Here is a 55,308-nt window from a genome sequence, read left to right on the forward strand (position 1 = left end):
GCGCCGAGTCGGCTCGTTGTCCCGAGCCGACTCGGCGCTGGGTTTGGTCAGGACGCGCCGACTCGGCGCGGGTTGGTCAGTCGCGGGTGAGGCGACGGTGGGTGACGCGGTGGGGGCGCGCGGCCTCCTGGCCGAGGCGCTCGATCTTGTTGGCCTCGTAGGACTCGAAGTTGCCCTCGAACCAGAACCACTCGCCCTCCTTCTCCTCGGTGCCCTCCCAGGCGAGGATGTGGGTGGCGATGCGGTCGAGGAACCACCGGTCGTGGGAGGTGACCACGGCGCAGCCGGGGAAGTCGAGCAGCGCGTCCTCGAGCGAGGAGAGCGTCTCGACGTCGAGGTCGTTGGTGGGCTCGTCGAGCAGCAGCATGTTGCCGCCCTGCTTCAGGGTGAGCGCGAGGTTGAGGCGGTTGCGCTCACCACCGGAGAGCACGCCGGCCTTCTTCTGCTGGTCGGGACCCTTGAAGCCGAAGGAGGCGACGTAGGCGCGCGAGTTCATCTCGAAGTTGGCCACCTTGATGAAGTCCAGGCCGTCGGAGACGACCTCCCAGACGTTCTTGTTGGGGTCGATGCCACCGCGGCTCTGGTCGACGTAGGAGATCTTCACCGTCTGGCCGACGTTGAGCTCACCCGCGTCGGGCTTCTCGGAGCCGGTGATCATCCGGAACAGCGTGGTCTTGCCGACACCGTTGGGGCCGACGATGCCGACGATGCCCGCACGCGGGAGCGAGAACGAGATGTCGTCCCACAGCGTGCGGCCCTCGAAGCCCTTGACCAGGCCCTTGGCCTCCATCACCACGTCGCCCAGGCGCGGGCCCGGCGGGATGTTGATGTCGGCGGTGTCGATCTTGCGGGCCTTGTCGGCCTCGGCGGCGAGCTCCTCGTAGCGGGCCAGACGCGACTTCGACTTGGTCTGGCGGGCCTTGGCGTTGGAGCGGACCCACTCCAGCTCCTTCTCGAGCATCCGGGCGCGCTTGGCGTCCTTCTGCCCCTCGACCTTGAGACGGTCCTTCTTGGTCTCCAGGTAGGTGGAGTAGTTGCCCTCGTAGCCGTGGATCGCGCCGCGGTCGACCTCGGCGATCCACTCGGCGACGTTGTCGAGGAAGTAGCGGTCGTGGGTGACGGCGAGGACGGCACCCTTGTAGGACTTGAGGTGACCCTCCAGCCACTGCACCGACTCGGCGTCGAGGTGGTTGGTGGGCTCGTCGAGCAGCAGCAGGTCGGGCTCCTGCAGGAGAAGCTTGCACAGCGCGACCCGGCGGCGCTCACCACCGGAGAGGTTGTCGACGATCGCGTCGCCCGGAGGGCAGCGCAGCGCGTCCATGGCCTGCTCGAGCTTGGAGTCGATGTCCCAGGCGTTGATGTTGTCCAGGTAGGTCTGGAGGTCACCGGTCTCGGCCATCAGGGCGTCCTGATCGGCGTCGGGGTCACCCATCTCCATGTAGGCGTCCTCGAGGCGCTTCATCTTCGTCTTGATCTCGCTGACCGCCTCCTCGACGTTCTCGAGGACGGTCTTGCCCTCGGTCAGCGGCGGCTCCTGCTGGAGCATCCCGACGGTCGCGTCCTGGTCGCGGACGATGTCGCCGTTGTTGGGATGGTCCAGCCCCGCCATCAGCTTGAGCAGCGAGGACTTACCCATGCCGTTCGGGCCGACGACGCCGATCTTGGCACCGTGCAGGAACGAGAGGGTGACGTTGTCGAGGACGACCTTGTCGCCATGGGCCTTGCGCACATTGCGCAGGGAGAGGATGTAGTCGGCCATGGTGCCCACCCTAATGAGGGAGAGGCACGCCGGTACAACCGGCGCACCCCGCCGCAGGCCCGGCTCACCTCAGGCCGCCACAGACGGCTCCGTCTCATCAGTCGCCTCGCCCTCATCCGGGGTGATCGGCTTCTGGTCCCACGGGTCCGCGCCCAGCGCCCGCCAGTCGGAGAGCGGGTCGCGCTCGGGGTCGTCGTCGCGGGGTTCGGGGGCGGGGGCGGCGACCGCGGCCAGGGAGCGCGGATTGCGCGAGAGGCTGCTCATGCCACGGTTGAGGTCGTGGCCGACGACGGTCGCCTCGACCTCGAAGGTGTTGACCTCGAGCCCGTCCTTGTTGACGTAGCTGCGGGTGGACAGCCGTCCCTGGACGACCACGGGGTCGCCCTTGCGAAGCGAGCGCCCGACGTTCTCCCCCAGCTGACGCCAGGCACTCACCGAGAACCACTGCGTCACGCCGTCGCTCCACTCGCCGGTGGACCGGTTGAGCTTCCGCGGTGTGCACGCCATCCGGAAGTTCGCGACCGAGAACTCACCGACGCTCCGCACGACGGGGTCGGCGCCGACGTTGCCGCGCAGGGTGATGATCGAGTCGTTCATCGTTGTCTCCTCAGAGTTCGCGCCCGCCTGATGCGGGCCTCGGAGACAACCCTGCGCTCGACCACCGACAGTTCCGGGCGGCGTACGTCCGCCTGTGGACAACCCCGGATCGAACCGTGCCTGTGGACAGTGATCGGCCCGCTGCCGGTCAGCGCAGCGCTTTGGCCACCCCGTGCCGAAGGGCGGTGTAGGCCGCCAGCTCAGTCTCGATCGGGTCGACGACGAGCTCACGGGACACGTCGGCGACCGCCGTACGCAGCCGCGCATCGGCCGACCGCGCGCGCCGTCGAGCGGTGCTGATCACCAGCAGATGGCACACCGCCCACAGCACCAGCCCGAGCCCGACACCCCCGATGAAGAGGACGTACGGCAGCTCGACCCCGGCAACTGAGGGCGTCACGTCGCCGAGCTGAGCGGCTCCGGAGAGAAGCAGCGCCACCGACCACACCAGCCCGACGGTGGCGAGGATGATGAGGAGCCACTGGAGCGCCTTGACCAGCCCGGTCCACAGCGGCAGCCGCTCGGCGTTCAGATCGACACCGCCGACCGATGCGTCGAGCCTGTCGGCGAGGTCATCCATCCGCGAGACCGATGCCCGTCGGATCGCGTCGCGCCACGGCGAGGCGAGCCCGGCGCCGGCCTCGTCGGCCAGCTGACGCACCTCGGTGTCGACCCGCGCGCGCTCGACGGCAGTGGTCTGCGGCAACGAGGTCCGGGCGCGCCCGGCCAGCTGGGTCGCCTCCTCCCCCAGCGCCAGGTGAAGCCGCTTCAACGGATCCGGCCTCAACCGGGAGACCCACGAGACCAGCGGCCAGCCCGTGGCCGCCCTGGCCCGGGTGCGTACGGATCGCTCGACCGCGTCCACCACGGTCGGCACCCCGGCGGCCTCGGAGATGGCGTCCTCGAGGGCCTCCACCCGGGGCTTGGCCAGGGAACGCGGCTTGGCGTCACCGGACGCCTTGGCAAGCTTCACGGCGGCGGTCTTGATGTCGGCGGAGAGCCGGGACTTGTTGGCCCGCTTCGCCGCGGCCCGCTGGGCGATCTCGGTCTTGAGCTGCGGGATCCCCCAGCCGAGCTTGGCCGAGACCGGGATCACCGGCACGTTGCGCAGCCCGTCCTGGTCGAGCAGGCGGCGTACGTCACCCAGCATCGACTCACGACGGTCCTCGGGAACGCGGTCGATGTGGTTGAGCACCACGACCATGATCTCGGAGTGGGTCCGGAGCGGCTGCAGGTAGCGGTCGTGGATGGCCGCGTCGGCGTACTTCTGCGGGTCCAGCACCCACACCAGCATGTCGGCGAGCTCGACCAGCCGGTCGACCTCGAGATGGTGAGAGACCTCGGTGGAGTCGTGGTCGGGCAGGTCGAGCAGCACCACGCCGTCGAGCTCGTGCCCCTCACGGCGGGTGTCGAGCATCGAGTCGCGGGTGGTCTGGTGACGCTCGGGGATGCCCAGCCACTCGAGCAGCTCCTGAGCGCCCTCCGAACCCCACACGCAGGCGGTCGCCCAGGAGGTGGTCGGCCGCCGGACACCGACGGCGGAGAGCTCCAGCCCGGTCAGGGCGTTGAACGTGGACGACTTGCCCGACCCGGTCGCCCCCGCGACCCCGACGACCGTGTGGTCGGCGGAGAGCTTGAGGCGTCCCTGAGCCTTGTTGACCACAGCGCGCGCGTCCTCGACGAGTCCGTCGTCGAGGCGCCCCGTCGCCGCCACGGTCGCAGCGGTCAGTCCGTCCAGCCGATCACCGAGATCTCCACCTCGGCTGACCAGGTTCTTCGCACCTTCGAGCAGGCCGCTCAATGATCCCCCTTCCCTTCCCGAAAAGTCTCAGTCTGACAAGTCTCAGTCATCGCCGCGCTGGCTGGCGAAACGAGCGTCGCCGACCTTCCGCGCAGCGTGCCGCAGTCGCTCCGGTGCACCATGGTCGATCTGCAGCGCGTCGACCTGACCCGTGTAGCGCGCACGCTCCTCGTCGACGAGCCCCACGATGCGTACCTCCAGCGCCTTGCGCGCTCTGGACGCGAGCCCACGCACGGCCTGGTCGCCGAAGACCGCCTCCAGGAGCTTCTGGCCGAGCAGGAGGGTGCCGCCGGCGATGCCCACTTCGGCACCGACGAGCGCTCCGCCGGTCGAGGCGAAGACGACCACCATCAGCGCGACGCCGAGGCCGTTGACCCCGTAGGAGAGGAACTTCGCGGTCGTACGTTTGTCCTGACCCTCGCTGCGCACCATGTCGAGCACGTCCTGCTGCCAGTCGCGCACCGCACGTTCGGCCTTGGGCCGCAGCGCACGCGAGGCTCGGCCGAGGTCGGCGGGGCCGGCGGCGAGCAGCCCGCGGCCCGCGGGACTCATCTGCCAGGCCGCCTCTGCCCTCTCGGCAGCCGCCTCGCACTGCTCCAGGATCAGCATCTCCAGGCCGCCCTGTACGGCCGCGGTCACCCGTTCTGCCTGCTGGGGCTTGCCCTTGATCGAGCCAAGGATCTTGTCGCGGAGCATCCCCACCTTCGTCTCGAGCGCCTTGAGGATCTCGCCGCTGCCGACGAACTCCTGCCAGCGCGCGAGCACCTCGCCACGCAGCAGCGTCCCGTCGGCGGTCGCCGCCATGATCGACTTGAGCGCCTCGTCGTAGGCCATGTCCGCATCGGTACGCAGCCGCTGCGCAGCCTCTCCCTGACCGTCCGCGGTGTCGGCGATCGGGTGGACCTCCAGGGTCAGCGCCCGCACCGCACCGTCGAGGGTCTGGGTGACGACCTGGTGTCGCGCGGTGGCGTCGTCGGCGAGCATGTCGAGCCAGGCGCGTACCTCGGCGACGTGTTCGGCCGGCAGCAGCCCGTGCTCGGAGACCTCGCCCTCGTGGACGATGAAGAGCGGTGAGTCCTTGAGCCCGCGCGAGGCGAGCATCCGGGCCAGGTGGCCGGCGACGGTTTGGACGGCCTCGGTCGGAGTGCGGTCGAGCACCACCGCCACCGCGGTGGAGCGGTTGGCGGCGAGCTGGAGGAACTCCCAGGGCACCTGGTCGGCGTAGCGTGCGGCCGAGGTGACGAAGACCCACAGGTCGGCCGCGGCGAGCAGCTCGGCCGCGAGCACCCGGTTGGCCTCCTCGACCGAGTCGACGTCGGGCGCGTCCAGGATCGCCAGGCCGGGGTGGAGCCGGTCGCTCGCGACCAGCTGCAGTGCGCCGGGGTCGTTGGTCGGGTGGTGGACCCGCTCCAGCTCGGGAAGCAGGCGGTCCTGGCCGAACCAGCGGCCGTCTTCGGGGTTGTGCACCAGCACCGGCGAACGGGTCGTCGGCCGCAGCAGCCCCGGCGTGGTCACCTTGGTGCCGACCAGCGAGTTCACCAGCGTCGACTTGCCGGCTCCCGTGGAGCCGCCGACGACCGCGAGGAGCGGCGCGTCGATGGTCATCATCCGCGGGATGACGTAGTCCTCGAGCTGCTCGACCATGTTCTGCCTGGCGGCCCGCTGCTCGTCGGCGCCGGGCAGGTCCAGCGGCAGGGTGACCTCGGTCAGCGCCTGGTGGAGCTGGATGAGCGAGGTCACCATCCGGTTGCTCTCGCCGCCGGACGCCTCGATCTCGGCCCGGGCCGCCTCGAACTCGGTGGTCGGCTTCTCCGCGAGCATCCCCGCGGTCAGCGCCTCGTAGGGCTCCGGCCGCGTCTCGGGGGCATGTTCCGGAGCAGGCTCCGGCGCGTTGTCGTCGTGTCTGTTCTCGTCAGTCATCCGGCCATCACCTGCCCGCTCGGGAACGCGATGTGTGGACGTACCTCACTGATGCGGTCAACGTATGCCCTCCCCCGGGCGGCGAAGTCTGGCGGCGGGTTGCCGCGCAGGAATCGCCAGTGCAAGTATCCGAGCTCGATGGCAGCCTGCTGGTATTCACGCATGGCCGCAACCCCCTGAGCCCCTCCGTGGGTCGACGCGAACCTCCGCGCCTGCTCCCGGCGCCGCAGATCGACCACCCAGTCGATGTCGGTGTAGGGAATCAGCCCCCGTTGGGCGGCGTCGGTCAGCGACCGGGTCAGCACGATCCGCTCGGACTTTCGCCGCCAGACCGCGAAGACCACCAAAGACACGAACGCGGGCACCATCACCACGACGTACGCCAGCAGGAACCCGGCCCCGTCATAGAGCAGTGTCGAGCCGTTCCAGGTGGCGTGGGCGAGCACCGCGATGGCGTAGCCCAGCAGCGGCGCCACGACCTTCAGCCAGCGCTTGCGCGTGACCACCGCGACACCGATGCCTATGCCGAGGAAGGCGGTGAAGAACGGGTGGGCGAAGGGGCTGAACAGGCAGCGCATCACGAAGACGGCGGTGAACTCACCGATGTGTCCTGTGGAGCTGTCGCCCATGCCGGGCGTGCCGTTGTAGGTGCCGCCCAGGTAGAGGATGTTCTCGGTGAAGGCGAAGCCGATGCCGACCATGCCTGCGTAGACGATGCCGTCGAGCACCCCGTCGAGGAGGTGTCGACGCCAGACCAGCAGCACCAGGAGGAACAGCCCCTTGGCCGCCTCTTCGGTGACCGGAGCCACGATCGCGAGCTGGGTCGGCTGGCTCCACCCGGCGAGCAGCGCCCCGACGCTCTGGACGATCAGCGCGGCGGCGACCGCGACGAAGGCGCCCCACCCCAGACCGAGCGCGAGCAGCGACTTCGGCTCAGGTTCGTAGCGGTCCAGCCACAGGAAGGCGTAGACCAGCGGCACCACCGGGATGGCCGCGAAGAGCACTCCCAGGATCGCGCCGGTCGGGGCAAGATGGTCGTTGACGACGCTGGTGCTGAGCAGAACGATGCCGAGCACCGGCAAAGAGGTCAGCACGACAAGCACGCCCACCACGATGGTGAACGTGCGGTTGCTTCTCGTCGGATCCTTCGGGATCGCCCCCATGCGCGCCAGACTATCGGGCGTGCGGACCGCACGTGCGACCCGACACCGATCGAGACGTCCCCGCCACCCGCGTGGCCTGGGAACTCACGAGCGTTGTGGATCCGGCGCGGCGTACGATTCCGGTATGACGGACAAAGGCGCCCCCACTCCTGCAGACGACCACACCGAGAGCCACGACCAGACGGTTCCGGAGGCGTGGTCCACGTTCATGAGGGAGGGCTGGGACGACCGCGAGGTCGAGGTTCCCGAGCATCCGATCACGCCGTGGGCGGCCGCCCGCCGGGAGCGCCTCTCGGGCATCTTCCCCGGTGAGCGCCTGATCGTCCCGGCCGGCACCTACAAGGTCCGCGCCAACGACACCGACTACCGCTTCCGCGCCGACACGGCCCACGTACACCTGACCGGCAACCAGACCTCCGACGCCGTCGTCGTGATCGAGCCCGACGGCACCTCGGTCCTGTACGCCCGCCCGCGCAGCGGCCGCGACACCGACGAGTTCTTCCGCGACCGTCAGTACGGTGCGCTCTGGGCCGGTGCGCGTCCCTCGGCCCGGGAGCTCTCCGACTCGCTGGGCATCGAGGTACGCCACGTCGACCAGCTCGAGTCCGACCTCTCCGGCAACACCCCGACCCGCGTCCTCCGCGGAGTCTCGGCCGACGTCGACAAGCTGGTCGCCCCGGCCGAGGCCGCCCGCGACGAGGAGTTCGCCAAGGCGCTCTCGGAGCTGCGCCTGATCAAGGACGAGTGGGAGCTCGGCGAGCTCAAGGAGGCCTGCGACATCACCGTGCGGGGCTTCACCGACGCGGTGCGCGAGTGGGACCAGGTCCTCAAGCACGGCGAGCGCTGGATCGAGGGCACCTTCTTCCGCCGCGCCCGCGCGGAGGGCAACGACCTCGGCTACGACTCGATCGTCGGCGGCGGGTCCCACGCCACCACGCTGCACTGGATCGACAACGACGGCCCGATCGTGCCCGGTGAGCTGGTGCTGCTCGACATGGGCGTCGAGGGCCACAACCTCTACACCGCCGACATCACCCGCACCCTGCCCATCTCCGGGACGTTCACGCCGCTGCAGCGCAACCTCTACGAGCTCGTCTACAAGGCCCAGCAGGCCGGCATCGAGGCGATCCGCCCGGGCGTGACCTTCCGCGCCGGCCACTTCGCCGCGATGGAGATCCTCGCCCACGGCCTGGACGACCTCGGTCTGCTGCCGGTCTCGGTCGACGAGGCGCTCTCCGAGGACAACAAGACCTACTCCCGCTGGACCCTCCACGGCGTCTCCCACATGCTCGGCCTCGACGTCCACGACTGCGCCTCCGCGTCGAAGGAGTCCTACATCGAGGGACCGCTGCAGGAGGGCATGGTCCTCACCGTCGAGCCGGGCCTCTACTTCCAGAAGGAGGACAAGCTCGTCCCCGAGGAGCTGCGCGGCATCGGCATCCGCATCGAGGACGACATCGTCGTCACCAAGGACGGCTCCGTGAACCTCTCCGCCGGCCTGCCGCGTACGGCCGACGACGTCGAGGCGTGGATGGGTCAGCATCTGTGACGTGAATGCTGACCGAGGCAACTCAGTCGAGTCGCGCTTCCCTCGTGGAGTTCCACGAGGGAAGTGGCTGCCCACCGAGGTAACTCGGTCAGCGGCCGCCGTGGCCGGCTGCCTCGCTCTGACGGCGACCCTGGCGGCCTGCAGCCCAGGAAGTACGCCACGGCAGCAGCCCGCCGCATCGCCATCAGGGACGGCGTCCCCGTCCGCGCCCGCGTCGAGCAGTTCAGACGACGTCTTCGAGGGAGCCGTGGTCGGGATCGACCCGGGCCACAACGGCGGCAACGCGGGCGCGCCCGAGGTGATCAACGAGCCGGTGTGGAACGGGCGGTCGCAGAGCCCGTGCAACACGACGGGCACCGCGACCGACGACGGCTACCCGGAGACCGACTTCACCTGGGCCGTGGCCACGAAGCTCGCGGCCGATCTGCGCGAGTCCGGCGCGAAGGTGGTCATGACCCGCGACAGCAACGACGGGGTCGGGCCGTGCATCGATAAGCGGGCGAAGATCATCAACGATGCGAAGGCCGACGTCGCGATCGACATCCACGCCGACGGGGCAGCCGCGTCCGAGCGGGGCTACTCGCTGCTGATCCCGGTGCCCTCGGGCACCAACGACGAGGTCGTCGAGCCCTCGCGACGCTACGCCCAGATGCTCCGCACCGAGATGCGGAAGACCGGGATGCCGCTGGCCAGCTACCTCGGTGAGGGCGGGTTCGTCGAGCGCGACGACCTGGCCGGCCTCAACCTCACCACGGTGCCGCAGGTGCTGCTCGAGACCGGCAACATGCGCAACGCCGAGGACGCACGCCTGCTGAAGTCCGACCGGTTCCAGGCGCGGACGGCCGCCGCCATCAAACGGGCGATGGCGGCGTACCTCCGCTCACGCTGAGCTCCGCGCTTCGCGCGGTCACTCCTTCGCTCGGCCTCGCTCCAGTCGTCTCAGAGCTTCTTCCACTCGACGGGCTCGAGGCCGTACTCCTCCGCGATCGGCCCCCACGCCTTGGCGGCCGCCTTCTTTGGGTCGTGGCTGGCCAGGCTGAGCGTGGTCGCCTTCTCCAGCTTGCCCTTGCCGCCCACACACTCGCCGTCGGCGTTGACCTTGCGCTTCTCGCCCCAGGCGGCGAAGGCCAGGTCGGCGTTCTGCGAGGTCATCCATGCGGACTCGAGGTTCTTGACGAGCTTCCGCGACCCCGGGAGGACGGCGGTGTCGATCTTGGCGACCTTCGTTGCCAGCTTCTCGCGAGAGGCCGCGGCGTCCTGGAAGGTCTGGATCGCCTCGTCGATGTTCTCGCAGGCCTCGAGGTCGGCCTGAGCGGCACCGATGGCCGCCTTGTCCTTGGCCGAGGTCTTGATGAGGTCGTCGATCTTCTTGGCCTCGGCCGCGGCACCGCCCTCGGTCGTGGTGGCGCCCTGGGTGGTGCCGGTCTCGGCGTTGGCGTCGTCGCCGTTGCTGTTGATCAGGCCGATGACGAAGGCGATGATCGCGACGACGACGGCCAGCGCGAGGACGATCAGGCCCCAGCGTTTCAGGTCGAGACCGCCAGGTCCCTTGCCCTGACCGCCCTGACCGCGCTGCGGCTCGTAGCGGGCGTCGTAGCCGTTCCCGTACGGGTCGTAGCCCTGCGGCGCCATCGGCGGCGGCGCCGGGGTGTTGGGCCCACCGCCGACCGGCGGCTGCCCGACGAGGGTGGCGTCGTTGTAGGGATTCTGGCCGTAGGGGTCACCGTACGGCTGGCCGAACTCGTCCTGGGACCGGTCCTGCGGCTGGCCGTAGGACTGCTCGTAGGACTGCTCGTAGGGCTGCTCGTACGCCTGGCCGAAGCCGTGGTCGGGGCCCTGGCCGTACGGCTGGTCGTAGGGCTGGTCGTAGCCCTGGGACCACTGGGCCTGGTCCGGCTCCAGCTGCGGTGCGAGCGGGGCGTAGGCAGGGTCGCCGTACGTCGGGGCCTGCTGGCCGAGATCGGGCTGGCCGTCGTCGTAGCGCGACTCGGGCGCCGGGGCGTCGAACTGCGGCTGTGGCGGCGCGAACTGCTCGAACTCGTCACGCGGACGGGTGCCCCCGGAGGCCTCCTCCTCGACGGCGTCGAACCGAGGGCTCATCGCGACTTGGGTCTCGTCGGGACGGACCGGCTCGGGCTGGCGTCGCTCGACCGGCGGCATCGCCTCGTGGGTCGCCTCGTAGGCCGCCTCGGGGGCCGGGCCACCGAACTGCGGCGCGGGCTCGACGAAGGTCGGGTGCTCCGCGCTCTGGTGGTACGCCGCGGCCGGACGCTCGGGCAGCGGAGGCGCAGCCATCGGCTCCGGGGTCTGCGGCGCCTGCGGTTCCGGCATCTGCGGCTCGAGCATGGGCGCGGGCGGCTCGGGCGCGCGCTCCTGTGCCGGCGGCCGCGTCGGCAGATCCGGGAGCGGCGCCGGCGCGGCCGCCTGTGCCTCGGGCTCAGGATCCGGGGTCGGCTCGGGCTCTTCTGCGGCGCGCTTGCGCTTGGGCAGGAAGAGCGACTGCGACTGGGAGGCGAGCTCGGGCTCGAACTTCGGCGTACGCGCCGCCAGCCCGAACAGGCCACCATCATCCGAACCCGCCGGCGGCGGGGCCATGCCACCACCGAAGGCCGGCTGCTCACCGCTCGGCGCGGTCATGTTCAGCTGAGGCGCCATCGAGGCCCCCGGCGTACGCCTGACCTGCTCGAGCGGCAACGAGGCCGGCTCCGGGTCGGCCTCGGGCGTGGGCGCAGCGACTCCCTGCCCACGCCTCGGCAACGACAGACCACCCTGCTCAGGATCGGCACCCCGCTGCGGCAGTCGCGGCGGTGCAACCGGCTCCGGTGCACCCTGCGACGGCGGCTGATGAGCGCTTCTGACGGGGGTCCCACAACCTGTGCAGAAGCGCATACCGGTGACGGCCGCACCGCACGAGGTGCACATGGACTCCATAGTCATGTCCGGGGACCTTACCGATGATCGGGCCCAGTCTCGAACCCTCGTGGTCCGCCAATCGGACACTCACGTCGACAGTGCGGGGACAGTGCACCCAAATACCCCCCACACCTTGGTAACACTCCGGCCAGCGTTTCGGATTCCGATGCACACAAGGGATACGGGCACCGGTAAGATCGTGCGCGGCCTGCGCAAACCCCCTTCAGCGGGGTGCTCACACAGGCCACGCCTCCGTAGCTCAGCTGGATAGAGCATCGGCCTTCTAATCCGACGGTCACAGGTTCGAATCCTGTCGGGGGCGCCAGAAAAAATACCTGGTCAGACATCTTCATGACCTTCGGCGTGTCGCCCTTCGTCACCGTTTTCGGGGTCCTGAGGGCGCACTTCGGGCACACCGTGATCGGTCAGGTAGTCGGTGACTTCCTCCACCAGCTCACCCGCCAGGTCTTCAACCACGCCGTCTACGAGCCCGTCGAAGAGCTCATCCATCGCGACGGCCACCGCGTCGAGGTCGTCGGCGAAGAGGCCGGCGTACACATCGAGGGTCATTGCGGCCGATGCGTGGCCCAACATTCGTTGCACAGCTTTTACGTTGGCTCCGGCTCCGACGGCCAACGATGCGGCGGTGTGTCGAAGGTCATGGGGCGTGAAGCCGACCAGGCCGACCTTGGCACAGGCGGGATCAAAGACCCGAGTACGCCAGTTCCGCAGGCGAAGAGGGCCACCCTCAGGAGCCGTGAACACCAGGTCGTCCGGTCCTTTCCCCGCGCATGCCGCAGCAATCTGCTCACTCAGCGACGGAGGAAAAGGCACCGACCGTGAGTGATGCGACTTGGGAGCCGACCAAACCAGGCGTCCGGCGACCTCGGTAACACTCTCGGCGATCACGAAGCGTCTCCGTAAAAAATCCACGTGCCTTACCCTCAGCGCAGCCAGTTCGCCGAACCGAAGCCCGCAAAAGGCAAGGACCGCGATCACCAGGCCGTGGACGCCAGCAGCCTTGATCAGCGCGACGACCTGCCGGGCGGTCAGGAACCGGGGCTGGAGTCGACGCGGCCGCGGGAGCGGAACGCGGGCAGCCGGGTTGCGGGCCAGGCGGCCGTCCTTCACCGCCTCGTCGAGAATCAGCGAAAGCACCCGGTGAGCCTGACGAACGCTGCCCGGGGCAAGACCCTGGTCAGAGAGGTCGTTGACCCACTCGCGCACGTCAGAGTGACGGACGTCGGTCAACCGCCACTTGCCGAACCTCGGCACCACGTACTTGCGGAACAGTCCGCGATAGCGCATCGCCGTCGAGGCCTTGAGATGCCCCAGCCCCTTCTGCCAGGACTCCCCCACATCGGCCACCGAGACCTTGCCCGCTGCCGGATCGATGTACTGGCCCCGGTGCATCTCGGCCCGCATCTGATCGAGCCAGCGCTGAGCATCAACTTTCCGCTCAAAGTTCTTCTTACGCTGCTTCCCTCCCGGATCTCGCCAACGTGCCTGCCAACCCGAACCGGACGGGTTCCTACTCACCGATGCCATGTCACGCCGCCTCTCTCTGCTGCTCGATCCAGGCAACGACCGCCTCACGTTCGAAACGCAGATGCCTGCCCAGCCGGATAGCCCGTGGACCTTCTCCCCGAACCCGCCACTGATAGATGGTCGCCACGGGAACGCCGATGTAGGCCGAGACGTCATGGACCGTCCACAGCGGCTCGATCTCCACAACCCCACTCATCACTTGCTCCTGTCGTTGTTGGTGTTCTTGGTCTGGGCCTTCCATTGGTGGTACTCGCGAGCGCGGGCAGCAGCCGCCAGGGCGAGGGCTTCGTCTCCGGGGTTCGCCCAGCCAGAGCCCTGATAGGCCCATTCGCCGATCACGAGGGTTGTTTCCTCCTCGTCGGCCAGGAGCAAGGCTTCGAGCTGGCCAAGGTCGAGGAGCTGCGTACGTGCTTCCTCATCGGTGTGGGAAGCAGCGACCAAGGCTTGGTAGCGAGCCCGAGCCCGACGCAGACGACCCAGGGTGATCGAGTAATGCCGCGACTTGGTCGAGAAGTGACCCCGGAACCCGAGCATGTGAGCCCACTTGCCGAGGTAGTGATACGGGTTGAGGGGCTTGCCCTTCTCATCGGTGCCGTAGCCGTAGTGACCGGCAGCAGACTCGGCCAGGTCCCGGCATTCCTCAGCCAAACGGGCGAGGTGGGGCCGAGGCTCGTCAGCTCGAACCGAATTGGCGTCTTTGGTCGCGTACTTCGCCAGGTATCCCGCCACTTGGCCGGGAGTGAGGTCGCTGTCAGGGTCCTCGAGGCGGTCACCATCACGCACGACGCGGATATCGAGCTGTTTGCCCCAGCGAAGCCGCCTCGAGGGATCGCCCGCGTATGCCGGCGGAGCGTCCACGAAGATCTCAGCCGTAGCGCCTTGGAGGATCTGGGCCAGGTCGAGACCATCCAACGGCGCAGCAGATCCCGGGCCGTCAGGGCCGTCGAGCCGGATCAGGGCGTGGAAGTGGACCAGGCCCCGGGCTTGGTATTCGGCGACCTTGACGAACTGCAACGACGCTGTCTTGCCCAGGCGCGAGTCCGGGACCCCGAGACGTCGTGCCAGGGCGCGGCGCAGCGCTTGGGTGGTGTAGCGCCACAGCTCGGGCAGGCAGTACTGCCAGATGACGGCGCTTTGCCAGTCGTAGCACTCGTGACACAGTGGCGCGCCATTGATCGAGTCGTCCTCGTCGTGGCGCTGGTGACAGGCCGTCGGTCGACCATGCGGGCAGCGGTCGCCTTTGTCACGGGCGCGTGGCCGACAGGGCTTTCCGCCACGGAATCCGTGGACATGGCCGAAGGAGGGTGCGGTGAACGTGGCAAACAGCAGCGGATTCTCCGCCACCGTGTCAGGCACCGTCTTTCCACCGACGAGACCGGCGTTGATCATCGCGAACGTGTCCCGGGCATAGGTCCGCGAGCACGAGGGACAGACGTCGGCGCGTCGGTTGCCGCAGGCCCGGTACAGCAGCCCCAGGGGTGCGTCGGCGGAGTCGAAGGAGGACAGCAGCCCGCCGATCTCACCCGTGGTGGGGTCGAGCTGGTAGGTCTCGGAGCGGCCGACCAGGCGCACGGGGTGGGCGCAGTTCTTCACCGCTGCAGCGGTCTCGGCGAAGGCGTCGAAGGTCTTGTCGATCAGACGGGCAGTGACCGCCTGGAGGCCGGCGTCGGTGAGTCCGGACAGATCCAGCGGCGCATCCTCCCCGAACCCAGGGAACGAGCCCCGAGCCGGAGACGATGCGTCACTGTGGATGCCCGGTGCATCCAGGGTCGAGATGGTCATGCGGACTCCCGCAGGCCAGCGCAGAGCCCGTCTTGGTTCCACCATTGGATCGGCTCGTGTGCACACGAGGGGCAAGGACCGAGCGCGTGAGTCACGGGGCGGGGTTGGACGACGACGCAGCCGCACCACGAGCACTGGAACAGGGACTGCTCACCGCGCCGCATGGCCGGGGTCGGGTCGACCTCGAGGGGCTCCCAGCCGGGGATCTCGAGGACGAGTTGCTCCCACATCGTCATGCCGCACCCCTCAGCGAAGCCACGGGACGGGTGTCGAGCAGGTCAATCAAGTCGGCAGGCTCAGGAGCGCGGTCGACCCCGGCCCACCAACCACCCGTGGCCTTCGAGGTGCGGGCGTAGGAATCACAGGCGAGGCGGACCGGGCAGCCGTCGCAGGTCTCCCGCATCAGGTCGACAAGGACCGTAGGGGTCTCGACCGCGTCGGTCGTCCAGGGCAGACCCCGAGTCTCGGGGCGGGTGCAGGCCGCGTGACCCATCCAAGCCGGGGTCATCGCGCACCCCCATCGGTCAGGGAGAGCTGCATCCCGGGCAGGTCACCAGGAGCGGCGTCCGAGATCGTCACCAGTTCAGGCTCTGCTGGATAGAGCGAGGCAACGCGGCGGATCAGGTCGTCGGACCAGTAGTCGGCGCGGATGCGGTCGGTGGAGCCGTCCTCATCGATGATCCAAGCCGTGCCCTGGGCAGCCTTGAGGATGCGGTGTGCCGGGGCGAAGGGGGCCATGCCGTCACCGAGGACCATGTTGGTCTCCATCGCCGAGCGGAGCCGCAGAGCGATGGTCTGGGTGAACAGGCCGCGCATGTCGATGACCTCCTTACGTGGGTCCTGGACGAACGCGCACACCACGACACCGACGGCGCGGGCGATGGAGAGCAGCCGCTTGAGGAGCCGCTCGGCCTCCTTCTTGATGTCCTGGTCGGCGTACGCGGTCAGCGAGGCCAGCTCATCGATGACGAGGACGTAGAGCGGGTCACCCGGGGCGGGCTTGTGGTTGCGAGAGACCCCGCGCAGTTCCTCGGTACGGGCATCCGCAATCGCGACGAACTCCCGCAGCCGCTCCAGGGCCTGCTCTCCGGTAACAGCGATCTTGGTGAACAGCGGGGCACCCATGGTCAACTCCATGCCGCCCTTGAGGTCGATCCCGTAGACCCGTGCCGCATCAACCTTGATCGCGGGAGCCAGCGAGCCGACGATGCCCCACAGGAACGAGCCCTTCCCCGAGCCCGAGGCACCGACCACGAGCGTGTGACGCTGCTCGATCTCGAGGGCGAAGGGCTTGCCGGACTGACGGCGACCCAGCAGGACCGATTCAGTCTGCATCCGGGGCTCGGGCATCGCAGCGACCGAGGGGGTCTTGATCAGGTCTCGCATCACCAGCTCGAACATCACCGTGGAACCGGCACGGCGCTTGGGCGGGTAGACCCGGTAGGCATCCGCGCTGTAGGTGGCCGCCAACTTGGGGGCGAAGGCCTCCAGGTCGGCCAGGGCCTGACCGCGCCGGGTACGGACCTTGAGGGTCACCGAGTGAGCGGAGGTCGTCACCCTCTTGAGGCGAGGATCGCGCCACTTCTCGATGGACTCCTCCCCCACACCCATCTTCTTCACGCGCTTGGTCCGACGCTTGGACAGACCGGCTTCACGAGCCATGGACTTCCAGGTGATCCGGAAGAGGAGCCACCACCAGGTGCGCCGGCCGATGGAGGCCAGCCAGCCCAGGGCAGTCAGGGTTGCGGGGCGGGTCGGCTTGATCACGACCAGGACCGCCACCGCCAGGGCGACCAGGCCGCCGAGGCTGACATAGATCGTCTCGTTCATCAGATGCTCCCTTCGTTGCGCTGCTTCGAGGTGTCGAGCTGGAGACCCGCCAGCCGCCACGGCTTCCCCTCCATGACGACCAGCGGGCGAGTGTGGGGTGTGCTCACAGACCGGCTGCTTTGGCGCGGCAGGTCGGGCACACCGGGGTGGAGAGATCGGGGTAGTCCCAGGTCCAGGCCGTCCCGGCGTTGGGCTGGCCGCACAGGGTGTAATCGGCGTTGAGACCGGCGAAGTGCGCCGGGTCCGAACCGTCGCCGATCCAGACCAGATAGACGCTCATGCCGCCACCCCAGGGGCGTGGGTGGCCTCGACCAGTTCCTGGACCCAGCCCGGGGCGCTCACCAGGGCAGCGATGCCGTTAGCGATGCCCCGGGCGAAGCGGTCGCCCTCGAGCCAGTGGGCCGACGAGGTGCCACCAGTCGGGCCGATCTCATCGAAGACACGCCCCGAGATCATGACGCTGAGCGATCCATCCGGACGGGAGTCGATCTCCAGCACCGTCACCGTAAAGGTCCGGCCCTTGGAGTCGACCCCAGTCGGGGCATCGGTGACCGCGTAGCGACGGCTGGTCACAGCGAGGCTGATGCTCGGGGCACTCATCACGCCGCCTTCGAGCTAGCGGCAGCAGCACCACCGGCAGCGGGCTTGCGTGCGGGGTTCTCGCCGGGCTTCACCATCGACTCGGCGCGGTAGGACCAGGTGATGCGGGTCCGGTCCTGGCCCTCTCGGTTCTTGCCGTTCGTGTACTCCACGTACGGCAGAGCGGTCAGGCCGACGAACTCCACCGGGGTCCAGGGGAACGGGGTGTCGTTGGCTGGCGGCACCGGCTGGTGCTTGGCAAGGAACTTGACCGTGATCGCGGTGTCCTTCTTCCCCGCCGTGTCGTCAGCGTCCAGGACCATGACCTGCCAGATCGGGAGACCGGTCTCCTTGTCGGTCTGCTGGGGCATCGACCCATCGGCCCGCTTGCCGGCCTGGAAGTCGAGAACCGGCTCGACCTCGCCCTTGAGGAACGCTCCCTGCGGGAACACGTCGCCGTGCTGGACTGCGAAACGCTGCTTCATCGCCATTGTTCGTTCTCCTTGGTTCTGCGTAGCGACCTATTCACTACTGCATAACTAAGACTATGCACGAGTGAATAGCGCGAGTCAAGCGCTTCCGCCGAACTTGCTCGAAGGAGGCTCAGACGCGGCGGGCGAGAGCCGCAGGCAGGAACGCCACGGCACCAGCTACGAGGACCGCGCAAGCCACGAAAAGGGCGGCATCGAGGCTCACAGCGGATGCCACCGCTCCCCCAACTACTGCACCAAGTGCGGCAACCCCGACACCCACAACGCGTGTACCTGCCGTGATCCGGCCGAGCAGATGATCGGGGGTCAGGGTCTGACGAGCCGTCCCGCCGACCACGCTGACTACCGTTGAAGCGAGGCCGACAACGACCAGTGCAGCGCCCGACGCATACATGTTCTGCGTGGTGACGACCACGAGCCAGGCGATGCCTTGCACCGCGAGGGCAAGGGAGTACGTCGAGGCGGCCGACATGACCCGATGCACACGGGGTCCGAGCCAACCACCCACCGCGCCGCCAACCGCGAGCATCGCGAGCAGGATGCCGAAGCCCTGGTCACGAAGGCCGAGAGTGTCTTGAGCAAAGAGCACCAGGATCGCAAAGGCGATGTTATAGCCGAAGTTGTACGTCCCTATTCCGAACGTGAGCAGGCGCAGGCCCGGATGCCGCACGAGGTAGAGAACGCCGTCTCGCACCGCGTGATGGACCGGTTGGACTCCATCAGGATGTTCAGCGCGGCCGAGCCCTGAGAGGCCAACCAACAGAAGCGCGGAGACGAGGAACGTCACCGAATTCAGAGCGAAGGGCAGCACCGCAGCCGATGCGAAGAGCGCCGCACCCAGTGGCGGGCCAACCAGCGAGCGACCGAAGATGTCGAGCGTCCAGAGATGCCCGTTGGCCTTGGCAAGCGCCGCAGGGTCACGGGTCGCGAGAACGGGAATTGCGGCCTGTGCCGCCGGATCGAAGAAGCAGCTAGCGCACGCGATCAGGAAGACCACGGCGATCAGCCCCGAGATCGGGAGCCAATCGGCCAGGACACCAACGGCGACGAGCGCCAGGAGCACCACGCGCACCAGGTCCGCAACGATCATCGTCTGGCGCCGTGGCCACCTGTCGACCAAAGCGCCGGCCGGGAGGCCAATGACAAGCCATGCAGCGTACGAAGCCGCCGCAACGAGCGACACGAGCAGCGGGTCCCGAGTGAGTGAGGCAGCAAGCAGCGGCACGGCTGCTGTCGCCGCCCCCTGCCCAATCATGGAGACGCCAGTGGAGGCCAGCAGACGCCCAAGCCCGCGTGGGCTGGTTCCTGGCTGTCTGACCTCCACTGGTGCGCTCACTTGCTTAGCGCCTCCATGGTGAACTCGCCGTTGCCGACGCCCAGCAGGAACGCTTCCCACTCCTTGCGATTGAACTCCAGGACAGGGCCAGCGCCGTTCGCCTTGGTGTCGCGTACGCCGACGATGCCGTCGACCTCGGCCACCTCGACGCACGCGCCCGAGTCGCTGCCGGTGCTCTTCCGCCAACGCGCGTTCTGCCACTTGTCATTCATCGAGCACTCCTCATCCCTTTGTGCCTCGCAGGTTGCGAAGCGTGGTCTCCAAATACTGCCGGGACGCCTCGACGTCGAGGGCGTCTTTCCGCAACCGGTCGAAAGTTGAGGCGTACGCCGACACATCGACCTCGTCAGAGAGGTACGTGTCCGCCGTCAACGATTCGAGCATCACCACCGACGGCCTGTCGTCGGTGAAGTCGTAGATGAGGAACCCAGCAATGGCGAACGCCGCTGCTTCGCCACCAGGCGGGAGGATCCGCAAGTCCACCCTGGCGGAGTCGACGTCGGCCAGGTGCTGCAGCTGCTCCGCCATGACAGCGGGCTCACCAGGCCAGCGCATCAGTGCTCGAGCGTCGAGCACGACTTCGTAGCGCGCAGTTCCTTCGGAGATGAAGGCATCTTGACGAGCAACGCGACGCGCTGCGATGGCGTCACTATCAGCGAGACCTAGGGCGTCAGCCACACCGCGTGCATACCTTCGGGTCTGGAGGAGGCCAGGAACCATCAGGCCTTGATGCTGGCGCAGTCGGGTGACGCGTTGCTCAATGGCGCGAAGTTCGCCGTGACGACGGCGACTCCCTCCGGCACGAACCACCCAGGCCCCCGCCAGTCCCTCCCGTCGCGCCACCGTCGCGAGCAGCTCCGCCCGGACCTCCTCGGGAGCGCCGTAGTAATCGAGCAGCGTCGCGATCTCTTCGAGCGAAGCCGCAAACCGGCCAGTCTCGACCCTGGACACCTTCGGCTGAGACCACCCGAGTTCACGGGCCACGGCCGAGCCAGAAAGCCCGGCATCCTCTCGAAAGCGGCGCAACTCAGCCCCGATGCGCACGAGCGCAACGTCCGTCACGTTCTCACCTCCATTCATTCGTGCATACCTGAACCATAGACCCTCTCGCCGTGACAGAAACAGGCGCTTCTCAGTTGCCTTCGCTCCGGGTCTGGTCGGTCACGGCCGGCCCCGCGGTCGGCTCTCGAGTCAGCTCTCGCGTGCCACCAGGGAAAATCCGCGGAGGTGCCCCGAGATCGAACCGAGCAGCATCGATGAAGGCTGCGCAGGCATCACGTGCTTCCTGATACGTGCCAGCAGGTCCATCAATCAACGCCCTCAGCGCGGCCACGAGACGCCGGGCGGCTTGGCCAGCCTCCTGAGATCCATACAGGTCCACTTCGCTTACCGACAGCATGAGCGGCCTCCATGCGTCTTCCTCAGGCTCGGGCCACAGTCCCAGTTCGATCTCACCTGAAGCGTCTATCCAGAAGTGATACAGCCGAATAACCTCGGCATAGATCGTCCGACGATGCTCAAAGAGTCGTGACTCCCTCGCCCGATCTGCTTCGTCGTTCGCCCGCGAGCGCTCACGTCTTTCCTCGGCAGCGACGCGCTCGCGCTCGCGAACGTCCGCCCGCCACTGCGTGAACCACGTTCCGACAAGCGTGCCAGTCACGCCAACTCCAGCGGTCACCAGACCGACCGTCCCACTGTCCATCACCAGAGAATAGGTGAAGGTCGGGGCCTCTCAGCCAACTACGCGAATCGAACATCCGTTCGATACGATGGGGCGTGTCGGCCAACCCTCCCAAGAACGACGCCTGGCCAGACCCCAGGCACTGGCTACACGTCTGGGTCCACCGCCAACGCCGGAACTACCCGCCGCCCATGCCCGGCCTCGTACTCAAGTGGGAGCTGCACAAAGGCAGGTGGCGCGCTTGGGTGATCTGGGTCGACACCACGTATGCCGTGCCGGAAATCCGACATGCCTGGCTGCCCATCGACGAGATCCGCCCAGCGAAGAGCGACATCAACGTGTGGAACGACCACTATCGGTACAGGTAACGACGGGAGGCAGGAAGTTTCGTCCTGGGTCATAGAGGCCCGATGGCGGGACCCGTTTGAACGTGCACATCGGATATCTGGACCGCCGGCGACAGGACCGGCCCGACCTCCGCCGTAAACATGCACGTACAGCCTGACGGTCGAGTCACTTGGGGACGAGCCGCCCATACTCTGCCGAGCACCCCCGGCGTCACCCGCGGCGACTCCCCATGTCCCTAAGTGACGATGGCTCACTCCCCTAGCGTCGTCGTTTCCAGGACGCAGACCGACCCGGCGCTCTACCCTGCAGTCATGCCGGACGAAGATGTTCACGAAATCGGCCGCGAGGGCGTCGGCATGGTCAAGGCTTGGCTTGAGGCCACAACCTGGATGGAGTTTCCTTACAACGCCTACGAGCACAAACATCGCTGCGTCGTTCCATTATTGAACTCGCAGAAGAAGAAGTTTGATCTAAAGGGATTCCACTTAGGGGACAAAACCCAACGAAGAGACCTGTACGTGGAGTGCAAACGCTACACTACGGCCTCCGGACAGAATGCGTACTTCCGAGAATTCCTCGCAATTGCCTACAGCTTCCACGCCTTTCAAAAAGAGCTCCTCGGATTAGACGTCGCAGATGACTTCATGTGGGTCACGAGCCACCCTTTCCAAATCGGCCAATGGGCAGACCTGTGCACCGACTCGTTTATGCTGGACGTGCTTCAGGACAGCCAATACGAAAAGTATCTTGGGCCGAGTCACGAAATTGATGAGGACCTTGCGCGAGCAGTCGCCTCCCGCATATGGCTGCTCGTCTTCAACGTAGATAAGCAGATGAAAGTCAGTCTCACTTCGAGCGAACTAAAGATTGCGATGACTCAGTTGAAGCGGGAAGGAACGAGTTTGTGGGAACACTGACTTCAGCACTACGAGACGCTTCCAACGAACCCGATGACCGTGATTACGTCCGCAAGACGAAAGCGGCGATGATTGGCGCGATCCACGAATTGGATTCGACAGCGATAATCAAGGACACCGGCTGGTTCAACCATTCCGCCATGCCGGACCTGGTTCTCAGCTGGCCAAAAAGATCTGAGGAGCGTGAAGTTTACATTCGCTCTTCACATGAGGGAATCGCCGCAGCCCACGATATAGAGAGACTTGCAGGCGACGTGCCAGTTATCATCGCAGTCGAGAGCGGAGACGAAACGCAACGCGAGGTCACCGAGAGCGCGTTGGAGCAAGTGGGTCGTTCAATGACGCAGCCACTTGTCGCTGACGCCGCGTCATTCGACACTTTGACCGCTCCGCGAGACGCGCCACGCGCATCACCGTTGGCCACCGCCGTTTCGAGTCACCTATTGCCCTCTGGGCATGGGCTGCTTACTGAGGATCGTGCCGACACGATCACCTCACCTACCCCTGAAGTTCTTGAAAGCCTCGAGGCATTGCTCGCTCCGACCGCCTTCAGGAGCGTCGTGGCCGTCGCGGAAATTGTTGCCGCAGCCACGATGAAGGAGGGAATTCTTTCCCAGATTGGTCCTTCGGCTCCGTTTGGCCCAAGCGAAGCCCGAGATCTACTTCCTTGGCTCCTTGGGGGCGAGGTGACTAACCAAAGTGACGAGTTCTGGCAAGCGATTGCCGATCGAACCGATCTTGAGGTCTTGGAAAGCATCGCTGACGACCTTGCCGGCATCGACCTGACAAGAATCTGCTTGCGCGTCCTTGATAGGTGGTCTCCCCGCCGGGGTTCACTGGGTCTGAGCATCCCCCACGACCGCAACTATGCCACCAACGACGGATGGTTCATGGAAGGTTCAACCCTCACGCGGGCGCTCGGCGCCGTGGCGCTGCGGCTCGCCTCGAGCGGTCGGCGCCGGACGGTTCAGGAACGAGGGTCATTCTCGAGTGCGACGTGGGTTGCGGTGCGCGACGCTCTGAGCACGGATGTGGTTCTTCGTTCTATCGTTCTTCGTGGACTCGAGAGGAATATTCGAGTGGGCGCCGAGGAATCGGCGGACGTAAAGGGCGACGTGGATGCGATCCATGCATCTGTGGAGGATCAGTACTATGTCGGCGAACTTGAGGTCGCTTACGGTTCGCGCGAAGAGGATCGTAGGGTCAGAGCGGTTATGGGCGACCGGATCGTCGAGAACCTAGGAAGCGCGACGATGGGTGACATGCTTGACGTCTTGGCCAATGTTGTTGCCTACCGGGGATCGATCGAGCTGGAAGAGCTTGCCGACCGGAGCGCTCACAGGCACGACCTCTTCTGACCCCGGCTACTCATCTTCATCTCGACCTGGCCGCTCGTCCCTAGCGCGACGCTAGTCGACCAACCTGTGATTGGAGTTGTCGCGGTGCCCGAAGACAACACAGACCGCGCTACCCCTGACACAGAAAAAACGCTGCCAAGTTTTGGATTAACAGTCAGCAGTGTGGCGTTTATCTATCTAGTCTGGCGAATACTCAGCGTGGCCGACTACGATGCAAACACAGCGTTGGGCATCATTCAAAGCGGCGGCGCAGCCAATGCGGCTATGGGCATAGCATTATCGTCCGCCGGGCTCGTCCTTCTAGTTCTCAACGCGCTTTGGGTGTTCTCGGTTATCTTCGATGCCGACTTCAGAAATATAGATAATGACCTGAAAATCGTCATTGCAATTCCTGTCCTTATCGGGGTGCTGTCGCTTCTCCCGCTATTCCTGTCCGTCGCAAACTTCATATTCATGACAATCATGACGATTGTTTGGCGCACCGGCCGCGGTCAGCAGGTACCTCATATCCCAGGAGTTGCATTCGTAGTATTTATCGTCTGGCTCGCTTCTCCCTTTTGGCTGACAATTTCGACACCGTGGATGCCGAGCGAGCGAATTACTCCACAGGGCGCCAAGTCTTTCACTGGCTACGTCGTTGGTGTCGACGGTGAGTCGGTTGTTGTACTGGACCGAAATGACGACGTTCACCTGCGACGTATCCCTGCTAATGGCCTGGAACGCGAGATCTGCTCCACGACCAAGCCTTGGATTCTCCGCTCGGTCGAGGACATCTACCGAGGTGACGGCCCGTATCCACCCTGCCCGTGAGCGTTGCGGTCCACGAAGATGGCGTCGCGGCGTCACTCGCGCGTATCTGGGCAGTCCCCGTAGCTCGGTGGTTTAAGCAGCCCAACTACGCTCGCAAGCGACCGGCCCTGGTTATCGCACCACTTGTGACTTGTGACGTCGGATTCAGGAACGAGCTCCAGTTTTCTCGGATCATCCTTAAGGATGAGCAACTTCTTATCCTCCTCCTTAAGGATGTACCCGAGGTATGGATCCCCCTTAACGGGATCAATGCTTGACGGCGGAACCCACATTGAAGACTTGCTGAACACAACGCCGACCACTATGGCCACACCAAAGATGAGTAACGCCACGTGGTCGAGTCTCCCGCCCTTTCGCCGAACAACCGCTGCGATCACGAGGAGAACCGTGAGCATGAGGACAGTGGGCCAAGGCAGGAGACTCGCACAGAAGATCAGCATGGGGCTTAAGGCGGTAGTCACGCCGGCGTCGACCCAGGCACGCTGCTGCGGAGTGCTGATGAGGAACATTCCAATTGCGCTGTACCCAATTGCCGCGACGAGGCCGCTCGATGCGAGCAACGTGCCCAATACGACGTTTCCGGGCCCAACCTCGTGAATGATCGCCGTGGCGGTTGTGACGCTGTACCCCGACACGACCGTGACGCGAACCATGACAATGAGAGACAGCGCCACACTCGCAACAAGACCGAGATGGTCCCACCAAGGGCCGAATCGTACTTTCAATGATGGTGCAGGTTGCATGGACGACTGCTGAGAATCGCCCGCTCCACCGAGGTTCTTCCAGCGCCCTAGCAGTTTCTGTATCCACGACGCCTTGGCCGACTGCGCATGCTGAGCACTCCCGTCGACATCAGCGCCCGTCGGCGGGCTGGGCTGCGATGCGTCCTGACTCGACATGGCCCAAGAGTCTGGCCCAACGGGTGCACGTGCTGCGGTCGCCACGCTTGGGCAGTTCGCACGGAGCACACAGATCTGCCGTGAGAACTTTCTCTACTGACTCAAGGCGGCCTCCGGCCGCGAGCGCGGCCTCCGGGGGCGTGCGGCCTGGCGGCCGGTCCCCCTACGTGCCGCGCAAAAGAAGAAGAGCGCCCAGTCCGTAGACCAAGCGCTCACTCTCCAGGCGTCGACCAACCCGCCTCATCCACCTCGACCGGCAACACCGGCATCCCGAACGGCAACTCGAGCACGTTCCCGTACGCCTCCTGCCACGCCGCCCACTCCAGATCGCTGCGAGCCGTCATCCGATCCACGCGCTCCGGCAACGGCAACGACGGATCGTCCAACAGCTCCGGTGGAAACTCGACCACAGGCTTCCTCATACCTGCCTCTTACCCCGACCCGACCCGTTCTAAACCGAAAGCCCGAAAAGTTCTCACGACCCGCCCTCGGAGACTGACGCGGCCTGACATCCTGCATACAGGTCCGCAGGGACGCGGGTGCAACAGACTGGGGAGGCCAGACCACGTGGCGATCAACGAGTGGTGGATCGAAGATCCCACCGAGAAGTACTGGATAGAGATCACCAACCGCGACGACATCGGAATAGATCTCAACGCGCCGAAGGTCGCCGACAGCGGAAACGAGACCTGGTCCTACACCCTCGTCAACCACGTGATCCCAGGCGACATCGTCTTCCACTGGGACAAGAAGAGCGGTCCCGGCATCGTCGGATACTCGGTCGTCAAGGACGAGCCATTCAGCTCGACCGTTAGGTGGCAAAGTCGCGGCACCTACGGCCGAGCCAAGGCACTGCCCGGCAAGCCCAAGCCCGAGCCTGGCTGGAGGGCTCTGCTGACTGGGTACGTGCCGCTCGCCGCGCCCATCACGCAAGAACGACTGCGTGAGCTCGAGGCGAAGGTTCGCTCCGTCCGCGAAGAGCTCGCCGCCCAGATCGACGGCCCCCTCTACTTCCCCTACGCCCTCTCGGAGAAGCGTCCCCTCCGCGCTACCCAGGGATACCTGGTCAAGTTCCCCCGCGCCCTGGTCGAGGTGATACCCGAGCTCGACAAGGTCCGCGAGCTCGCAGGCGGACCCACATCCACCACCGAGAAGCCCGGGGCCGCAGATACACCCCCGATGGCCGGCACGGGGCGACTCCGAGACCCAATCCGCAAGAAGGCCATCGAGACTTACGCCGTCGAAACCGTCAAGACCCTCTGGGAAGCCCGTGACTACGAGGTCGAAGACGTCGGACTCTTCCAGCCATGGGACATCACCGCCACCAAGGACGGCACCGAGATCCACATCGAGGTCAAAGGCAGCAGCGTCACACGAGAGACCGTCGACCTGACCGACGGCGAAGTCCGCCACGCAGAAGGCCACAGCCCCACGATCCTCGTCGTCGTTGACCAGATCAACATCACCAGCACCAACGAATGCTCCGGCGGACGAGTGCGGACATGGGAAGACTGGCTGCCTGATCGCGACCAGCTCGTCCCCACGGCATACCGGTACCCACTTCCGGAGTGAGGCCGGGCTAGCTGGAACCGACATCGCACCTCCGGCCTCCGCCCCGATCCCCAGGGTTTGCACGCCGCCACCTGGCATCAAGGGCGCAAAGGCGTTGCTACGCAATGGGCTACGCCCACCCTTGACACCAGGCAACGACGAGCAATCTTGGCTGGCTATCGGCACGGTGGCACTCAACTGGGCTACCTCGAGGGGCTCACCAGGGCGCAATACGGGCACACTCCCCCGCTGGACACCAGCAAACAATGAGAACAAGAACGTCCGGAACCACGCGAAAAAGTTCTCACGAATCCATGCCCCAACCTGGCCCCTTCGGCCTTCTAATCCGACGGTCACAGGTTCGAATCCTGTCGGGGGCGCCACAGGAAATTCGTGTGGGTTAAATCATGCACTCGCGCGTGTTTCGGCGGCGACCGCCGCGGCGTCCGGCCGCCCGGCGTACAGGGTCCGGAAGAACGGCAGGGTGCGGTGCACCATCGGACCGATGAGCAGCGCCTCGGCGACGGTGCCGATGCCGACCATTCCGCCGAGGAGCCAGCCGACTGCCAGCACGGTGATCTCGACACCCGCGCGGCAGAGCCAGACCGGGGCGCCGGTGCGCTCGTGCAGGCCGGTCATCAGACCATCGCGCGGTCCCGGGCCGAGGCCGGGCGCGATGTAGATCCCGGTCGCCGCGGCCAGCAGGAGCAGGCCGCCGGTGAAGAGCGCGACCTGGGCAACCAGGTCCGACGGCTGCGGAAGCAGCCAGAGGCCGATCTCCGCGGAGGTGCCGACGAGCAAGACGTTCAGCACGGTGCCGACGCCGGGCCGCTGTCGCAGCGGGATCCAGAGCAGCAGGACGACGAGCCCGATCAGGTTGGTCATCATCCCGAAGGAGATCCCGGTGATCTCGACGAGTCCCGATGCCAGCGTGTTCCAGGGCGCCAGGCCCAGCGAGCCCTGCACGAGCATGGCGAGTGCGATGCCGTAGAGGAAGAGTCCAGTTATCAACCAGGAGAGCGACTTCACAGAGAGATCCTTCACGATCGCAAAGCCAATCACGGGTCCAATCGAAGGTAAAGAAGCCAATCGCGGTAAGGTGGCCTCATGCCTCGCGGAAGAATCGGTGCCACTGCCCTCGCTGGCCTGCTCGGTCAGTGGCAAGGGGAAGGCCCGGCGTACGAGAACCTCGCCGAACGGATCCAGCTGCTGCTGATCGACGGACGGCTCTCCGCCGACGTACGTCTCCCCTCCGAGCGCGAGCTCTCCGAGCGACTGATGCTGAGCCGCACCACGATCACTGCCGCCTACCGGCGCCTACGGGAGCACGGCTACGCGCTGAGCGTCCAGGGATCGGGTACGACGACGAAGCTGCCACCCACCGCGCCCGACTCGTTCACCGAGGGCGGCGAGATCGACCTGGTCAGGGCCACCCTGCCCGCCACCCGGCGGCTCCCGGAGGCCGCGGTCGAGGCGACCCGCCGGCTGGCCGACCACATGACCGGCCCCGGCTACACGCTGTGGGGCATCGAGGAGCTCCGCGCGGAGATCGCGGCGCGCTACACCGATCGCGGCCTGCCGACCGACCCCGACCAGATCATGGTGACCACCGGTGGCCAGAGCGCGATCGCCCTGCTCGCCCGCACCGTGATCAGCCGCGGCGACCGGGCCTACGCCGAGAGCCCGTCCTACCCCAACGCGTACGACGCCCTGAGCCTCGCCGGAGCCCGGATCATCACGAGTCCGGTGACCACCGACGCCGGCTGGGACATGCCCGCGATGGAGGCGGCCATCGCCCGGACCACCCCCGTGATGGCGTACGTCATGCCCGACTTCCACAACCCGACGTCTCGCTCGATGTCGACCGAGGACCGGCTCCGCCTGCTGTACGCCGCGGCGAAGGTCGACACCCTCCTCGTGGCCGACGACACCACCGCCGAGCTGAACATCGACCGACCTCACACGTTCCCGCCGCTGGCCGCGATGGCCGGCGAGCACCAGGCCCGCGTCGTCCACATCGGCTCGGCGAGCAAGATGCTGTGGGGCGGGCTGCGGGTCGGCTGGATCCGCGCCGACCCGGTGCTGCTGACCCAGATCGCCAGCGGACGCTCCGCCACCGACCTCGGCACCCCGATCTGGGAGCAGCTCGTCACCACGATCCTGTTCCGGCATCTGCCCGAGATCCTCGAGGAGCGCGCCGCGCAGCTCGCCGCCGGCCGCGCCGCGCTCTACCACGCGATGCGCGAGCACCTTCCCGACTGGGAGCTGCCGCCGCGCATCGACGGCGGCCTCTCCGCCTGGGTGGGCCTGCCCGCGCCGGTCAGCTCCCAGCTCACCCTCGCCACCCGTCCCCATGGACTGCTCGTCACCGCCGGGCCGCGGTTCGGCGTCGATGGCGCCTACGAGCGTCACCTGCGGCTGGCGATCACGCCCCGCCCCGAGCTCGTCCGGCGCGGGGTCGAGATCCTCGCCGAGGTCTGGCCGCGTGCCGCCTCCACACCCGCCCTGGCCCTCACCACGACCGAGGCCGTCGTCTGACCGGACTTCAACCCCGCGCGAGGGCTTCCAAGGCCCACAGCCCGAGCCCGTCGAAGCGTGCCGTCTCGTAGCTGGGTACGTCCCCGCTGGTCGCCTCCAGGAGCCGGCGAGTGGTGATGTGCGAGGCCCCTCGGGCAAGGCTCGCGTTCGCGATGTCGGCAGCGGTCACGGTCCGCGATGGGATCTCGCGACGTTCCCGCGCCCGTCGCCGCTCGTAGTCGAGCTCGTCGACGGTAGTGATGCCGCGGATGATCGTCTCGGCGCTCCCCAGGGATCGGGTGTTGATCAGCGCCTCTGCGAGCGGGAAGTCGTAGGTCACGACGGCATCGAGACGCCACACGGTCGCACTCGCCTCGCTCACCGGGACGGGGGTCTGTCCTCGTCTCATCTCCACGGCGCCCCGAAGGCCGCGCGCGGCGGCCGCGGCCAGGGTCGTCGCCTCGGTGGGATGCCAGCCGAGCGAGTCGCCGACCCGGTCCACATCCGCGGTCCCCAGCATTCCCACCTGGGTCCCACCGAGCCCGCCGAGGATGGCGATCACCTGCTCGGCGGGGAGTTCCCCGTCCACGCCGGGGCCGACGACGGCGAGCCGCACCGGCAGGCCGCTGCGCAACGCCGCGGCCAGCGTGAGCGAGTCGGCCAACGGGCTCAGCAGGCCGGGCTCGTCTCCCCGGGCGACCACGTCACCACCGACGTCGACGACCGTCAGCGAGTCGGCGCCGAGGGCCCGAGCGAGATGCTGGAGCTGCTCGGCGAGTCCGACCGCACCGTCCGCGAGGTCGTGCAGGAAGAGGCGCGCGTCGACGTCTCCGGCAAGCCGCGGCAGCACGGACCGGCCCGGAGGAAGGGTGTCCGTCGTGGTCGATATCTCCGCCCGGACGCCATCGACCAGGCGGAGCCCGATGAAGTCGCCGCGCGAGCGAGGGCCAGGCACCGGGTCGATGCGGAGCCGTTCCCAGGCGCAGGTCGACACGAACACATCGCCGTCGTCCATCTCGGGCTCGAGGACCCGGCGCGCCAGGAGCACGCCGAGCGCATCACCCCCACCACCGGCCGCGACGAAGAGAGTGCTCACGCAGACGATTCTGACCGCTGGGCATCCGGCGCGCCACCTGGTCGGCCGCATCGCCTGGCAAGAAGTTCGCGGGAACTCGTTGTGACGCGCGCCACGTTGGGTCACGATGTGCAGCATGCAAGGACTGATCCAGGACGCACCGCTGACCATCGACACGATCATCCGGCGCGCCGAGCGCGTCTTCCCGACGCGGGAGATCGTCACCAAGACCGCCACAGGTCTGGAGCGCAACACGTTCAAGGACCTGGCCGTGGAGGTACGCAAGCAGGCCACCGTCCTCGACCGGCTCGGCATCTCCGAGGACGGCCGGGTGGCGAGCTTCGCGTGGAACACCCTGCGCCACCTCGCGCTCTACTACTCCGTCCCCTGCACCGGCCGGGTGCTGCACACCGGCAACATCCGCTACTTCCCCGAGCAGCTCGTCTACACCTTCAACCATGCCGAGGACGAGGCCGTCTTCGTGGACCGGTCGCTGCTCGGTCTGCTGGCTCCGCTTCTCCCCCAGCTGACCACGCTCAAGCACGTCGTCGTGATGGATGACGGGGCGCCGACCCCGCTCCCCGACGACCCGCGGGTCGTCTCCTACGAGGAGCTGATGGCCGACGCCGAGGAGGCGGTGATCGAAGGCCGGGTCACCGACGAGCGCACCGCTGCCGGGATCTGCTACACCTCCGGCACCACCGGCAACCCGAAGGGCGTCGTCTACACCCATCGCTCGCAGTACCTGCACGCGCTGGCCTCTCTGGCCGGCACCCTCTTCGGCACCAACGACCGCGACCGCGTGCTTCCGGTGGTGCCCTTCTTCCACGCCAACGGCTGGGGCTTCGCCCACTCCTCCCTGCTGGCCGGCGCCAACCTGATCCTGCCCGGTCCCGACCTCTCGCCCGCCGGCATCATCAAGCTCCTCGAGGCCGAGAAGGTGACGATCGCGGCCGGCGTACCGACGATCTGGATGGGCATGGTCCCGCTGCTCAAGGACGCGGACCTCTCTTCGCTGCGGGTGGTCATCTGCGGCGGGTCCGCGGTGCCGAAGTCGCTCTCCGAGGCCTGGCGCGAGGCGATCGGCCTGCCGATCACCCAGGCCTGGGGCATGACCGAGATGTCCCCGCTCGGCAGCGTGTACAACGAGCGCGCCGAGATCACGGACCTCTCCGAGGAGGAGAAGGCCGACTACCGTACGTCCCCTGGCATCCCGGCCGTCGGCGTCGAGCTCCGCATCGTGGAGCCCGGGACCACCGACGAGCTCCCCTGGGACGGCGAGACGACCGGCGAGCTCGAGTGCCGCGGCCCGTGGATCGCGTCGGGCTACTACAAGGTCGACGCACCGACGTCGTTCTCGCCCGACGGCTGGCTGCGCACCGGTGACATCGCCGCGATCGACCCGCTGGGCTACGTACGCATCGTCGACCGCACCAAGGACCTGGTGAAGTCGGGTGGCGAGTGGATCTCGACCGTCGCGATCGAGAACCTCATCATGGGCCACCCGAGCATCGCCGAGGCGGCCGTCGTGGCGGTGGCGCACCCGAAGTGGGGCGAGCGGCCGCTGGCCTTCGCGGTGGTCAAGGAGGGCGAGTCGGTGACCAAGGAGGAGCTGCTCGGCTACCTCGCCGACAACCTGGGCAAGTGGCAGGTGCCCGATGACGTGGTCTTCATCGACGAGGTGCCCAAGACCTCGGTCGGAAAGTTCTCCAAGAAGACCCTGCGCGAGGAGTACGCCGACTACCAGCTGCCCACCGCGTAGCCGGAGCAGTCAGCCCAGCTGCGCGAGGATCGAGGCGGACTCGACCCTCGCGCAGCGGGCGTCCTCGTCCTTGCCGAGGGCGGCGCGGGCATCGGCCAGGTGGCCGAGCGCGTCGGCCAGACCGGGCAGGTCACCGGCGGCACGGAGCTTGGTCACGGCCTCCTCGAAGTGGCCTGCCGCCTCGTCTACGGAGCCGAGCTGCTGGTGGATCCAGCCGATGGTGGCGATGACGTTGCCCTCGCTGCGGTAGCCGGGCGCCACCCGGCGCAGCTCCGCGAGCGCCGCCTCGCAGTGACGGAGCCCGGCCTCGTACGCACCGTCGAGGGCCTCGTAGAGCCCCAGCCGCCCGGTCGTCCAGGCCGCCCGGATCGGGTCGCCCGCGCGAGCGAAGACCTCCGCCGACCGAGCCGCGTACGCAGCAGCCCCGGCATGATCGCCAGAAGCAGTGGCCACGGTGGCCAGCCGGTGCAGGGTCTTTCCCTCGCCCACCAGGTCGGCGGACTCCATCGCCAGATCGAGGGCCCGGCCGAGGTGGTCGAGGGCGTCCTCGACGCGCCCCAGCCGCCCGCAGGCCGCCCCGGCGGCGCGGTGCATGACGCCGAGCCCGGCGGGGTCGCCGCCCTGCGAGACGCTGCGGCGCACGCCCGGGAGCGCGGCCTCGGCCAGCGCGGCCAGCTCGATCCAGCGTCCCTGGAGGTCGAGCAGACGCTCGAGGGCACCGACGAGCAGCACGATCCGGTCGGGGGCGATTCCCCGGGCGACGGCGACGTCGATCACTCGGGAGATCACCGGCAGCTGGGTGCCGATCCAGGCCAGCGCCTCGACGCTGTCGCCGACGACATCGGGGCTTACCCCGTCGCGCATCGGCTCCAGCGCATCGAGGTGGCGCTGGTGCGGGTCGTAGGCGCTGTGCACCGCCCGAGCGCTGAAGACGTAGTGGTCGATCATCCGCAGCTCGGCCGCCTCGCGGACCTCAGCGGGCTCGCCTGTGGCGAGGTCGGCGGCGTACTCCCGGAGCAGGTCGTGCAGCACGAACCGTCCGGGCGCCACCTCGGTCAGCAGGTTGGCTTCGGTGAGCTCGTCGAGCAGGCGGCGGGCTCGCACGCGGGAGATCCCGGCCAGGCTGGCCGCGGCCAGGACGGTGAGCGTCGGCCCGGGATGCAGGCCGATCAGCCGGAACAGCCGGGCCGCGGCATCGGACAGGTGCTGGACCGACCACGAGAAGGTCGCCCGGAGGTCGCCACGCCCGCCGCCGAACCCGTCCAGGCGGGACTCGCCGAGCTCCTCGGCCAGGTCGGCAAGGGCGTACGCCGGCCGGATCGCCGCCCGGGCGGCCACGACCGAGAGCGTCAGCGGCAACGAGGCGCACAGCTCGATGATCCGCTCCACGGCCTCGGGCTCGGCCAGGAGACGGTCCTCACCCAGTCGCCCGGCCAGCAACTCATAGGCCTCGGCGTCGTTGAGCAGGCCCAGCTCCATCGGACTCGCACCGGCCTCCGCGACCAGGCCGGAGAGCCTGTTTCGGCTGGTCACCAGGGTCACACACCCCGGGCTGCCGGGGATCAGACTGCGTACCTGCTCGCTGTCGCGGGCGTTGTCGAGCACGAGCAGCACCCGCTTGCCGGCGAGCTTGCTGCGCAGCAGCCCCGCCCGGCCGTCGATGTCCTGGGGCTGGCGGGATCGCTCGACCCCGAACGCCTCGAGCAACACCCCGAGCGCGTCCAACGGGTCGAGCGCGTCGCACGGGTCGAAGCCGCGCAGGTTCACGAACACCTGGCCGTCCGGGAAGCTGGGAGCGGTCCGGTGCGCCCAGTAGAGCGCCAGCGTCGTCTTGCCGATCCCCGCCGTGCCCGCGATCGCCGAGATCACCACGGCCCGTCCGCTCTCGTCGACGCTGGCCGTCGCCACCAGCTCGTCGAGCATCGTCAGATGGTCCTCGCGACCGGCGAAGGCGGCGACGACCGGCGGCAGCTGGCGCGGCACGATCTCCTCGTACGTCCGTGCCGGCGCGGGCTCGGGATCGTCTCCCTCGATGATCCGCAGCTGCAGGTCGCGTACGTCCTTGGACGGTTCGACCCCGAGCTCGTCGCGGAGGACGCGGAAGAGACGCTGGTAGGCGTCCAGGGCCTCCGCCGTGCGACCGGAATGCCACAGCGCCGTCATCAGCAGCAGCCACAGGCCCTCCCGGAGGGGGTTGGCCCGGACGACCGGTCCCAGGTCGGCCACGACCGCGGCCTGCCGACCGAGCGCCAGGTCAGCGGCGGCCCGGGACTCGACGGCGACGAGCCGCAGCTCCTCGAGCCGAGCTGCCTCGGTCGCGATCATCGGCGACTCACCGACCGCGCCGTACGCACCCCCGGTCCACAGCCCCAGGGCAGCGTCCAAGAGCATGCTGGCCCGCTCGTGATCTCCGGTCTCGGCCGAGGCACGGCCCTGCTCGACCAGGTCCTCGAAGCGGGCCTGGTCGAGGTCCGCACCGACCAGCGCGTAGCCGTTCGCCCGGCTCTGCAGACGGCGGCGATCCTCGCCGAGCGCCCGGCGCAGGTCACGGACGCGCTGGTGAAGCAGGTTCACCCCCGTTGCCGGGGGTGAACCTCTCCACAGCTCGTCGACCAGGAGGTCCGAGGAGACCGGCGCTCCGCGCGCGGCCGCCAGCAGGGCAAGCAGAGTCCGCCGCGTACGCGACAGCTTCTGCACCGTGCCGTCGTCACATACCAGCTCGACGGCACCTAGGACCCGGACCCGCACCAAACCTCCTGTTGACCACGCAGCATTACGTCCGAGAAGACACATCGTCTCATCACCACAGAGATGGTGACGCGTAATGCCGCCAGAAGGTTGCTTGGAGGTTGGTGCTGAATCCAGATTTAGGGGTTCTGGTTTACGGAACCCGCCACAGGCCGCTCTCGCCGCCCTTGTCGATCTGGAACCCGACCTGCTTGATGTTCACCCCGACCGGTACGACGAACGGCACCAGGGCCGTCCGCTGGTCACGCGGCTGCAGACCGAACGGGTTCGGGAACACCTCGCCGCCGTCGACCCTCACCGTGCTGGGCAGGCTCTTGTACTTCTTGCCCGAGGCATCGATGACCGTCGTGCCGGTGGCCGGGGTGTCGTTGAAGACCCTCGACCCGGCGTTGACGACCTGGATCTCGACGGCCATCACCCGCGACCCCGGCGGGGTCTCGGTGCCGTCCGTGAAGGACGTCTCGAAGACGTCCTGCACGATCACCCTCAACAGGATTCCGGGTGCTTCGCCCTTGATGGTTCCCTCAGTCGTCAACCCGAGCTGCTGGTTCTGCTCGATCCTCTCGGTGCTGTCGACGGTGATCACCTTCTTCTCCATCGCGGGGTTCTCGCCATGGTTGTTGCTGTAGAACCCGTAGTCGATGGAACTGTCCGAACCGCAGCCAACCCCGGCCGCCGCGACGGCTCCCCCGAGGATCAGCATGGCCACACGACGCACACGCACTCCTTATGAAATTTGTTGCACTGGAAAGGAAATTGTTCCCCCTGATTTACCATGGCAACATGCCGGAGTCCAAGCATTCGGCCTAGGGTCTAAGGTCCCAATCCTGGCTGCAACTCTTCGCAGTCATCTCCACATCACGAGGTAGCAGACGAGCACCGGAATCACGGGCGCCACGAGAAACCAGGGCGTGACCAGCGGAAGCTTGTTGATCAGGCGTACTTCGGCCACTGCCCCCGCTCCCAGCGGCACCGAGATCATGAAAAGGCCCTAGCGCGCGCCACCTTCGTCGGCGCCGGTCGCGCCGAACGCGGCCTCGCCAGTGAGTGCAGCATCACGCTCGATATGCACGAGCGGACCCTACTCCGTCGTCATGGCCGGACGCTCGACGAGGGCGGCCAGCTTGGCCGGAGCCTGGATGCAGTAGGAGTCGGTCAGGAGCTCGGCGACCTCGTCCCAGTCGGTGTCGTCGTCGAGGATCATCCCGACCACGTTGCCGCCCCAGCCGGCCTTGAAATACGGGTGGCCGAGGTGCTCGAAGGCCACCACCTCGTCGGGCTCGCCCCGGAACACGATCCGGAAGAGCTGGTCCTCGCCGCCGAAGACGTGCGCGATCGTCGCCTGGCCGACCCGCCAGCGCACCCCCACCCAGGCGTCGTCCTCGAGGCATTTCGGGAACGCGCCGAGGATCCCCCTCAGCCGCACCACCATCGCCTCGGGGACCTCAGGACGCTCAGCCATGCATCCGATCCTGCCAGGCACCACCGACACCGTTAATTGCTATACATGTTTATGATCAACATGTACCGTTTCTGCCATGAAGAAGCAGACGATCGGATACGTCGTGTGGCGCCTGGCCATGCGTCTGCGGGTGTCGATGGACAGAGCGCTCGCGCCCCTGGGGCTCACCCATGCGCAGTACTCGCTCATCGCCTCCCTCCACGGCCTCCACGCCTCGGAGGCCCCGACCCAGAAGCAGCTGGCCGACCTCACCGGCCTCGAGCCGATGTACGTCTCCAAGCTCGCCCGCCAGCTCGAGACCAGGGGCTGGATCGAACGCGTCCGCGACACCAGGGACACCCGAGCCGTACGCCTCGTCATCACCCCCGAGGGCACCGAGGTCACCCGCGAGGCGATCGCGGTGACCGGTCGGATGCTCGACCAGCTCACCGCACCGCTCGGCGGCCGCAACAGCAGCCGTGCCGCCGAGGCGCAAGCAGCGCTCGAGGCGATGCTCGCCGCCCCCATCGACACCGACCCCACACCTGGAGACTGATCATGACCGTTGCCACTCCTCCCCTCACCGGCGCCAACCTGGGCGTCGCCTACTTCGCCGTGCGCAAGAACCTTCTCAACGTGCTCGACGACTACGACCTGACCTTCGAGCAGTCGCTCCTGCTCAACTATCTGCGCCAGGGCGATGCCGCGCGTGCCGATCTGGTCGCGTCGACGGCCGACAACATCAAGGTCTCCGCGGCCGAGGTCGAGTCGCATCTCGACGCCGCGATCGCCCGCGGCCTGATCGCCGACGGCCTCACCCTGACCGAGGAGGGTGACCGTCTCCAACAGCAGATCACCGAGCGCACCCAGCCGCTGACCAGGACGTTCTTCGCCGACATCCCGGCCGAGGACCTGGCCGTGACCGCGCGGGTCCTGGCCACCCTCACCGAACGGGCCAACGCCGCTCTGGCCACCTCCTAGTATCGGGGCCATGGCACAGGAGAAGTACGACGTAGTGGTAGCCGGCGGCGGTCACAACGGCCTCACCGCCGCGGCCTATCTCAGCCGGGAGGGCCTCTCGGTCCTGGTGCTCGAGCGGCTCGACCACGTCGGGGGTGCGGCGATCTCGGCGCAGGCGTTCGACGGCTTCCCGACTCGGCTCTCGCGCTACTCCTACCTGGTCTCGCTGCTTCCCGAGCAGATTCGCACCGACCTCGGGCTCGACATCGAGCTCGCGTCACGGCAGACCGCGTCGTACTCCCCCTACCTCGACGGCTCGCGGGCCACCGGCCTCCTCGTGGAGACGCCCGAGGGCGAGGCCACCGCGGCGAGCTTCCGCGCGGTGACCGGGTCGGACGAGGAGTACGCCGCGTGGCAGTCGTTCTACGACGAGGTCTCCGACCTCGCCCGCGTCGTCGCGCCCACCCTCACCTCCCCGCTTCCCACGGGTGCCGCGATCCGCTCAGAGGTGGGTGCGCCGATCTGGCGCGACATCGTCGAGCGGCCGCTCGGAGAGGCGATCGAGCGCCGCTTCGCCAACGACCTGGTCCGCGGCGTGGTCGCCACCGACGCCCTGATCGGCACCTTCGCCGGCCTGGGCGAGGCGAGCCTGATCCAGAACCGCTGCTTCCTCTACCACCTGATCGGCAACGGGACCGGCGAGTGGCGGGTCCCGATCGGCGGCATGGGCGCGGTCACCGGCGCGATCGCCAAGGCGGCGTACGCAGGTGGGGCGCAGGTGCTCACCGGCGCGACCGTCACCTCGATCCGCGGCGGTGCCGTCGGCGAGGGCGCCGAGGTCACCTGGACCGACGCCTCCGGATCCCACACGGTGGCGGCCGACTACGTGCTCTCCGGCCTGGCTCCGTACGTCCTCGACAGCCTCCTCGGCCGCACCCCTGCCCCGTCGGCCAAGCCGGTGGGTGCCCAACTCAAGATCAACATGCTCCTCGAGCGCCTCCCCCGGCTGCGCTCCGGCGAGGACCCCAAGGTCGCCTTCGCCGGCACCCTCCACCTCGGCGAGTCCTACTCGGAGCTCGAGAAGGCGTACGCCGAGGCAGCCGCCGGCTCGGTGCCGACCGAGATGCCGGGCGAGGTCTACTGCCACTCGCTGACCGACCCCTCGATCCTCGGCGACGTGCCGCCCGGCACTCAGACCCTTACCTACTTCGGCCTGCACGCCCCCGCGACGCTCTTCGAGGACCCAGCCATGCGTGAGGCGCGCAAGGCCCAGGCGGTCGAGCGCGCCATCGCCTCCCTCGACCGCCACCTGCTCGACCCGATCTCCTCCGTCGTCGCGCGGACCGTGGATGGCGAGCCGTGCATCGAGGCCAAGATCCCTCAGGAGATCGAGGCAGACCTGGCCATGCCCGGCGGCCACATCTTCCACGGCGACCTCGCCTGGCCCTGGGCCCCCGACTCCGCTGACCTCTCCACTCCCGTCGCCCGCTGGGGCGTTGCCACAGACGTCGGCAGCATCCTGCTCTGCGGCTCCGGCGCCCGCCGCGGCGGCGCCGTCTCCGGCCTCGGCGGCCACAACGCCGCCCAAGCCGTCCTGGAGCTCCGCTGACCACGCCGTTGATCCAACACAGCCTCGATTTGGGGCGAATCCGAGCCCGCTGCTAATGTTCTTCTCGTCGCCGAGCGCGCAAGCAGCTCGAAGGACATGCGCCATTAGCTCAATTGGTAGAGCAGCTGACTCTTAATCAGCGGGTTGTAGGTTCAAGTCCTACATGGCGTACCAAACAAGGCTCCTGACCTGCATAAACGGTCGGGAGTTTCTTGCATTTCAAGCCCCCGATACCCGGTGTGTATGGAAATGCGTAAGGAAATGTGGCTCACGACCCCGTCTCCTCACGGTCAGGGTTGACCGTCTCCAACGCGCGGACGTTCCCGGTGTTCACAGCGCCGCAGCACAGGTACTTGTCCTGCGTCATCGACACCCGTGAGTGTCCGAGCTGGTCCGCGATCTGGCAGGCAGTCATCCCACTCTCATCACCTACCCTTCGTTGCCATGAGCGACCACATCAACGCGGCCAGCATCGACCCGTCCGCCGCGGTGTTCGTCGGAATGGCGATCCTTATGACCATCGCCCTAACTCAGCGGGTCCTGCGGTTCGGCCAACGCCGAGGGTGGTTCAAGCGCTGACAACAGCCACTGACGCCGCTCATTCGGGCACTCGGCTGAGGCTGCGCGTTCGCGCTCACCAGTATCCACGACGAGGGGAGGCGGCCGGTCCCCCTACGTGCCGCGCAAATGAAGAACGTCTCAGCCCGTAGACCAAGACGCGCACGCCAACTCGGGGCCGAGCCCCACTGACCCCTCAGACGTCCACCATCCGCGGGTCGCACCGACTAGCGTGCAGCCGTGATCCAGCGCTTCCTCGTCCGCTTCGCCAGGCCCCGGTGGCTCATCCCCGTCGGCCTCGGATTCGCCGTGTTCGGCATCATCGAAGACAGCGGGTGGTGGGCGCTCACCCTTGCCGCGACGTACTTCCTGCCTCTCGCCCTCGCTACTTGGGTTCAAGACCGCGATCACAAGCTCGAGGAGCAACGCAAGAAGAAGTACGAGACTCCAGAGCCTGAACACGACAAGTGACCCGTCCGGACACATCGCACCTCCGGCCCCCGCCCCGATCCTCGGGCTTGCACGACACCACCTGGAATCAAGAGCGCTGTCGCGTCGCTACGCGATGGCCTACGGTCACTCTTGACACCGGGCTTGGATACGGGCCGACTACTGGATTCGAACGTACGTTCGATACGATGAGGTGTGTCGGCCAGCCCTCCAAAGAACGACGCTTGGCCCGAGCCCAGGCACTGGCTGCACGTCTGGGTCCATCGCCAACGTCGGAACTACCCACCGCCCATGCCCGGCCTCGTGCTCAAGTGGGAACTGCACAAGGGCAGATGGCGTGCCTGGGTGATCTGGGTCGACACCACGTACGCCGCCCCGGAGATCCGGCATGCCTGGCTGCCTGTGAGGGAGATTCGCCCAGCGAAGAGCGACATCAACGTATGGAACGACCGGAGGCGGTAGACCAGGCGTTCCACACAGGTGCGGGCAGATTCCCGCCATGGCGGGAATCTGCAGGGATCTGCGGCCAGATATGGCCGCACTTCCCCACCATGGCGGGAAACTGCCCGCCGGCGCGTCGCAGCCGAGTCTCACAGGGCGCCGACGGCGCGGAGGACGAACTCCTCGATCCGGTCGGCAGGGAGGTTGCGCGTGCCCAGGACGGCGTGGACGAGGGCGAGGGTGGCGTCGACGTCGGTGACGGCGAAGACGCCTTGCTCGGCGCCCTGCTCGAGGATCTCGGCGAGGACCTGCTCGACGGCGACGACGTGCTCGCGGATCTCCTGGCGGGCCTCTTCGGGGAGCCCGCCGTAGACCTGGGGGCCGAAGCCCATGTGGAACTTCTCGCCGAGGGTGAGGTGGTTGCGTACGTAGATCCGCAGCCGTTCGGTCGGCTGCTCGCTCGCGGCGAGCTGGGCCTGGAGGGAGGCGACGTACTCCGAGGTCTCGTGGGTCGCGAACGCGACCATCACCGCGTCGCGGTCCTTGAAGTGGTGGTAGATCGCGGTGCGTCCGATCCCGGCACGCTGGGCCAGCTTCGACATGCTGACCGCGTCGTAGCTGCCCTCGGCCATCAGCTCCGCGAACGCCGCGAAGATCCGTTCGCGCACCAGTCTGCGGTGCTCGGGAACGTTCTCGGCGGCGATACGGGGCACGAGAGCGAACCTTAGTTCACCTGCGATAAGCGTCGAGGCGGCCGCCGAGCTCCTCGAAGAGAGCCTGGTTGAGGCCGAAGGCGACCTGGACCTCCTCGACGATGCGGATCTTCTCCGCGGGGTCGAGCGGCAGCGCGTCGAGGCGGGCGCGGTAGCCGTCCTTGTAGGGCTTCGGCTTGGGGATCTCGGCGAACTCGTAGAACGCCACCCCCTCGCCGTCGAGCTCGAAGAACCGGTCGAGCAGCCGGCCGATCGCCTGGCCACCGGAGAGATCACCCAAGTAGCGGGTGTAGTGGTGGGCGGCGTAGAGACCGCCCCAGGCGCGGGTGGCCTCGATCCGAGCGACGTACGCATCGGCGGCATCCGACTCCACGGCGTCGCCGTCGACACCGGGCGCCCACACAGCCAGGTCGGCATCAATCGCGGCCAGGCGCTCCAGGGCGACGTCATGGACGGCTTCGGCGACGGCATCCGTGGCGGCCAGGTCGCGGCCGACCGTCTCGAGCGCGACGTAGACCTTGCGCAGGCGCAGCAGATAGTCGGCGTACCCCTGCTCGTTGACCCGGCCGGCCAGCAGCTCCTCCATGAAGGAGGAGCTCTCGGCTGCGGTGTGCTGGGTCCGGGACCCCTCGCGCATCAGCGCGGAGAGTGGAGCGTCGTGCATCTCGTCGGCGAGGAGGGCGGACATGTGTGCTCCAGTCAGGGGTCGGGCGGCAGCGATCGGCTGTCCGGCAAAGATACTGACACACTGTCAGAAAGTCGGCAAGGCCTTAGTTAGGTCACCCTAACAAAACCACCCGAAGGCGGTGAGCAATCGCGCAACGGACCGGATGTGGAGATGCCTACATAACATTGTTCACGAGTCCGGGAGCGCAACGTGTAGACCACAACTTGCCCAGGCATCTCAGACGTCCGAGTTTCGATCGCGACGTAGATCCACAAGGGGTCCGATCAGGTGCTCGAGGACGAGGTGTTGCCGCGAAAGTTACGGCCGATTTCGCGGGTCATCCGGGCCCTGCGTACGCCTATGCACCCGCGATCCGACGTGGCTAGACTCCCCGCTTCGTCACGGCGAGTCACAGCAACCGGGGGGCTGCAGAGGCTGACTTCTACTCGTCGTGCCCTGTCATCGACAGTTATCAACACCATTGGAGAAGTCACTTGCGCTCCCCACTCTCGGTCCGCGGAGCCGCCCTTGCTGCGGCGACCGCGATGATCGGTCTTTCCGTGACCGCGGCCCCGGCGACTGCGGCGGAGAAGCCCCAGGCCAAGGCCTCGTCGGTCGCTCTGACCGTCAACGTGTCTGACAAGGTCAAGGTCGACACCGGTCGCTACACCGCCACCTACAACGGCAAGAAGACCGTCAACTCCGGCACCAACAAGCCGGCCCTCCCGATCCTCAAGGGCGACCAGCAGCTGCTCTCGGTCGGCGTCTTCGCCCAGGATGCGGCCGCCGCCCTCCAGAACGGCACCGCCTACTCCGGCGCCTGCTCGGCCCTGGCCGGCAAGGGCGCGACCCTGGTCGCCATCGGCGACGGCTCCAGCTGCGTCAAGCCGGGCGAGGCCGTCACGGTGAATCTCGCCGAGCTCAACCTCGAGAAGCTGGGCGCCACCACCGACTACGTGCTCAACGACCAGAGCAAGTCGGTCCACGTGAAGCTCGGTCCGGTCAACGACCTGGTCCAGACCGTCGTCTCCGGCGTGCTCACCAAGGTCGGCGGTCTCTCGGTCGGTGTCGACCTCGACGCCGCGGAGAGCACCTGCATGGCGCAGGGCTCCGACTTCAAGGGCAAGACCCAGCTCAAGAACGCCGCCGTCACCGTCAACGTCCCCGGCAAGGGCGACATCAAGGTCGCCGACCTGCCGACCAACCCGAAGAAGAACACGACGGTCGTCCCCGACCTCTCCCCGGTGACCGACGCCGTCCTCGGCCGCGTCGACACGCTGCTCCAGTCGGGCCTGAAGAGCAAGATCGCGCCGGGCGTCCTGGACGTCTCGATCCGCGTCGACCTGATCGAGCACATCAAGGAGCAGCTCGCCGTGCTGCTCAAGGGCCTCGAGACCGACCTGGTCAAGCTCACCCTGAACAAGCAGGACAAGACCGCCAAGTCGCTCGAGGTGTCCGCCCTGGACATCAACGTCCTCGACGCCGTGAAGAAGGTCGGCGCCCCGACCGCTGCCAAGGTCGCCATCGGCACCAGCACCTGCGGCACCAACGGCCTCACCTCCTCCGAGGAGAAGGCTGCGGCCAGCGGTGACAAGAAGAACGTCGACGTCGTCGTCTCCGGCGACAAGTCCGACCCGGACACGAGCGTCCAGGTGAAGCCGGACAACGCCCCGGCCAACGCCGAGCTCAACCTGCTCTCGTCCCCGGCCGCCAAGGGCGGGTTCGCCGCCGGCGCGCTCGTGCTGCTCGTCGCCGCTGCTGCCGCCACCCGGTGGTTCCTGCTGCGCCGCGCGCACGCCTGATCCGCTGATCAGGAATCCCTTGTAGGACTGTTGTAGAACCTGCAACACCCGCATCCCGGGCCAAGGCTCCAGCCTCGGCCCGGGATGCGCGCGTTTTGTCGGAAGAGGGCAGTTTCTGGGCGGCGCGCCTGCGTGCCGCCTGCCGTGGGATCCGACAAAGTTGGGCCGCCCCCGATGCTCCCCAGAGCTCTTCCCCCATCTCTCTGGAGTCACCCCATGCTGCGCCCGCTGGCGACCCTGCTCGCCGTCGTACTCCTCTGCTCCGGCTGCGCCGAGGTCTCCCAGCCCGACACCGCCGTCCAAGCCGGATACGGCGCCGACAGCGGCGAGGAGGTCAGCCTTCCGCTGAACGAGGCCATCGCGAAGCTCCCCGTCGCCAAGGAGGTCACCTCCGGCTACGAGCGCGAGAAGTTCAACCACTGGGTCGACGCCGACGGCGACTGCCAGGACGCCCGTACCGAGGTGCTCCTCGAGGAGTCGAAGAAGAAGGCGCGCGGCAGGTGCGACGTCACCAGGGGCGCATGGCTCTCCACGTACGACGGGGTCACCGTCAAGCGCCCGGGCGGCCTCGACATCGACCACATGGTCGCGCTCAAGGAGGGCTGGGAGTCCGGCGCCAACGCGTGGACGGACGAGCAGCGGGAGGCGTACGCGAACGACCTCGGTGACCCGCGCGCACTCATCGCGGTCACCGCCGCGACCAACCGCAGCAAGGGCGACCAGGACCCGGCCGACTGGATGCCCGACGCCACGAGCTACCACTGCACGTACGTCGCCGACTGGGTCGCCGTGAAGATCCGCTGGAGCCTCTTCGCCGACCGAGCGGAGAAGGCCGCGCTCGAGGACATCGCCGCCGGATGCGACAACCCCGAGATCACCGTGCGGCTGGCCCGGGCCGGTCCGGCCCCAGACGACCCGGACCAGAGCGACGCTCCCGAGGGCGGCTCGGGGGACGACCCCCGCTTCGACACCTGCGCCAAGGCGACCGCGAAGGGCTACGGGCCGTATCGGAAGGGCCGCGACGCCGAGTACGAGTGGTACCGCGACGGCGACAAGGACGGCACGGTCTGCGACAGCTGATCGACGCCAGGATTCCGCAGGTCAGAAGCGATACCCCAGCCCGTAACGTACGGGGTTCCTCCTCCGTTGAGTGTGACGAACGTCAAAGGGAGGGAAGTTCACGTGCGCACAACACTCATCGCGCGGGGAGCCGCGGTGGCGGCCGCGGCCGCCATGGCTGCCTTGTCAGCCGCACCTGCGAGCGCCGCCACGGTGTCGCAGGCGTCCGCCACCGCGCTGAGCCTCGAGCTCGCCGGCACCGGGGCCACCGACTCAGGCACCTATGCCGTCACCAACGACGGCTCGACCGAGTCGGCCGAAGGCACCAACGAGCCGATCATCACCGCGCTCGGCGGCCAGGACGCGATCCACGCCGGCACGCTGGCCCAGGACGCCGTGGCCAAGAGCAACGCCACCTCGGCGGCCTGCTCGGGTCTCGCCGGCGACGGCGCGACCCTGGTCGCGGCCGGATCCGGCGACTGCCTCAGCGGAGGCAACAACATCAAGCTCGACGCGGCCAGCCTCGACTTCAGCGAACTGCAGGTGATCCAGTCCGACCTGTTCCAGGGCATGGATGCCGAGGTCCAGAAAGCGCTGAAGCCGTTCCAGACCCAGATCACCGGCGCACTCGACCAGCTCCTCGCCCCCGTGGTCGACGGATTGGACGGCGCAGGTCTCTACGTGGACCTCGGCGCCGTACAGAGCCACTGCACTGCCAACGACGACACCGCGCGAGGCGACAGCACCATCGCCAGCTCGTCCGTCTACGTGGTCCTGCCCGGCGGCAAACGGGAGACCGTCGTCGAGCTGCCGGTCGACCCCGCAGTGAACCAGAAGGTCGTCACCGACCTCTCCGGCGTGGTCGACGTCGTCATCAAGGGCCTGCGCACCCAGCTGGCCAACGGCCTCGGCGGTGCGCTCCAGCCGATCGATCCCGTCGTCGTCGAGCTGCAGAAGCAGGTGCTCAACACGCTGCTGACCTCGATCGAGGGCCAGCTCGCGCCGTTGGAGGACAACCTCCTCGACATCACCCTGAACGCCCAGGAGACCTCTCCTGGCGCGATCACCGTGACCGCACTCGACGCGAAGATCCTGCCCGCGGCCGAGCCGTTCGTCGGTGGCCCGCTGACTCACCTGACCATCGGCACCAGCAGCTGTGGCCCGAACAGCCCGGCCCCGAAGACGGTCGTCAACAACCCGCCGAAGGCAGCCGACCCGCCGGCTTCGGTCCCGACCGTGGTGACCGCCGGTATGGAGAGCTACGACGACGGCAGCGCCGGACGCATCGCCCTCGTCACCCTGCTGCTCCTCGCGGCCGCGGGCGCCGGTGTGGCGACGTACGTCCGCATGTTGCGGCGTGGCTGACACCTCTGCTGACTCGCCGCCGCGGCTTGCCGCGGCGGCGGGCGGCCTCTGGACCGCGCTGGTCGTGCTCGCTGTCGCGATGGTGCTGGCCGGGATGTTGTGGCCCAGCGGCAGCGCCGCGGTGGAGGTGCCGCCCGGCGCCCCGCAGCGCCTCGAGCTGCCCGGGCTGAACACGAAGGCGAGGGTCGTCCCGATCCGCCTCGAGGGCGAGGTGCTCGACCCGCCGCGCAACCCGCGCGAGATCGGCTGGTGGGTCGGCAGCGCCAAGCCGGGCTCGGCGCAGGGTCAGACCGTCGTCACCGGCCACACCGTGCACACCGGTGGCGGCAGCCTCAACAAGCTCGACCACATCGAGAAGGGGCAGGAGGTCGACATCGTCACCAAGGACGGGACCTTCCAGCACCAGGTCGACTCCGTCGAGGTTCTCAGCCGCAAGGAGCTGGCCGAGCAGGCTCAGCGGCTCTTCGGGCAGGACCACGGCGACGGCCGGCTGGTGATCATCACCTGCACCGACTGGAACGGCTCGAGCTACGACAGCAACGTCGTCGTGCTGGCGCACCGGTTCAACGCGCTGCCCAAGGCTCAGAAGACGAGCTAGAGGTAGAGGCCCGTCGAGTCGTCGGCGATCCGCTCGGCCGCGACCGCATGCACGTCGCGCTCACGCATCAGGATGTAGACCTCTCCGGCTACCTCGACCTCCGGCTTGTCGTCGGCGTCGAAGAGCACCCGGTCACCGATCTCGACGGCTCGCGCGTGCGGGCCGACCGCGACCACCCGTGACCAGGTGAGCCGCCGGGCCGCGCCCATGGCGGCCGTCGCCGGGATGACGATGCCGCCCGAGGAACGACGCTCACCGGCGTCGGACCCGACCTCGACCAGCACCCGGTCGTGGAGCATCTTGATGGGGGTCTTGTCGGTCACGTCCGTGTTGCCTTGCCGGTGGGGAGTGGTCAGTTGGCCTTGGTGATCTTACGCAGCGTCGCCATGAGCACGACGGTGCCCACCACCCCGCCGACGGTCTTCGCGATGTTGCCCATCTTCGGCTCGCCGGAGACCGGGTCGACGTAGACCGCCTTGAAGGCCGCCACCTGGCGCTGCACGATCGTCTTCGGCCTGCCCCGATAGATCAGCTCGTCGATGGTGCCTGCGAGCCGCTCGCGGATCTCTTCGATCTCGGACTCGAGCGAGGAAGTCTGGTCCTTGGACATGCGCAGACCTTAGCAACCGGCGTACGTCCACTGCGTGCTCCACCGCTGCGGTTCGTCTGGGAATGTTCGCTAGGTTGGCTCCATGACGCGTCTCGAGCCGGGCGATGTGGCCCCCGACTTCACTCTTCCCGACGACACCGGTGCGGAGGTCTCGCTCAGCAGCCTCCGCGGCCGCAAGGTGATCGTCTACTTCTACCCCGCCGCGATGACCCCCGGCTGCACCAAGCAGGCCTGCGACTTCACCGACTCGATCGACTCGCTGAAGGCCGCCGGCTACGAGGTCATCGGCGTATCCAAGGACAAGCCCGCCAAGCTCGCGAAGTTCCGCGAGCGTGACGGGCTCACCATCACCCTGGCCTCCGACGAGGACCTCTCGGTGCACAAGGCGTACGACGCCTACGGCGAGAAGAAGCTCTACGGCAAGGTCGTCGAGGGCGTCATCCGCTCGACGTTCGTGGTCGACGAGGAGGGCAAGATCGAGGTCGCGCAGTACAACGTCAAGGCGACCGGTCACGTCGCCAAGCTCCGCCGCGACCTCGGCCTCGCCTCGTAGGTCTTACTGCTGGTCGTCGGGCTTCTTGAAGTCGGGCGGAGGAGGTACGTCCTCTCCCGGGATCTCCTTGGGCGGCTCGACGACCACGGGGCCGGTGTCGGCGCTCCACTTGGCACCGGTCTCCATCAGCCACTCGCCCGCCTGGGCGGCGACGTCGGTGGCGGCCGCGCCGACCTGGAGCAGACCCGACAGGGCCTGGTTGCGCGGCGTGTCCGCGTCAGGTGCGGACGCCATCTCGGCCCTCTTGGCCTCGATCTGAGCCTTGAACTCGCCAGCCTTCTCGACGGTCTTCTCGCCGCCGGTGACAAGGTGAGGTGCTGACTTCACCTTGGCGTCCGCAACAGCAGGCTTGGCGCCTTCGACGCCCTTGTGGACGCCATTCTGGACGCCATCGCGCCAGTTGGACGCGTTGTCCTTGAACGACATGACTTCATCCCTCTTCCTGGATGGGGTGTTGTTCTTCCATCCTTGAGGGTCAAGGGTCTGTTGTCCATCAGGATCGACCCTGGGACTCCCCGGGTCGGACCCGGACTCTGTGTGCCGAAGGCGGGACTTGAACCCGCACGCCCTGGAGCACAGGAACCTAAATCCTGCGTGTCTGCCAATTCCACCACTTCGGCCGAGCGGCGATCAGTCTAGAGACTGATCGCCGTTCGTGGTTAGCCGCCGGTCAGGCGACGTTGTACTTGTCGCCCTCGGCCTTCTCGGGCAGCGCCCAGAAGACGATCAGCGCGATCCAGCCGATGCACGGGAGGAGCCAGAGCAGCTGCCACCAGCCGGAGCGGCCGGTGTCGTGCAGACGTCGGGCGCCGACCGCGAGGGACGGGACCAGGATGGCGAGCGCGAAGATGCCGCCGATGATGGAACCGGCGGTCGAGTCGGCGCCGAGGAGCAGGTTGATCGCCATGTTGACGACCACAGCGGCACCCCAGGGCCACCAGAACTCGGACCGGCTGGCACGGCCCTCGAAGGAGGCGTACTTCTTGAAGAAGCGCACGATGGCGTCGCGGGGCGACGCGCCGCGGAGCGGCTGGCTCAGCGTAACTTCGCCCACGGGGCCAGCACCGTACGGCTGCTGGGGCGGGGGCGGCGGGTAATCCGTCACTTCGGATTTCTCCTCGTTGAGATGGGTTGGATGTGCGAAACCTAGTCGGGACGGACTCCGGGGTAAAGCACCACTGCCCCTAGGGTTGAGCCATGACCACGCTGGTCCTTGCCTCCAAATCCCCCGCCCGGCTGCAGACGCTACGCAGCGCGGGCGTCGAACCTGTGGTGATCGTCTCCGGTGTCGACGAGAGCAAGCTCGATGGACTGCCGCCGACAGAGCTGGCGCTCGGGCTCGCAGAGCTCAAGCGCGACGCCGTCGCCGGCCGTCCCGAGGTGCCCGAGGGGGCGCTCGTACTGGGCTGCGACAGCGTCCTTGAGCTGGACGGGAAGCCCCTGGGGAAGCCGCACGATCCGGAGGAGGCGACCCAGCGCTGGCGGGAGATGCGGGGGCGCAGCGGCGTACTCGTCTCCGGGCATGCGCTGGTCGACACCGCGACCGGTCAGCAGGTGTCGCAGACCGCTGTCACGACGGTGCACTTCGCCGATGTGAGCGACGAGGAGATCGCTGCGTACGTCGCCACCGGTGAGCCGCTGCACGTCGCCGGTGCGTTCACGATCGACGGGCTCGGCGGGGCGTTCGTGACCGGGATCGAGGGCGACCACCACAACGTGGTCGGATTGAGCCTGCCGCTGCTACGCGACCTGCTCAGCCGGCTCGGTCACGCGTGGCCGGCTCTGTGGAACCGCTGACCGGCTCGCGGCGCTCCGGCCGCATCAGGATCGTCTTGTCGTCGGTGAAGCCGAGCGCAGCGGCCTCCTCCTCGACGCTGCCGTAGACCTGCGTGTAGCGGATCGGGCGGCCGAAGACGAACTTCCGGAAGAGGAAGAACCGGGCGATCTGGCCCAGCAGCACGCCGACCACGTTGGCCGAGACGTTGTCGGCGATCGCGCTGTCCCAGCCGATCACGCTGCGGGTGACGTACAGGCACGCCACCGGCAGCAGCATCGTGACCGCGTTGATCACGACGTAGGCCGTGAACCCGCCGTCGGCATGCTCGGAGACACGGTGACGGAACGTCCAACGACGGCTCAGGTCGTAGCTGATCAGCATGCCGACGGTGTTGGCGATGATGTAGGCCGGGATCGGCTGACCGTTCATCGGCCCGGCGCCCATGAAGAAGCCGTGGACCAGTCCGTTGAACAGCACGAAAGCGACTGCTGTCGCGATTCCGCCGACCATCATGAAGCGGACCGCCTCTCCGAAGAGGCGGGTGCGACGCAGCCGTCCTAGCAGCTGTCCCCCGAACACCATGTGGCCACAGTAAACGGTCAATGGTGAGATGGCTCTTGATTACTTCGCGGGTTTCGTTCAGCGTGCCGTAAGATTCGCGCCTACTCGACGGGGAGGCCGAGACCTCTGGCGAGCAGCATGCGCTGCACCTCGGAGGTGCCCTCGCCGATCTCCAGGATCTTCGCGTCGCGGTAGAACCGAGCCACCGGATACTCCTCCATGAATCCGTAGCCGCCGAAGACCTGGGTGGCGATGCGGGTCGCGGTGACGGCCGACTCGGTGGCGTACAGCTTGGCGGCGGCAGCCGCCTGCTTGAACTCCTTCATCGTCACGGCTCCCGAGTCGAGCCCGGATTTCATCGCCGCGGCCTCGTACGTCAGCAGGCGCGAGGCCCGGAGCATGACCTCGAGGTCGGCGATCTGGAAGGCGACGCCCTGCTTGCGGCCGATCGGGCCACCGAAGGTCTGCCGCTCCCCCGCGTACTCGAGCGCCATGTCGAGGCAGGCCTGGATGCAGCCGACGGCGAGCGCGGCGATCGCGACGCGGCCGTCGTCGAGGGTGGCCAGGAACTGGGCGTAGCCGCGGCCGCGCTCACCGAGGAGGTGGTCGGCCGGAACCCGGGCGCCGTCGAAGGAGAGCGGGTGGGTGTCGGAGGCGTGCCAGCCGAGCTTGTCGTACGCCTTCTCGGCGGTGAACCCGGGCGTGCCCGAGGGGATCATGATGGTGCTGATCTCGGGCTTGCCGTTGTCGCGGGTCCCGGTGCGGGCGGTGACGGTGACGACCGAAGTGATCGAGGAGCCGGAGTTGGTGATGAACTGCTTGGCGCCGTCGACGACCCACTCCTCGCCGTCGAGGACGGCCTTGGTGGCGGTCGCGCCGGCGTCGGAGCCGGCACCCGGCTCCGTCAGCCCGAACCCGGCCAGCTTCTTGCCCGCGACGAGGTCGGGGAGCCAGCGCTCCTTCTGCTCGTCGGTGCCGTAGGTGAGGATCGGGTTGATGCCCAGACCGACGGCGGCCTCGAGCGTGATCCCGATCGACTGGTCGACGCGGCCGAGCTCCTCGATCGCGACGCAGAGCGCGACGAGGTCACCCTCGCCCCCGCCGTACGCCTCGGGGGCGGTCAGGCCGAACAGGCCCAGCTCACCCATCTTGTGGACCACGTCGACGGGGAAGTGATGGTCGCGGTCCCACTGCGAGGCATGGGGCGCGATCTCCTTCTGGGCGAAGTCACGGACGACAGCACGCAACTCTTCGTGCTCGGGCTGGAGAAAGGAGGTCACGCGCCCCAGGTTAGCGCTTATTAACCTGGGGCGCGAGACCCGCATCACATCTGGGTCAGATCGGGCTCAGCGGAACGTGCCCGTCGAGACCGTCCCAGCGATCCTCCGCTGGAAGATCAGGTATACGACCAGCACCGGAAGCACAGTCAGCACCACCCCGGCGAAGAGCGCACCGAAGTCGACGTTGTAACCCGCCTGGGAGGAGAACGACGCCATGCCCTGGGTGAGCACGTAGTTGTCCCGGTCGGTGTTGAGCGCCACCGGGAGCAGGAACTGGTTCCACAGCCCGAGGAAGTTGAAGATCGCCACCCCGGCCATCCCGGGTGCGGCCATCGGCAGCATGATCTGGAAGAACGTGCGCCACTCACCCGCACCGTCCATCATCGCGGCCTCGTAGACGTCGTCGGGCAGCGTCTTGAAGAAGGCGTAGAGGAAGAAGACGGTGAACGGCAGCGCGTAGGCGACGTACGTCAGGGTCAGCCCGGGCAGCGTGTTGAGCAGTCCGATGCCCTGGAGCACGAAGAACAGCGGCACGATGACCAGGAAGACCGGGAAGGTCAGCCCAGCCAGCATCGAGTAGTAGATGACCCTGCGGCCGAAGAACTCGAACCGCGCCAGCACATAGGCGCACATCGCCCCCAGCAGCATCACCAGCACCAGAGCGGTGCCGACGACGATGACGGTGTTGAAGAAGTACGTCCCGATACCGGCCTTGGTCCAGGCGCTGACGTAGTTGTCGAAGTTCCACGTCGCAGGCAGGGAGAACGGCGAGGACAGGATCTCCTTCGACGTCTTGAACGAGGAGAGCACCACCCAGCAGAAAGGCACGATGACGATGACCGACCAGATGATCAGCATCGTGTGCGAGGTGCCGGCGACCAGTGCGTCACCGGGCGTACGTCGCCCGCCTTCGGATCGGGTAGCGACAGGCTTGTCCAGAGTGACGGCGCTCATCAGCGTACGTCTCCCTTCTTGTCCCGTCCGCCAGCGAAGTGGAAGACGACGAAGACCAGGGCGGCGAAGAGCAGCGTGACCAGGGCGAGCACCACGCCCATCGAGGTGGCGTAGCCGAACTGGCTCTTCTTGAAGGCGGTGTTCATCAGGTGCTGGCTCATCGTCAGCGTGCTGTTGGCAGGGCCGCCGCCAGGGGCGAGCGCCGCCATGAAGACGTACGCATCGAGGGTGAGGATCCCCAGATAGATGTAGGCCGTCTGCACGTTGTCACGGATCGAGGGGAGCGTGATCGAGATGGCGGTGCGGAAGCGGCCGGCACCGTCGATGCGGGCAGCCTCGTAGATCTCCGCGGGTACGCCCTTGATGGCGGCCACGAAGAGCACGGTGTAGAAGCCGATGCTGGCCCAGATGATCACGAACATCGAAGCAGGCATCGCCGCACGCACCTCCCCGAGCCAGGCGTAGTCCTGGAACCCGTCGAGGCCGATACCGGTGAGCACGCCGTTCAGCAGTCCGGCGGCCGGGTCGTAGACCTGCGCCCAGAGCAGACCGATGACGACGGCCGGGACGGCGTACGGGAAGAACGAGACGACCCGGTAGAAGCCGGACCCGTTCAGACCGCGGACCTGACCGGTGCTGGGACCGGCGGTGGTCACGACCACCGCGATCGCCAGCGCCGCGACCAGAGTCACGAACGGCACCACGATCGTGAGCAGTACGTTGTTGCGCAGCGCCTTGAGGAAGGTCTCGTCGTCGAGCAGCTTGGCGTAGTTGTCCAGGCCGACGAAGTTCATGACCGGAGAGAAGCCGGTCCAGTCGGTGAGCGAGTAGAAGAGGGCCTGCCCGATCGGGACCACGACGAAGATGACGAAGACCGCGACCGGTAGGCCGAGGAAGACCGTCATGAACAGTGCCCGGTCGAGGGTGAGCTTGCGGCGGCGCCGGCCGGGGGCGGCCCCCCAAGGATTCTCCTCGGAGGGGCCGCCGACCGTCTGGGCCATCGTGGTTGATGGGTCCGGCATGGTGTCAGGAAACCTTGAGCTTCTCGATCGATGAGTCGTCGGCAACCTTGTCGAAGATGCCCTGGACTGCGGTGGTCAGGCCCTTGACGTCGAGGTCACCGGAGAGGAACGAGTTCCACACGACGAGCTCGTCGGCGTTGGTGCCGTAGTAGTCGTAGAACTGGAAGTTGAAGGTGTTCTCACCAGCGGCGTCGAGCATCGCGCTCTGCGACTTCAGTGCCGCGGAGCCGAACCCGTCGGCAGGGATGGTGTCCTTGACGATGGTCGGCGCGAGCTTCGTCTTGGCGAAGTTGGTCGCGGCCTCCTTCGACAGCATGGCGCGGAGGATCTCCTTGCCGCCGGCCGGGTTCTTCGCCTTGCTCGGCACGATGAACGCCTCACCGGCCGCGGCACGAACTGCCTCGTACGGCAGCGACGGGCTGTCGCTGAGGACGAACTCCGGGATGCCGGTCATCTCGAAGCCTTCCTTGGTGGCGTCCTTCATCTCGTTCTCGATCCAGCCGCCGCTCGGGTAGAGGAGCGCCTGCTGGTCGTTGGACCACTTGGCCTGCGCGGCGGTGAACTGGGTGCCGGCACCGCCGGGGACGAACATGTCCTGGCTCACCATCTCGCCGAGCTTCTCCAGGATGCCCTGGATGACCGGGTGGGACCAGGCGCCCTTCTCGAGGTTCTCCAGCGCGAGGCGTACCTCGTCGCCGCCCTCCTTGGCCGCCGAGTCGATGACCAGGGTGCGGTAGTAGGTCGCCGCCTCCTTGCCCCAGACCCAGAGGTACTTCTTCTTGGCCTTGGCCTTGGCACCGAGGTCGAGCGCCTCGTCCCAGGTCTTCGGCGCGGTCCAGCCGTTCTCCTGGAAGAGCGAGTTGGAGTACCACACGCCGTAGAGGGTCATGACGTAGTTGATCGCCACGAACCGGTCGCTGTAGGTGCCGGGGTTCTTCACGTTCGGGTAGAGGGTCTCCTCGATCTTGACACCCTCGTAGCTCTCGGCCTCGAAGACATCGTCGAGCTCCTCGAGCTGGGCGGCGATCGAGCTGAAGCCGATCAGGTCCGCACCCGAGTTGTCGATCAGGTCCGGGGGCGTTCCGCCGACGAAGCGCGGCTGCAGCTCCGTGGCGATCTTGGTGGTCGCGCTGACCTTGAGGTCGGCGTCCGCGAACTCCTTGGCGACCACACCTGCGGCGAACTCGACGTAGTCGTAGCCGTAGCCACCGTCGAAGATCACCGCGTCGACGGTGCCGTCCTCGGGCATACCGAACGGGTTGGACGCGGACTTGGTGCCACCGCCGGAGTTGTCGGAGTCGCTACCGGGCGCGCCACACGCGGCGAGCGCTCCAGAGAACGACACGAGCGCCGCGCCGGCGAGGGTGCCGCGCAGAAGAGTCCGGCGATCGAGCCGGTGAAGCTGCTGGGACATCGTGCTGCCTTCTTTCGGGTGGATTCCTCGTTACTTCTTCTTTTACGGGTGTTTCAGGCCATGCTTCCGATGCGTTCGCCGTAGCGAGCCTTCAACGCATCGTTGTGCTCATCGCCACCCGGGATGTTGGCGGAGAGGTAGAGGGGCGGGGTCTCGCCTGTCTCCTCGATCCTCGCGGCGGTGGCGAGGGTCAGGAGCTGGGCGATGTAGGCCGCCGTGATGGAGGAGACGGCACCGGCCATGACGCCGGAACCCTCAGGGGCGTCGGCGCCGGAGGCGCTAACGGGCACCGTGGCGTCGCCGAACGGAGCCAGGTTGTCGATCACCACGTCGGCGATCTCGGCCAGGCGCTTGCCGCTGGGGTGCTTGGGGGTGACCGCGTTGGTGTGCTCGAGGCTGGTCACCGCGATCACCGTGTGGCCCTCCTCCTTCGCGCGCAGCGCGATGCCGACGATGGAGCCGTTGACACCGGAGTTGGACGCGATCAGAAAGACGTCCTCGGGGTGGAACTCGTGGAGCTCCCAGAGCTCGTTGGCGATG

General features: G+C 67.4%; 58 protein-coding genes and 3 tRNA genes (1 of these 61 only partly in view). 22 read left to right on the top strand and 39 right to left on the bottom strand.

Annotated features, from left to right (window positions below; all coding sequences use genetic code 11):
* Window positions 1–76: 76 nt before the first annotated feature.
* The 5 genes from ettA to ABZU72_RS22695 form a co-directional block, all read right to left on the bottom strand.
* Window positions 77–1,759: an energy-dependent translational throttle protein EttA gene (gene ettA, locus ABZU72_RS22675; RefSeq protein ID WP_355021059.1), complete on the bottom strand. Its 1,683-nt coding sequence runs from the start codon at window positions 1,757–1,759 to the stop codon at window positions 77–79.
* Between the two features lie 69 nt (window positions 1,760–1,828).
* Window positions 1,829–2,356: a single-stranded DNA-binding protein gene (gene ssb / locus ABZU72_RS22680; RefSeq protein WP_355021060.1), complete on the bottom strand. Its 528-nt coding sequence runs from the start codon at window positions 2,354–2,356 to the stop codon at window positions 1,829–1,831.
* A 148-nt stretch (window positions 2,357–2,504) separates the two neighbouring features.
* Entirely contained in the window at window positions 2,505–4,157 is a 1,653-nt protein-coding gene (locus ABZU72_RS22685; RefSeq protein WP_355021061.1) for a YfjP family GTPase, read from the bottom strand.
* A 42-nt stretch (window positions 4,158–4,199) separates the two neighbouring features.
* Window positions 4,200–6,077, bottom strand: a complete 1,878-nt coding sequence (locus tag ABZU72_RS22690; protein WP_355021062.1) for an ABC transporter — start codon at window positions 6,075–6,077, stop codon at window positions 4,200–4,202.
* A complete protein-coding gene (locus tag ABZU72_RS22695) occupies window positions 6,074–7,240 on the bottom strand; it encodes a PrsW family intramembrane metalloprotease (RefSeq protein ID WP_355021063.1) in 1,167 nt (388 codons plus the stop codon). The genes ABZU72_RS22690 and ABZU72_RS22695 overlap by 4 nt, the downstream gene beginning before the upstream one ends.
* 124 nt (window positions 7,241–7,364) lie before the next feature.
* On the opposite strand from ABZU72_RS22695, the gene ABZU72_RS22700 reads away from it, so the two are divergent.
* Window positions 7,365–8,789 (top strand): aminopeptidase P family protein, encoded by a 1,425-nt coding sequence (locus ABZU72_RS22700; RefSeq protein WP_355021064.1) that lies wholly within the window; start codon window positions 7,365–7,367, stop codon window positions 8,787–8,789.
* Between the two features lie 247 nt (window positions 8,790–9,036).
* On the top strand, window positions 9,037–9,678 hold the full coding sequence (locus ABZU72_RS22705) for an N-acetylmuramoyl-L-alanine amidase (protein WP_355021065.1): 642 nt from the start codon (window positions 9,037–9,039) through the stop codon (window positions 9,676–9,678).
* 50 nt (window positions 9,679–9,728) lie between these two features.
* On the opposite strand, the gene ABZU72_RS22710 is transcribed toward ABZU72_RS22705, so the two are convergent.
* Window positions 9,729–11,546, bottom strand: a complete 1,818-nt coding sequence (locus ABZU72_RS22710; protein WP_355021066.1) for a hypothetical protein — start codon at window positions 11,544–11,546, stop codon at window positions 9,729–9,731.
* A 404-nt stretch (window positions 11,547–11,950) separates the two neighbouring features.
* Between ABZU72_RS22710 and ABZU72_RS22715 the strand changes: the two genes are divergently transcribed.
* Window positions 11,951–12,027: transfer RNA gene (locus ABZU72_RS22715), tRNA-Arg, on the top strand.
* Between the two features lie 14 nt (window positions 12,028–12,041).
* Here ABZU72_RS22715 and ABZU72_RS22720 read toward each other — a convergent pair.
* From ABZU72_RS22720 to ABZU72_RS22775, 12 genes are all read right to left on the bottom strand, one after another.
* Window positions 12,042–13,250, bottom strand: a complete 1,209-nt coding sequence (locus ABZU72_RS22720) for a site-specific integrase (protein ID WP_355021067.1) — start codon at window positions 13,248–13,250, stop codon at window positions 12,042–12,044.
* Window position 13,251: 1 nt separating this feature from the next.
* On the bottom strand, window positions 13,252–13,446 hold the full coding sequence (locus ABZU72_RS22725) for a helix-turn-helix domain-containing protein (protein ID WP_355021068.1): 195 nt from the start codon (window positions 13,444–13,446) through the stop codon (window positions 13,252–13,254).
* Entirely contained in the window at window positions 13,446–15,032 is a 1,587-nt protein-coding gene (locus ABZU72_RS22730) for a replication initiator (protein ID WP_355021069.1), read from the bottom strand. The genes ABZU72_RS22725 and ABZU72_RS22730 overlap by 1 nt, the downstream gene beginning before the upstream one ends.
* 232 nt (window positions 15,033–15,264) lie before the next feature.
* Window positions 15,265–15,540, bottom strand: coding sequence for a WhiB family transcriptional regulator (locus tag ABZU72_RS22735; RefSeq protein ID WP_355021070.1), 276 nt, complete (start codon window positions 15,538–15,540; stop codon window positions 15,265–15,267).
* Window positions 15,537–16,862: an FtsK/SpoIIIE domain-containing protein gene (locus ABZU72_RS22740; protein WP_355021071.1), complete on the bottom strand. Its 1,326-nt coding sequence runs from the start codon at window positions 16,860–16,862 to the stop codon at window positions 15,537–15,539. The genes ABZU72_RS22735 and ABZU72_RS22740 overlap by 4 nt, the downstream gene beginning before the upstream one ends.
* A 103-nt stretch (window positions 16,863–16,965) precedes the next feature.
* Window positions 16,966–17,142, bottom strand: coding sequence for a hypothetical protein (locus ABZU72_RS22745; protein WP_355021072.1), 177 nt, complete (start codon window positions 17,140–17,142; stop codon window positions 16,966–16,968).
* Complete coding sequence (locus ABZU72_RS22750; RefSeq protein WP_355021073.1) at window positions 17,139–17,462, bottom strand: hypothetical protein; 324 nt, start codon at window positions 17,460–17,462, stop codon at window positions 17,139–17,141. The genes ABZU72_RS22745 and ABZU72_RS22750 overlap by 4 nt, the downstream gene beginning before the upstream one ends.
* Window positions 17,462–17,932, bottom strand: coding sequence for a plasmid replication, integration and excision activator (locus tag ABZU72_RS22755; RefSeq protein WP_355021074.1), 471 nt, complete (start codon window positions 17,930–17,932; stop codon window positions 17,462–17,464). The genes ABZU72_RS22750 and ABZU72_RS22755 overlap by 1 nt, the downstream gene beginning before the upstream one ends.
* 112 nt (window positions 17,933–18,044) lie before the next feature.
* Window positions 18,045–19,328 (bottom strand): MFS transporter, encoded by a 1,284-nt coding sequence (locus ABZU72_RS22760; RefSeq protein WP_355021075.1) that lies wholly within the window; start codon window positions 19,326–19,328, stop codon window positions 18,045–18,047.
* Complete coding sequence (locus ABZU72_RS22765; protein ID WP_336735698.1) at window positions 19,265–19,480, bottom strand: DUF397 domain-containing protein; 216 nt, start codon at window positions 19,478–19,480, stop codon at window positions 19,265–19,267. The genes ABZU72_RS22760 and ABZU72_RS22765 overlap by 64 nt, the downstream gene beginning before the upstream one ends.
* Window positions 19,481–19,490: 10 nt before the next feature.
* On the bottom strand, window positions 19,491–20,330 hold the full coding sequence (locus ABZU72_RS22770) for a helix-turn-helix transcriptional regulator (RefSeq protein ID WP_355021076.1): 840 nt from the start codon (window positions 20,328–20,330) through the stop codon (window positions 19,491–19,493).
* Between the two features lie 70 nt (window positions 20,331–20,400).
* Window positions 20,401–20,970, bottom strand: a complete 570-nt coding sequence (locus ABZU72_RS22775) for a hypothetical protein (RefSeq protein WP_355021077.1) — start codon at window positions 20,968–20,970, stop codon at window positions 20,401–20,403.
* A gap of 638 nt (window positions 20,971–21,608) precedes the next feature.
* On the opposite strand from ABZU72_RS22775, the gene ABZU72_RS22780 reads away from it, so the two are divergent.
* The 3 genes from ABZU72_RS22780 (at window position 21,609) to ABZU72_RS22790 (ending at window position 24,382) form a co-directional block, all read left to right on the top strand.
* The gene (locus ABZU72_RS22780; protein WP_355021078.1) at window positions 21,609–22,214 is read left to right on the top strand and encodes a hypothetical protein; all 606 of its coding nucleotides are present in this window, start codon (window positions 21,609–21,611) and stop codon (window positions 22,212–22,214) included.
* Window positions 22,202–23,572, top strand: coding sequence for a hypothetical protein (locus ABZU72_RS22785; RefSeq protein WP_355021079.1), 1,371 nt, complete (start codon window positions 22,202–22,204; stop codon window positions 23,570–23,572). The genes ABZU72_RS22780 and ABZU72_RS22785 overlap by 13 nt, the downstream gene beginning before the upstream one ends.
* Window positions 23,573–23,656: 84 nt before the next feature.
* Window positions 23,657–24,382: a hypothetical protein gene (locus tag ABZU72_RS22790; RefSeq protein WP_355021080.1), complete on the top strand. Its 726-nt coding sequence runs from the start codon at window positions 23,657–23,659 to the stop codon at window positions 24,380–24,382.
* Between the two features lie 32 nt (window positions 24,383–24,414).
* On the opposite strand, the gene ABZU72_RS22795 is transcribed toward ABZU72_RS22790, so the two are convergent.
* Both ABZU72_RS22795 and ABZU72_RS22800 read right to left on the bottom strand, forming a co-directional pair.
* The gene (locus ABZU72_RS22795; protein ID WP_355021081.1) at window positions 24,415–25,281 is read right to left on the bottom strand and encodes a hypothetical protein; all 867 of its coding nucleotides are present in this window, start codon (window positions 25,279–25,281) and stop codon (window positions 24,415–24,417) included.
* A 212-nt stretch (window positions 25,282–25,493) separates the two neighbouring features.
* Window positions 25,494–25,703, bottom strand: coding sequence for a hypothetical protein (locus tag ABZU72_RS22800; protein WP_355021082.1), 210 nt, complete (start codon window positions 25,701–25,703; stop codon window positions 25,494–25,496).
* Between the two features lie 145 nt (window positions 25,704–25,848).
* Here ABZU72_RS22800 and ABZU72_RS22805 point away from each other — a divergent pair, with 145 nt between their 5' ends.
* Window positions 25,849–26,853 (top strand): DUF3883 domain-containing protein, encoded by a 1,005-nt coding sequence (locus ABZU72_RS22805; protein WP_355021083.1) that lies wholly within the window; start codon window positions 25,849–25,851, stop codon window positions 26,851–26,853.
* A 384-nt stretch (window positions 26,854–27,237) separates the two neighbouring features.
* Here ABZU72_RS22805 and ABZU72_RS22810 read toward each other — a convergent pair whose 3' ends face one another.
* Window positions 27,238–27,861 carry a hypothetical protein gene (locus ABZU72_RS22810; RefSeq protein ID WP_355021084.1) on the bottom strand — a complete coding sequence of 208 codons (624 nt, stop codon included), beginning with the start codon at window positions 27,859–27,861 and terminating at the stop codon, window positions 27,238–27,240.
* 78 nt (window positions 27,862–27,939) lie between these two features.
* Here ABZU72_RS22810 and ABZU72_RS22815 point away from each other — a divergent pair, with 78 nt between their 5' ends.
* Complete coding sequence (locus ABZU72_RS22815; RefSeq protein ID WP_355021085.1) at window positions 27,940–29,370, top strand: PLP-dependent aminotransferase family protein; 1,431 nt, start codon at window positions 27,940–27,942, stop codon at window positions 29,368–29,370.
* A gap of 7 nt (window positions 29,371–29,377) precedes the next feature.
* Here the strand turns inward: ABZU72_RS22815 and ABZU72_RS22820 are convergent, their stop codons facing one another.
* Window positions 29,378–30,445, bottom strand: coding sequence for a DUF1152 domain-containing protein (locus ABZU72_RS22820; protein WP_355021086.1), 1,068 nt, complete (start codon window positions 30,443–30,445; stop codon window positions 29,378–29,380).
* A 115-nt stretch (window positions 30,446–30,560) separates the two neighbouring features.
* Here ABZU72_RS22820 and ABZU72_RS22825 point away from each other — a divergent pair, with 115 nt between their 5' ends.
* Window positions 30,561–32,186 carry a long-chain fatty acid--CoA ligase gene (locus ABZU72_RS22825; RefSeq protein ID WP_355021087.1) on the top strand — a complete coding sequence of 542 codons (1,626 nt, stop codon included), beginning with the start codon at window positions 30,561–30,563 and terminating at the stop codon, window positions 32,184–32,186.
* Between the two features lie 9 nt (window positions 32,187–32,195).
* Here ABZU72_RS22825 and ABZU72_RS22830 read toward each other — a convergent pair whose 3' ends face one another.
* The 3 genes from ABZU72_RS22830 to ABZU72_RS22840 form a co-directional block, all read right to left on the bottom strand.
* Entirely contained in the window at window positions 32,196–34,934 is a 2,739-nt protein-coding gene (locus ABZU72_RS22830) for a BTAD domain-containing putative transcriptional regulator (protein WP_355021088.1), read from the bottom strand.
* Between the two features lie 133 nt (window positions 34,935–35,067).
* Window positions 35,068–35,652 (bottom strand): hypothetical protein, encoded by a 585-nt coding sequence (locus ABZU72_RS22835; protein WP_355021089.1) that lies wholly within the window; start codon window positions 35,650–35,652, stop codon window positions 35,068–35,070.
* A gap of 363 nt (window positions 35,653–36,015) precedes the next feature.
* Window positions 36,016–36,396 (bottom strand): MmcQ/YjbR family DNA-binding protein, encoded by a 381-nt coding sequence (locus tag ABZU72_RS22840; RefSeq protein WP_355021090.1) that lies wholly within the window; start codon window positions 36,394–36,396, stop codon window positions 36,016–36,018.
* Window positions 36,397–36,472: 76 nt separating this feature from the next.
* On the opposite strand from ABZU72_RS22840, the gene ABZU72_RS22845 reads away from it, so the two are divergent.
* From ABZU72_RS22845 to ABZU72_RS22860, 4 genes are all read left to right on the top strand, one after another.
* Window positions 36,473–36,931, top strand: coding sequence for a MarR family transcriptional regulator (locus ABZU72_RS22845; protein WP_355021091.1), 459 nt, complete (start codon window positions 36,473–36,475; stop codon window positions 36,929–36,931).
* Between the two features lie 2 nt (window positions 36,932–36,933).
* On the top strand, window positions 36,934–37,356 hold the full coding sequence (locus ABZU72_RS22850) for a hypothetical protein (RefSeq protein ID WP_355021092.1): 423 nt from the start codon (window positions 36,934–36,936) through the stop codon (window positions 37,354–37,356).
* 10 nt (window positions 37,357–37,366) lie between these two features.
* The gene (locus ABZU72_RS22855) at window positions 37,367–38,944 is read left to right on the top strand and encodes an NAD(P)/FAD-dependent oxidoreductase (protein ID WP_355021093.1); all 1,578 of its coding nucleotides are present in this window, start codon (window positions 37,367–37,369) and stop codon (window positions 38,942–38,944) included.
* Between the two features lie 98 nt (window positions 38,945–39,042).
* Window positions 39,043–39,118 (top strand) — tRNA-Lys (locus ABZU72_RS22860).
* Between the two features lie 94 nt (window positions 39,119–39,212).
* Here ABZU72_RS22860 and ABZU72_RS22865 read toward each other — a convergent pair.
* The gene (locus tag ABZU72_RS22865) at window positions 39,213–39,359 is read right to left on the bottom strand and encodes a hypothetical protein (protein ID WP_355021094.1); all 147 of its coding nucleotides are present in this window, start codon (window positions 39,357–39,359) and stop codon (window positions 39,213–39,215) included.
* A gap of 29 nt (window positions 39,360–39,388) precedes the next feature.
* On the opposite strand from ABZU72_RS22865, the gene ABZU72_RS22870 reads away from it, so the two are divergent.
* The 3 genes from ABZU72_RS22870 to ABZU72_RS22880 all read left to right on the top strand — a co-directional run bounded on the left by ABZU72_RS22870 (window position 39,389) and on the right by ABZU72_RS22880 (window position 40,414).
* Window positions 39,389–39,523, top strand: a complete 135-nt coding sequence (locus tag ABZU72_RS22870) for a hypothetical protein (protein ID WP_355021095.1) — start codon at window positions 39,389–39,391, stop codon at window positions 39,521–39,523.
* A gap of 219 nt (window positions 39,524–39,742) precedes the next feature.
* Entirely contained in the window at window positions 39,743–39,973 is a 231-nt protein-coding gene (locus tag ABZU72_RS22875) for a hypothetical protein (protein WP_355021096.1), read from the top strand.
* A gap of 270 nt (window positions 39,974–40,243) precedes the next feature.
* Window positions 40,244–40,414: a hypothetical protein gene (locus ABZU72_RS22880; RefSeq protein WP_355021097.1), complete on the top strand. Its 171-nt coding sequence runs from the start codon at window positions 40,244–40,246 to the stop codon at window positions 40,412–40,414.
* 128 nt (window positions 40,415–40,542) lie between these two features.
* Here ABZU72_RS22880 and ABZU72_RS22885 read toward each other — a convergent pair whose 3' ends face one another.
* On the bottom strand, window positions 40,543–41,106 hold the full coding sequence (locus ABZU72_RS22885; RefSeq protein ID WP_355021098.1) for a TetR/AcrR family transcriptional regulator: 564 nt from the start codon (window positions 41,104–41,106) through the stop codon (window positions 40,543–40,545).
* 16 nt (window positions 41,107–41,122) lie between these two features.
* Window positions 41,123–41,794 (bottom strand): biliverdin-producing heme oxygenase, encoded by a 672-nt coding sequence (locus ABZU72_RS22890; RefSeq protein WP_355021099.1) that lies wholly within the window; start codon window positions 41,792–41,794, stop codon window positions 41,123–41,125.
* Window positions 41,795–42,267: 473 nt separating this feature from the next.
* Here ABZU72_RS22890 and ABZU72_RS22895 point away from each other — a divergent pair, with 473 nt between their 5' ends.
* From ABZU72_RS22895 to ABZU72_RS22910, 4 genes are all read left to right on the top strand, one after another.
* Entirely contained in the window at window positions 42,268–43,575 is a 1,308-nt protein-coding gene (locus tag ABZU72_RS22895) for a hypothetical protein (protein ID WP_355021100.1), read from the top strand.
* Window positions 43,576–43,791: 216 nt separating this feature from the next.
* Window positions 43,792–44,655, top strand: a complete 864-nt coding sequence (locus ABZU72_RS22900; protein WP_355021101.1) for a DUF1524 domain-containing protein — start codon at window positions 43,792–43,794, stop codon at window positions 44,653–44,655.
* A gap of 102 nt (window positions 44,656–44,757) precedes the next feature.
* Window positions 44,758–45,999: a hypothetical protein gene (locus ABZU72_RS22905; protein WP_355021102.1), complete on the top strand. Its 1,242-nt coding sequence runs from the start codon at window positions 44,758–44,760 to the stop codon at window positions 45,997–45,999.
* Window positions 45,992–46,597: a class F sortase gene (locus ABZU72_RS22910; RefSeq protein WP_355021103.1), complete on the top strand. Its 606-nt coding sequence runs from the start codon at window positions 45,992–45,994 to the stop codon at window positions 46,595–46,597. The genes ABZU72_RS22905 and ABZU72_RS22910 overlap by 8 nt, the downstream gene beginning before the upstream one ends.
* Here the strand turns inward: ABZU72_RS22910 and ABZU72_RS22915 are convergent.
* Window positions 46,594–46,896: a co-chaperone GroES gene (locus tag ABZU72_RS22915; RefSeq protein ID WP_355021116.1), complete on the bottom strand. Its 303-nt coding sequence runs from the start codon at window positions 46,894–46,896 to the stop codon at window positions 46,594–46,596. The two genes, ABZU72_RS22910 and ABZU72_RS22915, sit on opposite strands and share 4 nt — an antisense overlap.
* A gap of 53 nt (window positions 46,897–46,949) precedes the next feature.
* The gene (locus tag ABZU72_RS22920) at window positions 46,950–47,207 is read right to left on the bottom strand and encodes a DUF3618 domain-containing protein (RefSeq protein ID WP_355021104.1); all 258 of its coding nucleotides are present in this window, start codon (window positions 47,205–47,207) and stop codon (window positions 46,950–46,952) included.
* A gap of 82 nt (window positions 47,208–47,289) precedes the next feature.
* Between ABZU72_RS22920 and bcp the strand changes: the two genes are divergently transcribed.
* Window positions 47,290–47,760 carry a thioredoxin-dependent thiol peroxidase gene (gene bcp / locus ABZU72_RS22925; RefSeq protein WP_292651693.1) on the top strand — a complete coding sequence of 157 codons (471 nt, stop codon included), beginning with the start codon at window positions 47,290–47,292 and terminating at the stop codon, window positions 47,758–47,760.
* A gap of 3 nt (window positions 47,761–47,763) precedes the next feature.
* Here the strand turns inward: bcp and ABZU72_RS22930 are convergent, their stop codons facing one another.
* From ABZU72_RS22930 to ABZU72_RS22940, 3 genes are all read right to left on the bottom strand, one after another.
* Window positions 47,764–48,186, bottom strand: a complete 423-nt coding sequence (locus ABZU72_RS22930) for a hypothetical protein (RefSeq protein WP_355021105.1) — start codon at window positions 48,184–48,186, stop codon at window positions 47,764–47,766.
* Window positions 48,187–48,298: 112 nt separating this feature from the next.
* Window positions 48,299–48,380: transfer RNA gene (locus ABZU72_RS22935), tRNA-Leu, on the bottom strand.
* 50 nt (window positions 48,381–48,430) lie between these two features.
* Window positions 48,431–48,814 (bottom strand): DUF805 domain-containing protein, encoded by a 384-nt coding sequence (locus ABZU72_RS22940; protein WP_355021106.1) that lies wholly within the window; start codon window positions 48,812–48,814, stop codon window positions 48,431–48,433.
* Between the two features lie 143 nt (window positions 48,815–48,957).
* On the opposite strand from ABZU72_RS22940, the gene ABZU72_RS22945 reads away from it, so the two are divergent.
* A complete protein-coding gene (locus ABZU72_RS22945; protein WP_355021107.1) occupies window positions 48,958–49,557 on the top strand; it encodes a nucleoside triphosphate pyrophosphatase in 600 nt (199 codons plus the stop codon).
* Here ABZU72_RS22945 and ABZU72_RS22950 read toward each other — a convergent pair.
* The 6 genes from ABZU72_RS22950 to ABZU72_RS22975 all read right to left on the bottom strand — a co-directional run.
* Window positions 49,514–50,119, bottom strand: a complete 606-nt coding sequence (locus tag ABZU72_RS22950) for a GtrA family protein (RefSeq protein ID WP_355021108.1) — start codon at window positions 50,117–50,119, stop codon at window positions 49,514–49,516. The two genes, ABZU72_RS22945 and ABZU72_RS22950, sit on opposite strands and share 44 nt — an antisense overlap.
* 80 nt (window positions 50,120–50,199) lie before the next feature.
* On the bottom strand, window positions 50,200–51,378 hold the full coding sequence (locus ABZU72_RS22955; protein WP_355021109.1) for an acyl-CoA dehydrogenase family protein: 1,179 nt from the start codon (window positions 51,376–51,378) through the stop codon (window positions 50,200–50,202).
* 66 nt (window positions 51,379–51,444) lie between these two features.
* Window positions 51,445–52,332, bottom strand: coding sequence for a carbohydrate ABC transporter permease (locus tag ABZU72_RS22960; protein WP_355021110.1), 888 nt, complete (start codon window positions 52,330–52,332; stop codon window positions 51,445–51,447).
* On the bottom strand, window positions 52,332–53,354 hold the full coding sequence (locus ABZU72_RS22965; protein WP_355021111.1) for a sugar ABC transporter permease: 1,023 nt from the start codon (window positions 53,352–53,354) through the stop codon (window positions 52,332–52,334). The genes ABZU72_RS22960 and ABZU72_RS22965 overlap by 1 nt, the downstream gene beginning before the upstream one ends.
* Window positions 53,355–53,358: 4 nt before the next feature.
* Entirely contained in the window at window positions 53,359–54,768 is a 1,410-nt protein-coding gene (gene ngcE, locus ABZU72_RS22970) for an N-acetylglucosamine/diacetylchitobiose ABC transporter substrate-binding protein (protein ID WP_355021112.1), read from the bottom strand.
* Between the two features lie 53 nt (window positions 54,769–54,821).
* Window positions 54,822–55,308: the 3' portion of an SIS domain-containing protein gene (locus tag ABZU72_RS22975; RefSeq protein ID WP_355021113.1), read on the bottom strand. 299 nt of this gene lie beyond the right edge of the window; 487 of the gene's 786 nt are visible here — the last part of the coding sequence; the start codon falls outside the window, past its right edge — the gene reads right to left on this strand; the stop codon is at window positions 54,822–54,824.

Source organism: Nocardioides sp. NPDC004968 (assembly GCF_040608935.1).
Classification (GTDB): domain Bacteria; phylum Actinomycetota; class Actinomycetes; order Propionibacteriales; family Nocardioidaceae; genus Nocardioides.

Bases quoted from the DNA above. Each gene is read 5' to 3' on its own strand.
- ettA (WP_355021059.1), bottom strand. From the start codon at position 1,759: ATGGCCGACTACATCCTCTCCCTGCGCAATGTGCGCAAGGCCCATGGC.
- ssb (WP_355021060.1), bottom strand. From the start codon at position 2,356: ATGAACGACTCGATCATCACCCTGCGCGGCAACGTCGGCGCCGACCCC.
- ABZU72_RS22690 (WP_355021062.1), bottom strand. From the start codon at position 6,077: ATGACTGACGAGAACAGACACGACGACAACGCGCCGGAGCCTGCTCCG.
- ABZU72_RS22695 (WP_355021063.1), bottom strand. From the start codon at position 7,240: ATGGGGGCGATCCCGAAGGATCCGACGAGAAGCAACCGCACGTTCACC.
- ABZU72_RS22700 (WP_355021064.1), top strand. From the start codon at position 7,365: ATGACGGACAAAGGCGCCCCCACTCCTGCAGACGACCACACCGAGAGC.
- ABZU72_RS22720 (WP_355021067.1), bottom strand. From the start codon at position 13,250: ATGGCATCGGTGAGTAGGAACCCGTCCGGTTCGGGTTGGCAGGCACGT.
- ABZU72_RS22725 (WP_355021068.1), bottom strand. From the start codon at position 13,446: ATGAGTGGGGTTGTGGAGATCGAGCCGCTGTGGACGGTCCATGACGTC.
- ABZU72_RS22730 (WP_355021069.1), bottom strand. From the start codon at position 15,032: ATGACCATCTCGACCCTGGATGCACCGGGCATCCACAGTGACGCATCG.
- ABZU72_RS22735 (WP_355021070.1), bottom strand. From the start codon at position 15,540: ATGACCCCGGCTTGGATGGGTCACGCGGCCTGCACCCGCCCCGAGACT.
- ABZU72_RS22740 (WP_355021071.1), bottom strand. From the start codon at position 16,862: ATGAACGAGACGATCTATGTCAGCCTCGGCGGCCTGGTCGCCCTGGCG.
- ABZU72_RS22745 (WP_355021072.1), bottom strand. From the start codon at position 17,142: ATGAGCGTCTATCTGGTCTGGATCGGCGACGGTTCGGACCCGGCGCAC.
- ABZU72_RS22750 (WP_355021073.1), bottom strand. From the start codon at position 17,462: ATGAGTGCCCCGAGCATCAGCCTCGCTGTGACCAGCCGTCGCTACGCG.
- ABZU72_RS22755 (WP_355021074.1), bottom strand. From the start codon at position 17,932: ATGGCGATGAAGCAGCGTTTCGCAGTCCAGCACGGCGACGTGTTCCCG.
- ABZU72_RS22765 (WP_336735698.1), bottom strand. From the start codon at position 19,480: ATGAATGACAAGTGGCAGAACGCGCGTTGGCGGAAGAGCACCGGCAGC.
- ABZU72_RS22775 (WP_355021077.1), bottom strand. From the start codon at position 20,970: ATGGACAGTGGGACGGTCGGTCTGGTGACCGCTGGAGTTGGCGTGACT.
- ABZU72_RS22780 (WP_355021078.1), top strand. From the start codon at position 21,609: ATGCCGGACGAAGATGTTCACGAAATCGGCCGCGAGGGCGTCGGCATG.
- ABZU72_RS22795 (WP_355021081.1), bottom strand. From the start codon at position 25,281: ATGTCGAGTCAGGACGCATCGCAGCCCAGCCCGCCGACGGGCGCTGAT.
- ABZU72_RS22800 (WP_355021082.1), bottom strand. From the start codon at position 25,703: ATGAGGAAGCCTGTGGTCGAGTTTCCACCGGAGCTGTTGGACGATCCG.
- ABZU72_RS22815 (WP_355021085.1), top strand. From the start codon at position 27,940: ATGCCTCGCGGAAGAATCGGTGCCACTGCCCTCGCTGGCCTGCTCGGT.
- ABZU72_RS22825 (WP_355021087.1), top strand. From the start codon at position 30,561: ATGCAAGGACTGATCCAGGACGCACCGCTGACCATCGACACGATCATC.
- ABZU72_RS22840 (WP_355021090.1), bottom strand. From the start codon at position 36,396: ATGGCTGAGCGTCCTGAGGTCCCCGAGGCGATGGTGGTGCGGCTGAGG.
- ABZU72_RS22845 (WP_355021091.1), top strand. From the start codon at position 36,473: ATGAAGAAGCAGACGATCGGATACGTCGTGTGGCGCCTGGCCATGCGT.
- ABZU72_RS22850 (WP_355021092.1), top strand. From the start codon at position 36,934: ATGACCGTTGCCACTCCTCCCCTCACCGGCGCCAACCTGGGCGTCGCC.
- ABZU72_RS22855 (WP_355021093.1), top strand. From the start codon at position 37,367: ATGGCACAGGAGAAGTACGACGTAGTGGTAGCCGGCGGCGGTCACAAC.
- ABZU72_RS22865 (WP_355021094.1), bottom strand. From the start codon at position 39,359: ATGACTGCCTGCCAGATCGCGGACCAGCTCGGACACTCACGGGTGTCG.
- ABZU72_RS22870 (WP_355021095.1), top strand. From the start codon at position 39,389: ATGAGCGACCACATCAACGCGGCCAGCATCGACCCGTCCGCCGCGGTG.
- ABZU72_RS22880 (WP_355021097.1), top strand. From the start codon at position 40,244: ATGCCCGGCCTCGTGCTCAAGTGGGAACTGCACAAGGGCAGATGGCGT.
- ABZU72_RS22890 (WP_355021099.1), bottom strand. From the start codon at position 41,794: ATGTCCGCCCTCCTCGCCGACGAGATGCACGACGCTCCACTCTCCGCG.
- ABZU72_RS22900 (WP_355021101.1), top strand. From the start codon at position 43,792: ATGCTGCGCCCGCTGGCGACCCTGCTCGCCGTCGTACTCCTCTGCTCC.
- ABZU72_RS22915 (WP_355021116.1), bottom strand. From the start codon at position 46,896: ATGCTCCACGACCGGGTGCTGGTCGAGGTCGGGTCCGACGCCGGTGAG.
- ABZU72_RS22920 (WP_355021104.1), bottom strand. From the start codon at position 47,207: ATGTCCAAGGACCAGACTTCCTCGCTCGAGTCCGAGATCGAAGAGATC.
- bcp (WP_292651693.1), top strand. From the start codon at position 47,290: ATGACGCGTCTCGAGCCGGGCGATGTGGCCCCCGACTTCACTCTTCCC.
- ABZU72_RS22930 (WP_355021105.1), bottom strand. From the start codon at position 48,186: ATGTCGTTCAAGGACAACGCGTCCAACTGGCGCGATGGCGTCCAGAAT.
- ABZU72_RS22945 (WP_355021107.1), top strand. From the start codon at position 48,958: ATGACCACGCTGGTCCTTGCCTCCAAATCCCCCGCCCGGCTGCAGACG.
- ABZU72_RS22950 (WP_355021108.1), bottom strand. From the start codon at position 50,119: ATGGTGTTCGGGGGACAGCTGCTAGGACGGCTGCGTCGCACCCGCCTC.
- ABZU72_RS22960 (WP_355021110.1), bottom strand. From the start codon at position 52,332: ATGAGCGCCGTCACTCTGGACAAGCCTGTCGCTACCCGATCCGAAGGC.
- ABZU72_RS22965 (WP_355021111.1), bottom strand. From the start codon at position 53,354: ATGCCGGACCCATCAACCACGATGGCCCAGACGGTCGGCGGCCCCTCC.
- ngcE (WP_355021112.1), bottom strand. From the start codon at position 54,768: ATGTCCCAGCAGCTTCACCGGCTCGATCGCCGGACTCTTCTGCGCGGC.